This window comes from Sphingomonas psychrolutea (genome assembly GCF_014636175.1).
GTDB classification, from domain to species: domain Bacteria; phylum Pseudomonadota; class Alphaproteobacteria; order Sphingomonadales; family Sphingomonadaceae; genus Sphingomonas; species Sphingomonas psychrolutea.
In genome coordinates this window covers 1-54599 of record NZ_BMDW01000021.1, presented here as the reverse complement: position 1 = coordinate 54599, position 54599 = coordinate 1, and the positions used below count along the sequence as shown (strand labels likewise).

General features: G+C 65.4%; 60 protein-coding genes, 1 tRNA gene and 1 pseudogene (1 of these 62 running past the window's edge). 18 read left to right on the top strand and 44 right to left on the bottom strand.

All coding sequences use genetic code 11. The annotated features are described in order from the left end of the window. Both IEV62_RS14850 and IEV62_RS14845 read left to right on the top strand, forming a co-directional pair. Positions 1 to 1611 carry the 3' portion of a DUF885 domain-containing protein gene (locus IEV62_RS14850; RefSeq protein ID WP_188448855.1) on the top strand. Its footprint begins 126 nt before the window's first position, so 1611 of the gene's 1737 nt are visible here — the last part of the coding sequence; its start codon lies beyond the left edge, outside the window; its stop codon occupies positions 1609 to 1611. Beyond that, positions 1611 to 2207, top strand: a complete 597-nt coding sequence (locus IEV62_RS14845; RefSeq protein ID WP_188448853.1) for a cytochrome P460 family protein — start codon at positions 1611 to 1613, stop codon at positions 2205 to 2207. Before IEV62_RS14850 ends, IEV62_RS14845 begins: the two co-directional genes overlap by 1 nt. On the opposite strand, the gene IEV62_RS14840 is transcribed toward IEV62_RS14845, so the two are convergent. The 5 genes from IEV62_RS14840 to IEV62_RS14820 all read right to left on the bottom strand — a co-directional run bounded on the left by IEV62_RS14840 (position 2204) and on the right by IEV62_RS14820 (position 7440). Continuing rightward, positions 2204 to 3616 (bottom strand): MFS transporter, encoded by a 1413-nt coding sequence (locus IEV62_RS14840; RefSeq protein WP_229733213.1) that lies wholly within the window; start codon positions 3614 to 3616, stop codon positions 2204 to 2206. The genes IEV62_RS14845 and IEV62_RS14840 overlap by 4 nt on opposite strands. 121 nt (positions 3617 to 3737) lie before the next feature. Next, complete coding sequence (locus IEV62_RS14835; protein ID WP_188448849.1) at positions 3738 to 4229, bottom strand: pyridoxamine 5'-phosphate oxidase family protein; 492 nt, start codon at positions 4227 to 4229, stop codon at positions 3738 to 3740. 61 nt (positions 4230 to 4290) lie between these two features. Continuing rightward, positions 4291 to 4707, bottom strand: a complete 417-nt coding sequence (locus tag IEV62_RS14830) for a cupin domain-containing protein (protein WP_188448847.1) — start codon at positions 4705 to 4707, stop codon at positions 4291 to 4293. Between the two features lies 1 nt (position 4708). Then, the gene (locus tag IEV62_RS14825) at positions 4709 to 6988 is read right to left on the bottom strand and encodes a TonB-dependent receptor (RefSeq protein ID WP_188448845.1); all 2280 of its coding nucleotides are present in this window, start codon (positions 6986 to 6988) and stop codon (positions 4709 to 4711) included. Positions 6989 to 7023: 35 nt separating this feature from the next. Next, positions 7024 to 7440, bottom strand: coding sequence for a hypothetical protein (locus IEV62_RS14820; protein ID WP_188448844.1), 417 nt, complete (start codon positions 7438 to 7440; stop codon positions 7024 to 7026). A 112-nt stretch (positions 7441 to 7552) separates the two neighbouring features. On the opposite strand from IEV62_RS14820, the gene IEV62_RS14815 reads away from it, so the two are divergent. Then, positions 7553 to 7876 carry a hypothetical protein gene (locus IEV62_RS14815; RefSeq protein WP_188448842.1) on the top strand — a complete coding sequence of 108 codons (324 nt, stop codon included), beginning with the start codon at positions 7553 to 7555 and terminating at the stop codon, positions 7874 to 7876. On the opposite strand, the gene IEV62_RS14810 is transcribed toward IEV62_RS14815, so the two are convergent. The 5 genes from IEV62_RS14810 to IEV62_RS14790 form a co-directional block, all read right to left on the bottom strand. After that, positions 7873 to 8832 (bottom strand): phosphatase PAP2 family protein, encoded by a 960-nt coding sequence (locus IEV62_RS14810; protein ID WP_229733210.1) that lies wholly within the window; start codon positions 8830 to 8832, stop codon positions 7873 to 7875. The two genes, IEV62_RS14815 and IEV62_RS14810, sit on opposite strands and share 4 nt — an antisense overlap. A gap of 156 nt (positions 8833 to 8988) precedes the next feature. Continuing rightward, entirely contained in the window at positions 8989 to 9249 is a 261-nt protein-coding gene (locus IEV62_RS14805) for a hypothetical protein (RefSeq protein ID WP_188448838.1), read from the bottom strand. A 108-nt stretch (positions 9250 to 9357) separates the two neighbouring features. After that, on the bottom strand, positions 9358 to 9708 hold the full coding sequence (locus IEV62_RS14800; protein ID WP_188448900.1) for a DUF3147 family protein: 351 nt from the start codon (positions 9706 to 9708) through the stop codon (positions 9358 to 9360). A gap of 129 nt (positions 9709 to 9837) precedes the next feature. Further along, positions 9838 to 10326, bottom strand: coding sequence for a hypothetical protein (locus IEV62_RS14795; RefSeq protein WP_188448836.1), 489 nt, complete (start codon positions 10324 to 10326; stop codon positions 9838 to 9840). A gap of 117 nt (positions 10327 to 10443) precedes the next feature. Continuing rightward, entirely contained in the window at positions 10444 to 10686 is a 243-nt protein-coding gene (locus IEV62_RS14790) for a type II toxin-antitoxin system Phd/YefM family antitoxin (RefSeq protein WP_188448834.1), read from the bottom strand. A 94-nt stretch (positions 10687 to 10780) separates the two neighbouring features. On the opposite strand from IEV62_RS14790, the gene IEV62_RS14785 reads away from it, so the two are divergent. Further along, complete coding sequence (locus IEV62_RS14785; RefSeq protein WP_188448832.1) at positions 10781 to 11038, top strand: hypothetical protein; 258 nt, start codon at positions 10781 to 10783, stop codon at positions 11036 to 11038. A gap of 111 nt (positions 11039 to 11149) precedes the next feature. Here IEV62_RS14785 and IEV62_RS14780 read toward each other — a convergent pair whose 3' ends face one another. Further along, positions 11150 to 11350, bottom strand: coding sequence for a hypothetical protein (locus tag IEV62_RS14780; RefSeq protein WP_188448830.1), 201 nt, complete (start codon positions 11348 to 11350; stop codon positions 11150 to 11152). Here IEV62_RS14780 and IEV62_RS14775 point away from each other — a divergent pair. Beyond that, entirely contained in the window at positions 11349 to 11939 is a 591-nt protein-coding gene (locus IEV62_RS14775) for a hypothetical protein (RefSeq protein ID WP_188448828.1), read from the top strand. The two genes, IEV62_RS14780 and IEV62_RS14775, sit on opposite strands and share 2 nt — an antisense overlap. 20 nt (positions 11940 to 11959) lie before the next feature. Here the strand turns inward: IEV62_RS14775 and IEV62_RS14770 are convergent, their stop codons facing one another. From IEV62_RS14770 to IEV62_RS14745, 6 genes are all read right to left on the bottom strand, one after another. Then, positions 11960 to 12178 carry a DUF2283 domain-containing protein gene (locus IEV62_RS14770; protein ID WP_188448898.1) on the bottom strand — a complete coding sequence of 73 codons (219 nt, stop codon included), beginning with the start codon at positions 12176 to 12178 and terminating at the stop codon, positions 11960 to 11962. Between the two features lie 248 nt (positions 12179 to 12426). Then, complete coding sequence (locus IEV62_RS14765) at positions 12427 to 12819, bottom strand: type II toxin-antitoxin system VapC family toxin (RefSeq protein WP_188448826.1); 393 nt, start codon at positions 12817 to 12819, stop codon at positions 12427 to 12429. Further along, positions 12816 to 13076 carry a type II toxin-antitoxin system Phd/YefM family antitoxin gene (locus IEV62_RS14760; RefSeq protein ID WP_188448824.1) on the bottom strand — a complete coding sequence of 87 codons (261 nt, stop codon included), beginning with the start codon at positions 13074 to 13076 and terminating at the stop codon, positions 12816 to 12818. The genes IEV62_RS14765 and IEV62_RS14760 overlap by 4 nt, the downstream gene beginning before the upstream one ends. Positions 13077 to 13221: 145 nt before the next feature. Next, positions 13222 to 15543, bottom strand: a complete 2322-nt coding sequence (locus tag IEV62_RS14755; protein WP_188448822.1) for an ATP-dependent helicase — start codon at positions 15541 to 15543, stop codon at positions 13222 to 13224. Positions 15544 to 15592: 49 nt separating this feature from the next. Continuing rightward, positions 15593 to 16042, bottom strand: a complete 450-nt coding sequence (locus IEV62_RS14750; protein WP_188448820.1) for a hypothetical protein — start codon at positions 16040 to 16042, stop codon at positions 15593 to 15595. Between the two features lies 1 nt (position 16043). Beyond that, positions 16044 to 16319, bottom strand: coding sequence for a hypothetical protein (locus IEV62_RS14745; protein ID WP_188448818.1), 276 nt, complete (start codon positions 16317 to 16319; stop codon positions 16044 to 16046). Between the two features lie 208 nt (positions 16320 to 16527). Here IEV62_RS14745 and IEV62_RS14740 point away from each other — a divergent pair, with 208 nt between their 5' ends. Both IEV62_RS14740 and IEV62_RS14735 read left to right on the top strand, forming a co-directional pair. Continuing rightward, a complete protein-coding gene (locus tag IEV62_RS14740; protein ID WP_188448816.1) occupies positions 16528 to 18030 on the top strand; it encodes an amidohydrolase family protein in 1503 nt (500 codons plus the stop codon). Positions 18031 to 18109: 79 nt separating this feature from the next. Then, positions 18110 to 19261, top strand: coding sequence for an aspartyl protease family protein (locus tag IEV62_RS14735; protein ID WP_188448814.1), 1152 nt, complete (start codon positions 18110 to 18112; stop codon positions 19259 to 19261). On the opposite strand, the gene IEV62_RS14730 is transcribed toward IEV62_RS14735, so the two are convergent. Beyond that, positions 19252 to 20427: a glycosyltransferase gene (locus tag IEV62_RS14730; RefSeq protein ID WP_229733207.1), complete on the bottom strand. Its 1176-nt coding sequence runs from the start codon at positions 20425 to 20427 to the stop codon at positions 19252 to 19254. The genes IEV62_RS14735 and IEV62_RS14730 overlap by 10 nt on opposite strands. Before the next feature lie 249 nt (positions 20428 to 20676). Here IEV62_RS14730 and IEV62_RS14725 point away from each other — a divergent pair, with 249 nt between their 5' ends. Beyond that, on the top strand, positions 20677 to 22335 hold the full coding sequence (locus tag IEV62_RS14725; RefSeq protein WP_188448810.1) for an inorganic phosphate transporter: 1659 nt from the start codon (positions 20677 to 20679) through the stop codon (positions 22333 to 22335). A gap of 40 nt (positions 22336 to 22375) precedes the next feature. Here IEV62_RS14725 and rsmD read toward each other — a convergent pair whose 3' ends face one another. Together rsmD and IEV62_RS14715 are read right to left on the bottom strand one after the other, a co-directional pair. Further along, positions 22376 to 22924: a 16S rRNA (guanine(966)-N(2))-methyltransferase RsmD gene (gene rsmD, locus IEV62_RS14720; RefSeq protein ID WP_188448808.1), complete on the bottom strand. Its 549-nt coding sequence runs from the start codon at positions 22922 to 22924 to the stop codon at positions 22376 to 22378. Positions 22925 to 23060: 136 nt separating this feature from the next. After that, entirely contained in the window at positions 23061 to 24335 is a 1275-nt protein-coding gene (locus IEV62_RS14715) for a pseudouridine synthase (RefSeq protein ID WP_188448806.1), read from the bottom strand. A 146-nt stretch (positions 24336 to 24481) separates the two neighbouring features. Here IEV62_RS14715 and IEV62_RS14710 point away from each other — a divergent pair, with 146 nt between their 5' ends. After that, entirely contained in the window at positions 24482 to 24913 is a 432-nt protein-coding gene (locus IEV62_RS14710; RefSeq protein ID WP_188448804.1) for a response regulator, read from the top strand. A 113-nt stretch (positions 24914 to 25026) separates the two neighbouring features. Here the strand turns inward: IEV62_RS14710 and IEV62_RS14705 are convergent, their stop codons facing one another. After that, on the bottom strand, positions 25027 to 26166 hold the full coding sequence (locus IEV62_RS14705; RefSeq protein WP_188448802.1) for an aromatic ring-hydroxylating oxygenase subunit alpha: 1140 nt from the start codon (positions 26164 to 26166) through the stop codon (positions 25027 to 25029). Positions 26167 to 26230: 64 nt separating this feature from the next. On the opposite strand from IEV62_RS14705, the gene IEV62_RS14700 reads away from it, so the two are divergent. Further along, complete coding sequence (locus IEV62_RS14700) at positions 26231 to 27565, top strand: AmpG family muropeptide MFS transporter (RefSeq protein WP_188448800.1); 1335 nt, start codon at positions 26231 to 26233, stop codon at positions 27563 to 27565. Positions 27566 to 27584: 19 nt separating this feature from the next. Here the strand turns inward: IEV62_RS14700 and IEV62_RS14695 are convergent, their stop codons facing one another. From IEV62_RS14695 to IEV62_RS14590, 22 genes are all read right to left on the bottom strand, one after another. Then, positions 27585 to 28052, bottom strand: coding sequence for a DUF6628 family protein (locus tag IEV62_RS14695; protein WP_188448798.1), 468 nt, complete (start codon positions 28050 to 28052; stop codon positions 27585 to 27587). 68 nt (positions 28053 to 28120) lie between these two features. Then, positions 28121 to 29455, bottom strand: a complete 1335-nt coding sequence (locus tag IEV62_RS14690; protein WP_188448796.1) for a bifunctional folylpolyglutamate synthase/dihydrofolate synthase — start codon at positions 29453 to 29455, stop codon at positions 28121 to 28123. A 139-nt stretch (positions 29456 to 29594) separates the two neighbouring features. After that, complete coding sequence (gene accD, locus IEV62_RS14685; protein WP_188448794.1) at positions 29595 to 30455, bottom strand: acetyl-CoA carboxylase, carboxyltransferase subunit beta; 861 nt, start codon at positions 30453 to 30455, stop codon at positions 29595 to 29597. Further along, positions 30452 to 31243, bottom strand: a complete 792-nt coding sequence (trpA, locus tag IEV62_RS14680; RefSeq protein WP_188448792.1) for a tryptophan synthase subunit alpha — start codon at positions 31241 to 31243, stop codon at positions 30452 to 30454. The genes accD and trpA overlap by 4 nt, the downstream gene beginning before the upstream one ends. Positions 31244 to 31433: 190 nt before the next feature. After that, on the bottom strand, positions 31434 to 32663 hold the full coding sequence (gene trpB, locus IEV62_RS14675; RefSeq protein ID WP_188448791.1) for a tryptophan synthase subunit beta: 1230 nt from the start codon (positions 32661 to 32663) through the stop codon (positions 31434 to 31436). 170 nt (positions 32664 to 32833) lie between these two features. After that, the gene (locus IEV62_RS14670) at positions 32834 to 33472 is read right to left on the bottom strand and encodes a phosphoribosylanthranilate isomerase (protein ID WP_188448789.1); all 639 of its coding nucleotides are present in this window, start codon (positions 33470 to 33472) and stop codon (positions 32834 to 32836) included. Between the two features lie 164 nt (positions 33473 to 33636). Beyond that, positions 33637 to 34323 (bottom strand): orotidine-5'-phosphate decarboxylase, encoded by a 687-nt coding sequence (gene pyrF / locus IEV62_RS14665; RefSeq protein WP_188448787.1) that lies wholly within the window; start codon positions 34321 to 34323, stop codon positions 33637 to 33639. Beyond that, positions 34320 to 34661 carry a hypothetical protein gene (locus tag IEV62_RS14660; RefSeq protein ID WP_188448785.1) on the bottom strand — a complete coding sequence of 114 codons (342 nt, stop codon included), beginning with the start codon at positions 34659 to 34661 and terminating at the stop codon, positions 34320 to 34322. The genes pyrF and IEV62_RS14660 overlap by 4 nt, the downstream gene beginning before the upstream one ends. Before the next feature lie 75 nt (positions 34662 to 34736). Continuing rightward, positions 34737 to 37028: a patatin-like protein gene (locus IEV62_RS14655; RefSeq protein WP_229733205.1), complete on the bottom strand. Its 2292-nt coding sequence runs from the start codon at positions 37026 to 37028 to the stop codon at positions 34737 to 34739. Between the two features lie 10 nt (positions 37029 to 37038). Further along, positions 37039 to 37731: an endonuclease/exonuclease/phosphatase family protein gene (locus tag IEV62_RS14650; protein ID WP_229733204.1), complete on the bottom strand. Its 693-nt coding sequence runs from the start codon at positions 37729 to 37731 to the stop codon at positions 37039 to 37041. Positions 37732 to 37750: 19 nt separating this feature from the next. Next, positions 37751 to 38026: a PqqD family protein gene (locus IEV62_RS14645; RefSeq protein WP_188448781.1), complete on the bottom strand. Its 276-nt coding sequence runs from the start codon at positions 38024 to 38026 to the stop codon at positions 37751 to 37753. Positions 38027 to 38062: 36 nt separating this feature from the next. After that, complete coding sequence (locus tag IEV62_RS14640; protein WP_188448779.1) at positions 38063 to 39955, bottom strand: asparagine synthetase B family protein; 1893 nt, start codon at positions 39953 to 39955, stop codon at positions 38063 to 38065. Next, positions 39952 to 40218, bottom strand: a complete 267-nt coding sequence (locus tag IEV62_RS14635) for a PqqD family protein (protein WP_188448777.1) — start codon at positions 40216 to 40218, stop codon at positions 39952 to 39954. Before IEV62_RS14635 ends, IEV62_RS14640 begins: the two co-directional genes overlap by 4 nt. Continuing rightward, on the bottom strand, positions 40215 to 41114 hold the full coding sequence (locus IEV62_RS14630; protein WP_188448775.1) for a Stf0 family sulfotransferase: 900 nt from the start codon (positions 41112 to 41114) through the stop codon (positions 40215 to 40217). Before IEV62_RS14630 ends, IEV62_RS14635 begins: the two co-directional genes overlap by 4 nt. After that, positions 41105 to 42013, bottom strand: coding sequence for a hypothetical protein (locus IEV62_RS14625; RefSeq protein WP_188448773.1), 909 nt, complete (start codon positions 42011 to 42013; stop codon positions 41105 to 41107). The genes IEV62_RS14630 and IEV62_RS14625 overlap by 10 nt, the downstream gene beginning before the upstream one ends. A gap of 184 nt (positions 42014 to 42197) precedes the next feature. Beyond that, positions 42198 to 42353, bottom strand: a complete 156-nt coding sequence (locus tag IEV62_RS14620) for a hypothetical protein (protein WP_188448771.1) — start codon at positions 42351 to 42353, stop codon at positions 42198 to 42200. Positions 42354 to 42443: 90 nt separating this feature from the next. Then, positions 42444 to 42935, bottom strand: coding sequence for a lasso peptide biosynthesis B2 protein (locus tag IEV62_RS14615; RefSeq protein ID WP_188448769.1), 492 nt, complete (start codon positions 42933 to 42935; stop codon positions 42444 to 42446). After that, positions 42932 to 44164, bottom strand: coding sequence for a nucleotidyltransferase domain-containing protein (locus IEV62_RS14610; protein ID WP_188448767.1), 1233 nt, complete (start codon positions 44162 to 44164; stop codon positions 42932 to 42934). Before IEV62_RS14610 ends, IEV62_RS14615 begins: the two co-directional genes overlap by 4 nt. Before the next feature lie 59 nt (positions 44165 to 44223). After that, positions 44224 to 44299 (bottom strand) — tRNA-Thr (locus IEV62_RS14605). A gap of 18 nt (positions 44300 to 44317) precedes the next feature. Next, positions 44318 to 45178 carry a hypothetical protein gene (locus IEV62_RS14600; protein ID WP_188448894.1) on the bottom strand — a complete coding sequence of 287 codons (861 nt, stop codon included), beginning with the start codon at positions 45176 to 45178 and terminating at the stop codon, positions 44318 to 44320. An 8-nt stretch (positions 45179 to 45186) separates the two neighbouring features. After that, positions 45187 to 45531: an MmcQ/YjbR family DNA-binding protein gene (locus IEV62_RS14595; RefSeq protein WP_188448765.1), complete on the bottom strand. Its 345-nt coding sequence runs from the start codon at positions 45529 to 45531 to the stop codon at positions 45187 to 45189. Beyond that, on the bottom strand, positions 45528 to 46838 hold the full coding sequence (locus tag IEV62_RS14590) for a replication-associated recombination protein A (protein WP_188448763.1): 1311 nt from the start codon (positions 46836 to 46838) through the stop codon (positions 45528 to 45530). Before IEV62_RS14590 ends, IEV62_RS14595 begins: the two co-directional genes overlap by 4 nt. 248 nt (positions 46839 to 47086) lie before the next feature. Here IEV62_RS14590 and IEV62_RS14585 point away from each other — a divergent pair, with 248 nt between their 5' ends. Continuing rightward, on the top strand, positions 47087 to 47701 hold the full coding sequence (locus IEV62_RS14585; protein WP_373868598.1) for a PadR family transcriptional regulator: 615 nt from the start codon (positions 47087 to 47089) through the stop codon (positions 47699 to 47701). Positions 47702 to 47725: 24 nt separating this feature from the next. Here IEV62_RS14585 and IEV62_RS14580 read toward each other — a convergent pair whose 3' ends face one another. Beyond that, positions 47726 to 48883 (bottom strand): glycosyltransferase family 4 protein, encoded by a 1158-nt coding sequence (locus IEV62_RS14580; RefSeq protein WP_188448761.1) that lies wholly within the window; start codon positions 48881 to 48883, stop codon positions 47726 to 47728. 173 nt (positions 48884 to 49056) lie between these two features. Between IEV62_RS14580 and IEV62_RS18265 the strand changes: the two are divergent. The 7 genes and pseudogenes from IEV62_RS18265 to IEV62_RS14550 all read left to right on the top strand — a co-directional run. After that, positions 49057 to 49236 (top strand): annotated as a pseudogene (locus tag IEV62_RS18265) (DUF559 domain-containing protein); the annotation flags it as partial. A gap of 40 nt (positions 49237 to 49276) precedes the next feature. Next, a complete protein-coding gene (locus IEV62_RS18260; protein WP_229733202.1) occupies positions 49277 to 49459 on the top strand; it encodes a DUF559 domain-containing protein in 183 nt (60 codons plus the stop codon). Between the two features lie 18 nt (positions 49460 to 49477). Then, on the top strand, positions 49478 to 50848 hold the full coding sequence (radA, locus tag IEV62_RS14570) for a DNA repair protein RadA (RefSeq protein ID WP_188448759.1): 1371 nt from the start codon (positions 49478 to 49480) through the stop codon (positions 50846 to 50848). A gap of 370 nt (positions 50849 to 51218) precedes the next feature. Then, positions 51219 to 51797: a CvpA family protein gene (locus tag IEV62_RS14565; RefSeq protein WP_188448757.1), complete on the top strand. Its 579-nt coding sequence runs from the start codon at positions 51219 to 51221 to the stop codon at positions 51795 to 51797. A gap of 141 nt (positions 51798 to 51938) precedes the next feature. After that, positions 51939 to 52373 carry an iron-sulfur cluster assembly scaffold protein gene (locus IEV62_RS14560; protein ID WP_188448755.1) on the top strand — a complete coding sequence of 145 codons (435 nt, stop codon included), beginning with the start codon at positions 51939 to 51941 and terminating at the stop codon, positions 52371 to 52373. Continuing rightward, positions 52370 to 54145 (top strand): cation:proton antiporter domain-containing protein, encoded by a 1776-nt coding sequence (locus IEV62_RS14555; protein ID WP_188448753.1) that lies wholly within the window; start codon positions 52370 to 52372, stop codon positions 54143 to 54145. Before IEV62_RS14560 ends, IEV62_RS14555 begins: the two co-directional genes overlap by 4 nt. Next, a complete protein-coding gene (locus IEV62_RS14550) occupies positions 54142 to 54474 on the top strand; it encodes a DUF423 domain-containing protein (RefSeq protein ID WP_188448751.1) in 333 nt (110 codons plus the stop codon). The genes IEV62_RS14555 and IEV62_RS14550 overlap by 4 nt, the downstream gene beginning before the upstream one ends. Positions 54475 to 54599 lie beyond the last annotated feature (125 nt).

The following is a 54599-nucleotide window of genomic DNA, read 5'->3' as shown; positions in this document are numbered from 1 at the left end:
CGCGACACTTTCATCGAGGATTGGTTTAAGGTTTCGCCGGCCGATGCGGTGTATCAGGGTCGGCACGATTTCGACGGCGGGCTGGGTGACTGGACGCCGGGCGGGCTGAAGCGGCAAGGTGCCTTCCTGCGTGAGGCGATTGACAAGGCTAAGGCATTCGATGCGACCAAGCTGAGCAAGGACGAAGCGTTCGAGCGTGATTATCTGGTGACGGTCGCGTCGGGCAAATTGTTCTGGCTCGAGGATGCCGATTTTCCGCACAAGAACCCGGCCTGGTATGTGAATGCGGGCCTCGACCCTAATGTCTATATCGCGCGCAACTATGCCGATACGCCGACGCGGATGCGCGCGATCGTGACCTTCATGCGCAAAATTCCCGCTGCCGCCGCGCAGATCAAGGCGAACCTCAAGACGCCGATGCCGCTCAGCTACATCAATTACGGCGTCGCGGCGTTCAACGGTTTTGGCGATTATTATACGGGGGACGCGAAAAAGGCGTTTGCCGCGGTGAAGAGCCCGGCCTTGCAGGAGGAGTTCGACAAGGCCGCGATTGTCGCGTCGCAGGCAATGCACGATCTGGCGGCGCATCTGGAGAAGCAGCGCCCGAATGCCACGCAGGACTTCGCGCTGGGGGCCGAACGCTTTTCGCGCATGATCAAGCAGACCGAGGGGGTCGATGTGCCGCTCGCCACGCTGAAGGCGGCGGGGGAGGCCGATCTGCTGCGCAATCAAAAGGCGCTGGCCGAGGCGTGCAGGCAGTTCGCGCCGGGCGCGACGATCCCGGCGTGCATGGCCAAGATGAACGCCAACAAGCCCGTGAACAACGATCCGGTCGCCGAGGCGCGCAAGCAAATCCCCGAACTGCGCGCCTTCGTGCTCGCCAACGACGTCGTGACGATCCCCGATCAGGAGCAAGCTTTGGTCGAGGAAAGCCCGCCCTATAACCGGCAGAACAGCGCGTATATCGATCCGCCCGGGCCGTTCGAGAAGGGCATCCCGTCGGTCTATTACATCTCCCCGCCGGACCCGTCGTGGAGCAAGGCCGAGCAGGAGGGCTTCATCCCCGGCAAGATGGATTTGCTGTTTACCTCGGTCCACGAAGTGATGCCGGGGCATTTCCTGCAATTCCGCCACGCCAACGCCTCGCCCTCGATCTTCGGGCGGTTGTTTGTGGGTTATGCCTTTGCGGAAGGGTGGGCGCATTATGCCGAGGAAATGATGTGGGAGGCGGGGCTGCATAAGGGCGATGCCGAGACGCATGTCGGGCAGCTGTCGAACGCGTTGCTGCGTAATTGCCGCTATCTGTCCGCCATCGGGCTGCACAGCGGCACGATGACGCAGGAGCAGTCGCGGAAAATGTTCGTCGAGCAATGCTATCAGGACGAGGGCAATGCGAAGCAGCAATCGGCGCGCGGGACGTATGATCCGGCCTATCTGAACTATACCATGGGCAAGTTGATGATCCGCAAGCTGCGCGAGGATTGGACCGCGACGCATGGCGGGCGGGCGTCGTGGAAGGCGTTCCACGACGAATTCCTGCGTTACGGCGGACCGCCAATCCCGCTGGTGCGCAAGGCGATGTTGGGCGGGGACGGGAAGGCGGTGTTCTGATGCGCGGTTTGGGGGGAGCAGCGTTGATCACTGCAGTGCTGGTGTTCGCAGCGGCAAGCTCTGCCGCCCCGGTCGAGCGCGTTGCGGCGCAGTTCGATGCGAAGGGCAATCTCGTCTTTCCGGCGGACTATCGGCACTGGACGTATCTGAGCTCGGGCCTCGGCATGAGCTACAATGCGGTTGCCAATGCGAAAGCGAACCCATCATTCGATAGCGTCTTCGTCGATCCCGCGTCCGAGCTTGCGTTCCGTAACACCGGACATTGGCCCGAAGGCACGGTGATGGTGCTTGAAATACGCGGATCGAACAGCAAAGGATCGATCAATCTGCACGGATCGTATCAGGCGGGCGCGCCGCTGGCGCTGGAAATCCATGTCCGTGATTCGCAGCGCTTCAAGGACGGCTGGGGCTTTTTCGCTGTCGATGCGAAACAGGCGACGTCGCTGATCCCGTATGGCGCGACGTGTTATAGCTGCCACCAGCAACACGCGGCGGTCGACACGACGTTCGTGCAATTCTACCCGACGCTGCTGCCGATCGCGACCGCCAAAGGCACGCTGAGCGCGGCGTACAGCGCGGAAGCGGCCAAGCGTTAACGCGACTGTTTGAGCGTCGCCACCGACTCTGCGACTTCGTCGGATGGTGGCATGCGGATCGACGGGCGGAGACGGGCGAGGCTGCACAGCCCGGCGACCAGCGCAAGGCTCGCTGCCACCAGCGGCGGAGTCGCGCCGTTGCCGATGCCGAAGGCCAGCAGCGCCGCCACCAGCGTCGCGCCGGTAGTCTGTCCGAGCAGCCGCGTCGTCGAGACCAGCCCGCCCGCTGCCGCGGCGCGTTCGCGCGGCGCGCTGCCGATGATGAGGCGCGCATTGGGCGGCAGGAAGGTCCCGAACCCGCCACCGCACAGCGCCATTCGCCAGATCACGTCGAAATGCGTTGGATGCGGCGGCAAATAGGCGATCAGCACCAAAGCCACGATCGAGATCGCCATGCCGACCCCGCCCAGCACCCCCGCCGGAATCTTGTTCGAGAGCCAGCCCGACAGCGGCGCAACGACGATGTTGGTCAGCGGCCACGGTGCCATCAGCAGCCCCATCTCGACCGGCGAGAAGCCGAACTCGCTTTGCAGCCGAAACGGCATCGAGATGATCAGCGTCATCGACGCGATGAACGCGGTATAGGCCCCGATCACCGACAGCCGCAGCACAGGCTGCGCCAGCAAGTCGATCGGCAGGATCGGATCGCGCTCGCGCCGTTGGCGCCGGACGAAATAGACGCCGAGCAACGCCCCGCTGAGCACGATCGCGACCGAGACGACCGGACTGTCGCCATGCACGCCGCTTTCCAGCCCGCCGATGACGAGGCCGAACATCCCCGCACACATCACCGCGCCGATCACGTCGAACGGCGTATCGCGCGGCGGGGTATCGGGCAGCGCGCGACCGAGGATGAGCGAGCCGATCGCGAACGGCACGGCGCTGGCGAACACCCACGGCCACGGCGCAATGCCGAGGATCAAACCACCAAGCGTCGGGGCAAGCGCGGCCCCCGCCGAGACGATCGCGGAATTGATGCCGAGGCCGCTGCCGAGCTGCTTTGTCGGATAGGTCGCGCGGATCAGCGCTGAGGACACGCTTAGCGCCGCCGCCGCGCCGATCGCCTGCGCGCCGCGTACGATCAGCAGAAAGGGCAGGCTCTTGGCGAAGAAACACAGTAACGTCGCGACCGCGAACAGCAATTGACCCCATTGGTAGAGGCGTTTGAGCCCGACGCGTTCCCCCAGCCCGGCGAAGGGGAGCAGCAACATCACGAGCATCAGCTGATAGACGGTCACGACCGAGACGACCGACGACCGATCGATATGCAGTTCGCGCGCGATTGTCGGGAGCGCGATGTTGGCGACGCCGCCGTCGATGATGATGAGCGCGGTGCCGAGGCACAACGCGCCGATCGCGGCATAGCGGCGGGGGAGGGGCAGGCCGTCGGCGGGATCGGAGGTGGTCACGCGCTGCCTTTGCCTACCGGAGCCGACATTGTCATCCCCACAAAGCAGCAGGCCCATTTCCCACGGCAGGAGCTGGGTCCCCGCTTTCGCGGGGATGACAAGAGGGTGGTCGCGAGTGGCGTTACGCCAGCGAAACCTCGGCGACCTTATCCTTATAGTCTTGTTTCGGATCGATCCCGAGCATGACCTTCACGCCGGCGAGCAGGCTCGAGGCATCGACCCAGATCTGCGCACGCTCGGCATCGAGGCGGAGCAATTGCAGCTTGGGATCGTCCTTGCCGCCTTCATACCAGGCCGCGACATAGCTGTTCCACAGCCGGTCGATCACCGCACGATCATTATCGGCGCTGAGCGTGCCGTGGATGGTCGCGAATACGTCATTGCCCTTGGATGCGAAGGTCGCGACCGCGCGGCTGCCCGGTGTCAGTTCCGACACGAGTTCGGTTTCGGTCGAGGTGAAGAAATAGATCGGCCCGCGATCCGCATCACCGTCGAGCTGCGCGGTCATCGGGCGCGTGTGGCCTTCATCGACCCCGGCCAGACCAAGCATCACGGTCATATCCGAGCGCAGGGCCTTCCAGAATTTATGTTCGATTTCAGCTTGATTGGACATCGTCGCTCTCCTTCCCTGCCCGAACGGGCAAAGCGGCGCACGGTTCCGTCAGGCAGCTTTGTCAGGCGGGCGACCACCCCGGCGGCGCGAGTTCGAAACCGCCGAAATCGAAGGCCGGGGTCACGACGCAACTGACCAGCGCCCAACCGAGGCGCGCCTCGGCCGATTGCCACGCGCCGGGCGGGACGAGCGCCTGCGGGGTTTCGCCGCTTAGCAGATGCTGCTCCTGGCCGATCCGCACGGTGAGCGGCGACCCGGCGTGCCACAGCCATAGTTCGGTGGCATCGACGCGGTGCCAGTGCGAGCGCTTCCCGTCCTCGAGCAAGAACAGGATCGCCGTCGCCAGCCCGCGCGGCTCCTTTGTGTCGGGCTTGCCCCCGCTGGCAGGATCGGGCGCAGGCTGGCGCATCGTCTCGCGGTACCAGCCGCCCTCTGGGTGGGGCGACAGGTTGAGCGAGGCGATCAGCGGGTAGGGCATATCACAACCTGTACGTCAGCTCCGCGCTCATCGTGCGCTGCGGAAAGGGGTGGAAAAGGAAATATTTGCGGTTGGCGACATTGTCCAGACCGACCGCCATTTGCCAATGCGGGGTCACACGAAAATTGGCGCGCAGATCGGCGACGACGTAGCTGCCAAACCCCTGATAGGTGAACGACACCGGCTCGCTATTGTCGATCGTCCCATAGCTGCGGCTGGCATAGCGCGCGGCGGCGGTCAGCGAGATCGCGTCGGTCGGGCGATAGGTTGCGACGATCGTCGCCTTGCGCAGCGGGATTTGCGGCGGGCGTTTGCCGATCGCGGTCGGCAAAGCGGCGTTCGCGACGATCCGCGGATCGACCAGGGTCAAGCTGCCCGACAGATCGAAGCGTGGCAGCAAATCGCGCTCGACCAGCGCCAGTTCGACGCCGCGGGTGCGGACACGGTCGACATTCTGCACGAAGGCGACGCTGGCCCCGCCGGGGAGCAACCCGGTCTGCGAAAGCAGCGCGTCGCTGATCACCTCGTTGAACAGCGACAGGCGGACGTAGCGGTCGCCATCGCCGTGCTGGATCGCCAGTTCCTCCGAAAGCGCGCGTTCGGGCCCGAGCGTCGGGTTGGGCGATTGCTGGTTCGCGCCGACCGTGACCGCCTGATAGAGTTCGGTGACGGTCGGGAAGCGGTACGCCTCACCGAACGATAGCGAGACTTTCCAGTCCTTTGCCGGGGTCCAGGCGAGCGCCGCCTTGGGCGAGAAGCGATTGGCGGAACGGGTCGGCTGCAGGATCGTCGGCATCGGCAGAAAGGTCGGCGAGAAATTGACGCCGTCATACGCCTTCCACCACTCATAGCGCCCGCCGAGCGTCACCGTCAGCGGCTGCGCGATCGTCCAGGCGTCCTGCGCCCACACGGCATTGGTCTGGGTCTTTCCGCTAGAGGCGAGGTTGAGCGCGCTTTGTGATCCGGCGATCCAGTCGGTGGTGGCGTAGCGGTTGCTGGCCAGCGTGTAGCGATCGCGGTGATAGCCCGCACCGATGCGATGCCCGCCACCCGCTTGCCACAGCGCCTTGGTATCGAAGGTGTACCAGCCGGTGCCATCGAGCCGGGTGATCGTCCCCGCGCCGCCGTTGGTCGCGCCGGGCAAGGCGGTGCCAGCGACGCGTTGCTCGTCGCGCGCAAAATCGTAGAGCGTGCCGATGACTTGCCAGTCGATCCGCCCGGTCGATCCGGTGGCGCTGAAGCTGTGCGACCAATGGCGCTGGTCATAGCTGTAGACGTTGTTCGAAAACGCACTCGGCGCGACGGTATAGGCATAGCCGTCAATGTTGAGCGATCCGGCATAGACCGGACCGGCGGCGTTTTGCAGGTAGCTTTCGGCGGTCGAATCGGTGCCGTTGCGGAACAGCCCGCCGACATAGGTGAGGCGGATGTCGCGGGTAACGTCGAGCGCCAGTTTAAGCTTGGCAAAATCCTGCATTTGATGTTCGAACCCGCCCGCGCCGATCACGCGGATCGCGGCCCCGGTGCGGTTGACGTCGTCATAGCCGCCGGTGCTTGGCGCACCGGTCGCGCTCGGAGTCGTCGGGCGGTTCGCGGTGACATAGGCGATCGGCTGGCTGTCGCTCGTTACGTGGCTGAAGCTCGCGAACACCGCGAGCGGCCCGACGCGGTCGCCGAGCGTCGCGCCAAAGCTCGATGCCGGGAGCGCGCGGCTGGTGCCATATTGTTTGAAGTTCTGGAGGCTGATGCCGGCGTTAACCTCGCCCTCCAGCGCCTCGGGCAAGCGTGTCGTGATGTCGACCACCGCGCCGATCGCATTGCCGGGATAGGCCGCCGAGAACGGGCCGTAGAGGATGTCGATCCGTGCCACCTCCTGCGGTGACACCAGGCCCCAGCGCGGGGAGGCGCTGGTGTTGTTGTTGCCGATCAGCGCCGACAAGAGCGCGCCATCGGCGTAAATCAGGCTGCGTGCGCTGGCACCCACGCCCGACGTGCGCGTGGCGAGCGGGGACTGCGTGTCGCCGATATGGCGTTTGCGCACGACCAGGCTCGGCAGGTATTTAAGCGTGTCCTCGATGTTGACCGCATTCACCTGTTCTTCGATCTGGCGGGCGGTGATGCTGGCCCTGGTCGAGGGGGCCTGCTCGATCGGGCCTCCCTTTTGGGCGGTGACGACGATGTCGCGCTGGTCGTCGGCTTCGGCATAAGCGGCATAGGGCGCAGCGGCGGATGCCAGCAGCGCCAGCGCGCGCACGGCGGCGCGCGAGGTCGTAATTTTCATGAAATGGGCTTTCGTCTGACGGGAAGGAAACGGCGTCAGGCGGAGGCGGGTGGTCCGGTCTTGGGCGGCGGCGGGGCGGCGAGGCCAAGACCGGGGCGGGCGAAGATGTGGAGCAGGCTCGGCGTAGCGGCGCGCGCAGGCTGGCTCGCGACAGGATAGACGTCGCGGACCAGATCGACCGCTAGGCTCGCTGCGGCGAAGGCACAGGGGTGATCGGCGGTCTTGCCGTCGTGGTCGCGTTGATCGCTGCGATGCTGCGCGGCGAGCGCGGCGGCGGCAATTGGCGTCAGCGCTTGCGCACCCATGCCCGAGCACAACACCAGCGCGCGCGATCCGTCGGCACCGGTGCCCCACATGAATCCTTGCGGCACGACCACGCGCACCGCGAGCATGCACAGCAGCAGTACGAGGATCGCGGCCCGAGCCGGAAAATAGAGGGGCAAGCGCGTCACCGCGCCCGGCTAGCGGGTCAGCGCATTGTACTCAACCTGCGATGCGTCGCGGAAACAATCGGTTTCACAGTCGTTGCTTGCTGCACCGCACCATTTTGGGTATAGCGCTACCATGAACACTGCCACTGCTCCCGCCGGCCCTGTCCCCACCGTTTTCGAGGCGATCGTCCGTAAGCGGTGCTTGCGCGCCACGTATAACCGCACCGACATTACGCTGGCACCGCACATCATCTACACCCGGCATGACGATCTGTTCGTCGATGGCGTCGTGGTGGAGCGAGATGGCAAGCCGCCGAAGGAAGTGAAACTCGGGACGTTTAAGCTGGCCGGGCTGAACGGCGTCGGGCTGACCGAGCGCAATTTCGCGGCCAACCCCTTATTCGCGGCGAACGACCCGAAATATGGCGACGCCGCGTTGATGGCGGTCGAAGTCTAAGCCAGACGCCGACGCACTGCGGCCACGGCCAGCACCGCGACGATGGCGACGGCGGCACCCGCCAGCATGTCTGCCAGATAATGTGTGCCTTCGACCGGAGTCGCCAGCAACATTGCGCTGGTGAGCGCCAGTACCGGCCAGCGTAGCCGCGCCATCGGCCAGGCCGTGGCGATATAGACGACGCCGCTCGCGGTGTGGAAACTCGGCACCGAAACCAGCCCGCGCAGCGCCCCCAGATCGACCACATAGCCGTTGCCCAGGCGCAGCATGGGGAGGAGATCGGCCTCGTACAGGGCGCTTTCGGGCACATACGGGATTGGCCCGTGCCACAGCGTGGCGAGCGGGCCGATGGCGGGCATGACCCGGAACAGCAGCAGTGTCAGCACCGCCGTGAGCCAGAACGATGCGACAAACCCGCGTGCCTCCGCGCGCCGATCCGACCAGGCACAATAGCCAAGGATCAACGCCGGGGTGATGTAGATGCTTTGATAGGCGGCGGTGCCGAGCAGTTGGAGCGAACGGTGTGCCGCGACCATCTGATACCAGGCGAGCCAGTCGAAATGCAGCGCGCCATCGACCGCCTGTAACAACGGATCGATCGCGCCACGCGTGGCGGCGGCCAGCGGATAGGTCGCGGTCGCGCCGAGCAGGGAGATGCCCATAAAGGCCCCAACCGATTCGCTGAGGTCGCGCGCGACGCGCTGCGCCGCGCTGCGCGGGCGCCGCAGCACGTAGCGCGTGACGCCGAACAGCAGCAGCACGCCGGCAAACAGCCAGGTCATCGGGTCCTGCGGATCGATCGTCATCTGCGCATCGAACAGCAATGCCGCCACGCACGCCACGCTCAGCACCAGGCCAAGCGCGATCCAGCGACCCCCGATCAGCCCGCGCTGCGCCGTGCTGCCGGGATAAAGCGGCGCTGGAATGGCGAAGAGGGAGGTCGTCGGGGTGGCCACGCGGATACGCCTGATATGCAGACGATATCGATCGCCGACGAAGAAGGTCCGGAGCAGACCGTTACCCACCATGGCGTGAAGATTTTATGACGTCTATATTACATTTTCGGATGAGGCCGGGAGCGGCGCGCTTGGCGTCGCTCCCGGCTGGCCGATTTAGCGGTAGCAGACCGTCACGCGGCGGTGATGCCGCCACTCGACGCGGCAATTGCGCCCGCGGTTGTTCCAGCCATAGTGACGCCCGCGATCCCCGCGATAATGGCGGCCATGATTGCGATCGTCGCGGCGGTCGTCGCGACGATCGTAGCGCGGGCCATGGCCGCGGTCGCCGCGATAGTCCTGCGCCGAAGCCGCGGTGGCGGTTACGCCCAGACCGGCAACCATAAGCCCGGCGGCGATGAGATGGGTGAACTTCATGTCTGCATCCTTCCGGCCCGGTGATCGGGCTTAAGGATGGAATACGCCTCTGATTACCGATGGTTGCTGAATGCGATCGTAGGCTCCGGTACAGGTTAGATCCATTGATCAGAGCGCGATGCCGAAGCGCGGCGCGAGCGCGACCATGCCCGCATAGAGGCCGATCGTCAGCGCGCAGCCCAGGGCGAGTGACGGCCAGAAGCCGAGACCTGCGCGCAGCAAGGCCGGGATCACCAGGAACATCGGCAGCGAGGGCAGCACGTACCAGAAGGTCGCCTGGACATGCGCCGCCATGTTCGCGGGGTCGGGCTTGTCGTTCCACAGCCACAGCATGCCGAGCACCGACACCAACGGCAGCGACGCGACCAGCGCGCCGAACCCGGGATAGCGCTTCGCCAGCGTCGAGGCGGCGGCGATGAGGAGGCCGGAGATCAGGGCTTTGAGCGCGAGGTAGAGCATCGAGGGCATATGCGACGGCGTGGCGGGGGATGCCAGCACGATCGCAAAGGTAATGAAGGTGCGCCCCTGTCGATCCTTCCGCGCGATGAAGCGTTTGTTTCGGGTGACGAGTCGTGGTGCGCGGGCGGATCATTTGGGCTTCCCCGGCTTGGGCGTTTCGCGCGTTCGCTCCGGGGGCGGCGCCGGCCGGGCGATGGGCGGCATGACGCGAAGCGCGGCGAGCAACACGCGGTTGTCATAGACGCGGCGCGTACCGACCTGCCGTCCGCGATACAGGATCGGCACGAGCACGCCGTCGAACCCCTGCGCCATCGCCGCGTCGAACGCGCGGCTGCGGCCTTCTTCGAGCGCCCGCGCCCACGCCGCAGCGAAGCTCTCCGCGCCGGGCCGCTTACGCAACAGCTGGGCGGATTTCGCGGACATGCCCACCGCGCGGGCGGCGGCGGCGACCACGCCGGTTCGCGCGAGGTGATCGAGAAAGCCGTGCTGCCGCGCCACTGTCCAGCCATCGTGCCGCGCGGTGCGGGTGGGGACGGGGGTGAAGACGAAGCCGGGCGCTGGCTCGGATTGGGGTGTGGGCGGAGATTGGGCGGCGGAGGGGCGGGGCTTGGCGCGCATCGACGAGTCTATGCGCCGGGGAGGGGGGTGTAGGACAGCGGATTTTGTGGGGGGCTGGGGGTGCCAGGCGGGATGCCGAGGATTGGTGCGGCGGCAATATGGGGTCGAGCGCCGGGATCAATAGCGGTGGGTGTCGCGCATCTGGCGGATGAGGTGGCCAGCGGAAACGGTCTGTATTGTCATGTCGGCGGTCAGCGCGTCGGGCGCTGCGACATCGACGGGCTGTTTGGGACGGTCGACGGGTCTAATGACCACCACTACCTTGCCACGCCGCGTGATCTCGACGCTCTCGCCGGCTTCGACGTGGCGGATAATCGCACATAAATGCGTCCTGGCTTCGGAGATGCTGATGCGGTCCATCGCGGTTCCCGATTTAGCTTAATGACTATATCTGAATTATGGGCGGCCGGCAAAGGTTGCTGACAGTTTGGCGGGGTTTCGCTATAACAAAACGTTGGCGATCAAGCTTCATTCCAGTTTCGCGGTCCACCCCGGCGCGTGGTTGCGCGCCGAGATCGTCACGCCGCGCGGCCTGTCGGTAACCGACGCGGCGGCGAAGCTGCACGTCACGCAGCGGGAGGAGGGCGATTTGCTTGGCGGGCGTCCGGAGCTGGACGCTCATACAAAGTTTTGTCGAGTATCGCGGGGGAGTCTTGCATCTGCATATTGTATCCTCATCTTGGTCGGAATCGACCGCGAGGCAGGTGAATAGTGGCGACGAATACCTGTGAAGGAACACGCAAAGGCGCGGTCAAAGGGCGGGTTCAGGCATTGAACCCGGTCACGAAGCGGTATGTCAAAATAGATACCAGCAGCGGACGCATTATCGAACATAAAAAAACTGCGGGTCCATATAAGGGAATAAGAGAAGCCAAATCGCCAACGAGCAAAAAGTAAACTCGTTGCCGCTTATTTTTTCACCACTTTCCGAAGAAACGATCGACCTACCGGCACTTCGGTTAATGCCCAGACGCGCATTTGTAATGCGCCAGATCGGAGCGCCTCCGGCGATCGATGGCGTCATGGCAGCATCCGTCGTAGCGAGTTGCGGACTACGAGGCTGGCAGACCGTTGATGCTACGGGATCAACGGGAGCCAAAGACTATCTGGAGCGCATAATCGGTCTGATCCGCGGGACCGCTTTTACGATCGCAATATTCTCGCACGAGACACGCCCGAGCGCCCTTGCCAACATCGCGCTTGAACTCGGCTTTGCCGCAATGTTTGGAAAGCCTCTCATGATCGTAAAATCCAAGGAGGCCGTCGCACCCTCGGATCTGAAGCGCACAGATTGGATCGAATTCAGTGAGGGCGAGGAGGGAGGATTCGAGGATCAGATCCGTGCGGCGTTGGACCAATTGGGGAATATAGCGGACTATCAGGGGCTGCTGCTCGATATGTCGCTGGAAGCGCCGGAAATGGATTGCGCGGTAGCACTTGAGCGGGCCATCAAAGCGTTTCTTCTTTCCGGTGAAGCGCGGCTGCTCGATAAGGCAGAACAGATAAGAAACCGCCTTCAGCCGCTTCAAAATCAGCCACAGGTCGATGATTTGAAGCGGCTGCATCGAGAAACCTCGACGTTTATTCGTCAGGGCCGCCAGACCCTCGTGTAAGTTAACGTACTTCAGTGGCGCTAAGCCGCCTTCAAATCCCGCAACGGCAGCGCGGTCGTCTCCAGCGTCGCGAGATCAAGCTTGGCCGAAGCATGATCGATGTCGATCCCCACGATATTCCCCGTCGCATCCAGATCAATGTTGACGCCGTCCGCGACTTCGCGCGTTTCCACGCCGTCGGCGGCATTCAGTTCGATATAGATGCTGTCGGTCTCGGCGTAATAATAATGCAGCTTCATCACTGGGCCTCGCGATAGGTGCGGTCGACGAAGGCGTTGTGGACGGTTTCGCCGTCTTCGAGCGTCACAGCGCGAAGGATATAGGATTTGTCCGACTCCGGCAAATCGATCCGCCGCCACCAGCGGATACGGCCGTCGGGCTGCGTTTCGCGGGCGAGCGAGTCGGCGAGCGTCGCCGCGATCCAGTCGCGTTGCAGGTAGGGCGCTTGCGCAGCACCTGCTCCTCGAAATAGCGCGTGGTCTTCGCCTCACCCCGCCAGCGCCGAAACCACATCCGTCTGCGCGAAATCGTTGCCGACGAACAGCAGCGGGCAGGCATGTTCCATCGCCAGCGCGTAGGCGAAGGAGTCGCCCAGATTGAGACGGGCGGGGTGGAAGTTCTTGCCCCAGCGGCGATAGGCATCGGCGGCGGCGCGGGCGCGAGGTTCGGTAAGGGGGATGATGGTTGGTTGTAGCGCGGCGATGAAGGCTTGCATTTCGTCGTACAGGTTTTTGCCTGCCGCCACGATCAGCGTTTCGGTCAGCGAAGCGGACGACATGATCAACTCCGTCCCTGCGGCCCGGAGAGCTTGGTCGCAGCGTTCGGCCATCGGCTCGTCGAGGATCACCGCGAACAAGGCCGAGCCGTCGAGTGCGATCATGCGGGCCAGCCGTTCTCGTCGTAAAGGAAATCGGCGATGGTGGCGGCGGTGACGCCTTCCATTCCGGGCTTTCCTTTGGCGATTCCCCGGAACTTATCGAGCGCTTGGCGTCGCTGTTCGCGCAGGTCGGTCGCCACGACCGGCACGAGGCGGACGGTGGGCGCGCCGCGGCGGGTTAGGGTGATCTCTTCGCCGGCTTCGGCGCGGCGGACGAGGTCGGTGAGATGGGCTTTTGCGTCGGATACGGAGATGTGCATCGGGCGGGTCCTCTTGGACCAAGTATATAGTCCATTTTGGTGTGGGCAGCAATGTTGCGGGCGTGGTCGCTCCGCACCACAGCATTGTATTTGCTGAACGGCCCCACCCCAACCCCTCCCCTTAAGGGGAGGGGCTTAAGCGGGCTCACCCCACCGTCACGAAGCTATCCATCACGCGTTTCCGTCCGGCGGTCTCGAAATCGATCTCGAGCTTGTTGCCCTCGATCTCGGCGATCGCGCCGTAGCCGAATTTCTGGTGGAAGACGCGCATCCCCACCGACACATCCGCGCGGCCGGCGTTGCCGATGCTGACGGCGGGGGCGCTGGATTCGCGGACGCGGGATGGTTCGCGGGTGAAGGTGCGGCTCGCATAACTGCCGCCCGGTTTCGCCACGTCGCCCCCCGCCGCGCGTTGCCAGCCGGGGCCGCGCCCGGTGCCGCGCGCGACATCGGCAAAGGGGTCGGCGCGTTCGGACCAATTGGCGCGCCACAGGCTTTCGCCGCCCGCCATGCTCGATTCGGATTCGATATGTTCCAGTGGCAGTTCGTCGACGAAGCGGCTCGGGATGCTGCTGGTCCACTGGCCATAAATGCGGCGGTTGGCGGCGTGGAGGATGATCGCGCGGCGCCGCGCGCGGGTGATCGCGACATAGGCCAGGCGGCGTTCTTCCTCGAGGCTGTTGGTGCCGCCTTCGTCGAGCGCGCGTTGTGAGGGGAACAGGCCTTCCTCCCATCCGACGAGGAAGACGGTGTCGTACTCTAGGCCCTTGGCGGCGTGGATCGTCATGATCGTGACCTTGGGTTCCTCGACGGCGGCTTCATTGTCCATCACGAGGCTGACATGTTCGAGGAACGCGCCGAGGCTGTCATATTCCTCCATCGCGCGGACGAGTTCGGTGAGGTTTTCGAGGCGGCCCGAGGCCTCGACCGATTTCTCGGCCTGGAGCACGGACGTGTAGCCGCTTTCGTCGAGGATGATGCGCGCTAGGTCGCCGTGCGGGATCTCGGTCACTTGCGCGCGCCACCGCGCCATGTCGATGACGAGGTTGCCGAGCGACTTGCGCGCCGCACCGGTCAGTTCGTCGGTGTCGAGGATGCGCGCGGCGGCGGTGACGAGGGGTATGCCTTGCGCGCGGGCGAGCTGGTGGACGCGCGCGACCGCCTTGTCGCCGAGGCCGCGCTTCGGGACGTTGACGATGCGGTCGAAGGCGAGGTCGTCGGCGGGCTGGGCGACGACACGGAGATAGGCGAGCGCATCGCGGATTTCGGCGCGTTCGTAGAAGCGGAAGCCGCCGACGATGCGGTAGTTGATCCCGGTGGCGATGAAGCGGTCCTCGAACTCGCGCGTCTGGTGCTGCGCGCGGACCAGGATGGCGATGTCGTCGAGGCTCTTGCCAGCGCGTTGTGCTGTGTCGATTTCCTCGCCGACGCGGCGCGCTTCCTCGGGGCCGTCCCATACGCCGAGCACTTTGACCTTCTCGCCCGCGTCGAGCTCGGTCCAGAGCTGCTTGCCGAGGCGGCCGGAGTTGTTGGCGATAACTCCGCTCGCGGCGGCGAGGATGTGCGGGGTGCTGCGGTAATTCTGTTCGAGCCGAATGATCTTGGCGCCGGGGAAATCCTTTTCGAATTTCAGGATATTCTCGACTTGCGCGCCGCGCCATGAATAGATCGACTGGTCGTCATCGCCGACGCAAGCGATGTTCTTGCGCTCTTGCGCGAGGAGGCGGAGCCAGAGGTACTGGACGCTGTTAGTGTCCTGATATTCGTCGACCATGATGTATTTGAATTTGCGCTGATAGTCGGCGAGCACGTCGCGGTCGCGCTGCAGGATGACGAGCATGTGCAGCAGCAGGTCGCCGAAATCACAGGCGTTGAGCGCGATCAGGCGGGCCTGATAGGCGGCGTAGAGTTCCTGACCGCGGCCGTTGGCGTAGAGCTCGGATTCGCCCGCATCGATTTGCGCTGGGGTGAGGCCCTTGTTCTTCCAACCGTCGATCAGCCCGGCGAGCGAGCGCGCGGGCCAGCGTTTTTCGTCGAGATCGGCGGCCTGGATGAGCTGTTTCAGCAGGCGCAACTGGTCGTCGGTATCGAGGATCGTGAAATTGCTTTGCAGGCCGACCAACTCGGCGTGGCGGCGCAGCATCTTCGCGCCGATCGCGTGGAAGGTGCCGAGCCACGGCATCCCCTCGACGACATCGCCGACCAGCCGCCCGACGCGGTGCCGCATCTCGCGCGCGGCCTTGTTGGTAAAGGTGACCGACAGGATTTCGCTCGGCCAGGCTTTCCGCGTGTTGAGCAAGTGCGCGAGGCGCGCGGTGAGCGCAGCGGTCTTGCCGGTGCCGGCGCCCGCAAGAACCAGCACGGGGCCCTCGGTGGTGAGTACGGCTTCACGCTGCGGGGCGTTGAGGCCGCGCAGATAGGGGGGATCGTCGGGGGACGCCGGACTCTGGGGGGCGGGGAGACTCATCGGTGAACAGGTAGGGAACGTGAGCCAAAGGGACAAGCATTCCTTGCGGTCAGGCCTGGTCGTTCGGCTTGGTCGTCCGGCCGAGCAGATAGCCGGCAATCGTCCCGAGCAGGCCAAGCGGCGCGGCAATTTGCTGATCGCTATAGCCCGCCACGACGAGGAACACCGCCATCGTGATCACCATGATGGTGCCGTATAGCCGCAGTGCTTCCTCCAGCGTCGATTGCTGCTTCTTGGCCGTAAAGGTCGCGATCGCGATGACGGCTGCGCCGAAGAGGAGGACCGAGGCGCTCATTGTCATGGCGCTGTGCGTTGTCCACCAACCGCTGGGCGTACTTTGTTGCGCGGCGTGGCTGATTGCGGCGGCCTTTACCTCGACATCCGAGACCGATTTCTTGAGGGCGGCAAGCTGCGCGTCATCCTCGGTCAGCTCAACTGCAGCAGCATCAGGGGCGGTCTGGCTGTTTGCCAGGAGCGTATTCGTTGAATTTTCGGCCATTTCAATGCCCCTGAAGATGGCGAATGCGGGCTTCGAGCGCCTTGATATACGTCCTTTGCTTGGTCACCAGCGTTTCAAGCACGCCAACGCGGGCCGCCGCCGCAGGATCGCAATCGCTTGTGGCTTCGTCACCCGCCTGCATCGCCGCGACTTCGGCCGGAGCCGAATCCACCGGGGGCGGTGGTGGTGGCGGTGCAGGGGCGGTTTGACATTGGCCGATCCCGACCAGCGGGCCTGTCGAAAACAAGAGCGTGGCGATGATGAAACGCCGAACCATAGAGTCTTCTCCCCAAAAGACGGTTGGCTAGAATCGAAATCTGTCACAGGATCATATGAGGACGGTGGCGAAAGTAAACCTAGGTCAGTGCCAAGCTCTGCCGGATTGGACTCAATTCCGGTCGGAATGGGCGTTTTGCACGATGCGTATTGTTTGCGTTATGATTTCTGCCGGTGGGTGACTTGGGGAGATGGCGATGTTGCGTACGATGAGATCGACGATTGCTGCGGCGCTCTTTGTCGCGGTGACCCCGAGTTTCGTCGGTCCCGCTTTCGCCAAGGTCGACATGGCCGCGCGGATCCTGCCGCCGCCTGCTGCGCCGGGGAAAGCGGTCACGCCGTTCGTCGCGGTTCCGGCGGGCAAGATCGCGCTTACGCATGTCCGCGTGATCGACGGGACGGGCACGGCGGCGCAAGCTGACCAAACGGTGCTGATCGACGGCGCCAAGATCATCGCGGTGCAGGCGAGCGGCGATCCGGTGCCGGCGGGGTATCGCGCGATCGATCTGACGGGGCGCAGCGTGCTGCCCGGCATCGTCGGGATGCATGACCACCAATATTATATCGCGCGCCCCAATTTGCAGCCCGATGGCCGCGGCGATGATCCGGTGATGGTGCCGCAAATGACGTTTTCCTCGCCCCGCCTGTATCTGGCGATGGGCGTGACGACGCTGCGGACGGCGGGGAGCGTGGAGCCCTATACCGATCTCAACATGAAGCGCTCGATCGACGCGGGCACGTTGCCGGGGCCGCATATGGATGTGACGGGGCCGTATCTGGAAGGTGCGGGCAGCCCGTTCATCCAGATGCACCAACTGGCCGACGCGGCGGATGCCGCGCGCACGGTCGAGTTCTGGGCCGACCAGGGCGTGACGTCGTTCAAGGCGTATATGAACATCACACGCGCCGAACTGAAGGCGGCGGTGGAGGCGGCGCATGCGCGCGGGATCAAGGTGACGGGGCATTTATGTTCGGTGACCTATCCCGAGGCGATCGCGGTGGGGATTGACGATCTGGAGCATGGCTTTTGGGTCAACACGCAGCTCGACCCGGGCAAGACGCCGGATGTCTGTTCGGCCGATCGCGGGGACGCCACGCTGGCGGCGATGACGCCCGACAGTGCGGCGGCGAAGGCGCTGATCGCGTCGCTCGTTGCGCATAAGGTGGCGATCACTTCGACGCTGCCGGTGTTCGAGACCGCATCGCCCAAGTATCGCACGCTGCCCGCGCGGCAGCTCGATTTGCTGAGCGTCGAGGCGCGGACCGACTATCTCTACAATCGCAATCGCTCGCTGCAATATCCGCCCCAGCTCAAGGCCGAACTGGCAACGGCCTGGACCAATGCGCTGGCGCTCGAGCGCGCCTTCGTCGCGGCGGGTGGGTTGCTGATCGCGGGGCCGGACCCGACCGGCGCGGGCAATGTGCTGCCGGGCTTTGGCGACAGTCATGAGATCGAATTGCTGGTCGAGGCGGGCTTTGCGCCGGTCGAGGCGATCAAGATCGCGACGCTGAACGGCGCGACCTATCTCGGGCTGGCGGCACAGATCGGATCGATTGCGCCGGGCAAGAATGCCGATCTGTTGATCGTGCGCGGCGATCCGTCGGTGAAGATCGGCGACATCGCCAATGTCGAAACCGTGTTCAAGGACGGGGTCGGCTATGATTCGGCCAAGCTGCTCGGGTCGGTACGCGGGCGTTACGGGGCTTATTGATCGCGCCGCGAACCAACCTTGTTTTCGTGCGTTTAGCGGTCCGCCGCGAAGCGGCGACGGCGTTGAATGGAGGCTTTCGATGATCGGCAGACGTGAAGTGATGGCGGCGATTGCGGGTGGCGTGGCGTTACCCGGTGTGGCGATTGGTGCCGAACCGCGCGTCTTTACGGCGGAGATCGCGGTCGAGAACAATCGCGTGCTGATCGCGGTGCGGCTGAAGGGGCGGGGCCCGTACCGCTTCATGATTGATACGGGATCGTATTTAAGCCTGATCCGCCCCGATTTGGCGAAGACGCTGAACCTGCGCACCCAAGCGATCGAGCGGTCGCGCGGGATCGGCGGGACCGACGCTTACAACCTGTTCCTGGCCGATGACGTGCTGATCGGCGAGCGAGTCCACCAGCCGCAAGTGGTCTTCTCCGATGCCTTTAAGTTCGGATACGGTGCCGACATTTACGGCGCGTTGGCCGCGGGCATGTTGACAGCGATGGATAGCGAGCTTGATTTCGACGCCAGCGCGTTGCGCTTCTACCCCGACGGGCGCGGCGAACGGCCGGGCTATGTCGCGATCGAGTCGGAGATTCCACGGCTCGACAGCCCCGCGCAAGGGTCGCGCCGGATCAGCGCGACGGTGCTGATCGACGGTCGGCCGATTCGCTGCGTGCTCGACACCGGGGCGCCGTACGCGTTGATGCTCAATCAGACCGTCGGGCGACGGCTCGGCCTGTGGAACGACACCAGGCCGTTTGCGCCATTGCGCCCGAACGGGATCGGCGGGACCGCGCCGATCGCGCGCATCGTGCGCGCAGGATCGATCGAAATGGGCGGCGCAAAGGATGAGCGGCCGCTTGTGACGGTGCTGGGCAGCGATGTCGCAGCCGAGTTCGACGGGATTGTGGGCCTGTCGTTTATCCGGCGCTTCAACCTGTCGGTCGATACGCGCGCGCGGAAGTTGTGGGTCAAGCCGAGCGCGCAGACCCCGCCGGTTCAGCGCTACGGCCTGTCCGGGCTGTGGATCGACAAGGACGGCGATCGCATCACGGTCAAGGCGGTCGGCAGCGGCAGCCCCGCGGCGTTGGCCGGGGTTACGGTTGGCGACACGATCGTCGGAATGTCGTGGGAGGGCGCGCTTGCGGCGATCAACGGGCCGGCGGGTAAGGCGGTGACGCTCGGGCTCGAACGGCGCGGCGCGCGACGCACGGTCCCCTTCACGCTCGCCGCCTATCTCTGAGCGGCGCGCGTTTTAGCCAGCATCGCAAGCAACGCGACGTATTTCCCGGTCGCGTGTTCGATCGTGAAGCGCTGAGCGGCGGCGCGGCGCGCTTGCATGGTCGCTTCGAGTTCGGCCGTGGCGATGGTCGCCATGGCCGCGGCTAGCGCCGCTACGTTGCCAACGGGGATGAGCGTGCCGAGGGTGCCGTGGCCAAGCAGATCGGCCATGCTGACGCAGCAATCGGTCGCGATGATCGGCAGCCCAGCGGCGAGCGCTTCGATCACGACGGCGGGTACGCCCTCGAAATCGGACGACAAGACGAACGCGTCGGCTGCGCCGAGCCAGATGTCGAGCGGGTCGGTATGACCAGGCAGCGCGACCTGGTCGGCGATGCCGAGCCGCGCGGCTTGCGCTTCGAGTGCGGCGCGTTCGGGGCCTTCGCCGAGGATGCGCAAGCGATCATCGGGTTGTGCGATCCGCGCGAAGGCATCGAGCAGCAGTGCGAAATTCTTTTGCGGGGCGAGGCGGCCGATCGCGAGATAGTGGCGGCCGGGGCGGGTGCGCAGCGCGCCGTCGCGTACCCGTGCTAGTCGGGCGATATCGGCGTCGGACAGTGCGGGGTCCTCGATGATGCTGATCCGATCCTGCGCGACACCGATCAAATGTGCGATCTCACCGCGCATCGCCGGGGCCATGCCGACGAAATGATCGATATAGCGCCCCTGGATCCGCAGCCAGCGTCGGTAAAAAACCCGCACCAGCCATGGCATGTCGGGGCGAAGCAAATCGTTGCTGATCTTGGCAAGGATCGGTGGGCAGGTGCGACCGAGCAGAAGCCGCAACGCCACCGCCGGTGCGGTATAGGTATTGCCGGCGCAGAATAGCACGTCGACGCGATCGGCCGCGATAATCGCGGGGACACCGCGCAGCAACGCGACGAAGCGCGCAAGCGTGCCGCTGCGCGGTTCGGCTGCGATCTGGGTGACGGCGGTGAGCGGCATGGGCGCGGCGATGCGCGCGTCGGCGAGAACGATTCGCGAGTCGACCCCGCGCGCGGCCCAGGCGGCGTGCAGCCGCGCGGCAATCCGTTCGACCCCGCCGGGCGCAAAGCTGTAGAGAAAGGTCAGGACGCGCAAGGGAGGTGGATCATTCTGACAATCGGGGTTGATGCGCGAACGGGCCACGCGGGTCTTGATCGCGACCATGCCTTAGGCCGAGATGCTTTCAACGGGAATCCCCCTCTTCGGTCGTTTTGCGCGAAGTTGAGAAATCCGTGCTGTGCCTATGCCTACTTCTCGACTTCGCGCGAAACGAACCGAGACGAAGCTGCGGTTGCGAGACCTTCGCTGACCAGCTAACGACGGCGGCGGGGGGCAGAACGATCTGCTTCAGTCATTAAATTGTAACAACAACGAGGCATGCGCGTTTCAGCCATGGCAACGACATTTTCTGCGCTCCCGGAACCGGTCGAGCGCCCGTCTGGCGGGCCACGGCTCGACCATCGGATTCACCCGGCGAGCCGCTGGATCTTCCTCGCCATTCTGGTCGCTGGCGTAAGCTACGCCGGATACAGCATTTTCGTGGATACCGCGGAAGTGGGTGAGGGGCTCGCACTCGGCACCTTCGCGTTTCTCGGACTGGCGCTGCTGATCGCGTTGGGGTTCGAATTCGTCAACGGTTTCCACGACACCGCCAATGCGGTGGCGACGGTGATCTACACCAATTCCATGTCGGCCCCGCTTGCGGTGGTCTGGTCGGGCTTTTTCAATTTCCTGGGCGTGATGCTGTCGAGTGGGGCGGTCGCTTATTCGATCATCACGCTGCTGCCGGTCGATTTGATCCTGCATGTCGGCAGCAATGCCGGGTTCGCGATGATCTTCGCGTTGCTGCTCGCGGCGGTGATCTGGAACCTCGGCACGTGGTTCGTCGGACTCCCCAATTCATCGAGCCATGCGCTGATCGGGTCGATCCTCGGCGTCGGCTTTGCCAATCAATTGCTGTCGGCGGGGACTGGCGGGACGTCGGGCGTCGATTGGAGCCAGGCGACCAAGATCCTGACCGGTTTGTGGATGGCACCGCTGATCGGCTTCGCCGCATCGTTCTTGCTGTTGCGGTTGATGAAGGTCCTGCTGCGCAACCCCAAGCTGTACAGCGCGCCCGATGCCGATGCGCCGCCGCCGACCGGCATCCGCGCGCTGCTGATTTTCACCTGCACTGCCGTCAGCTTCGCGCATGGCGGCAATGACGGGCAGAAGGGTATGGGGTTGATCATGCTGATCCTGATCGGCTGCGCGCCGACCGCCTATGCGCTCAACCGCACGATGCCCGAAAGCGCGACTCCGGCGTTCGTGTCGAGCGTTACCGCAGCGGCCGGCGCCTTTGCGGCCCACGCCGCGCCCGCGGTCACTCCGGTCGACCTCGCCGGGTCGCGGGCGGTGCTGACGCGGGCATTACAGACGCGGCACGCCGACACGCCGGAAGTTTATGGTGCCGCCGACGCTTTGTCGCGTGACGTGGCGCAGCGGATTGGCGGCTATGGCTCGCTCGACAAGGTGCCGGCGGCGGCGACGCCCAATTTGCGCAACGACATGTATCTGCTGCTCGACAGCGCGCGGCTGGCGACCAAGGACAAGGACAAGGCGGCCGCGACCTTCAGCCCGAGCGAACTCGCGTCGATCAAGGCGTATCAGACCAACCTCGAACAGGGCACGCGCTACATTCCGATCTGGGTGAAGATCACCGTCGCGCTGGCGCTCGGGCTGGGCACGATGGTCGGGTGGCGGCGAATCGTCGTCACGGTCGGCGAGAAGATCGGCAAGACGCACATGACGTACGGCATGGGGGCGTCGGCCGAGCTGGTGGCGGCGGCGACGATCCTCGGGGCGGAATTCGGCGGCCTGCCGGTATCGACCACGCACATCCTGTCGTCGGGCGTGGCGGGTGCCTCGGTCGCGAGCGGGGCGGGGCTGCAGCCGCGCACGATCGGATCGATGGCGCTGGCGTGGGTGCTGACGCTGCCCGCCGCGATGGCGCTGGCGGGCGGGTTGTACTGGTTGTTCCTGACGGCGTCGGGGAGCGTGGGGGCGATTTAGCGGTATCTCCCCTCCCTTTCAGGGAGGGGAGTCAATTGCCTCACCCCCGCCGCAGCAACGTGATCCGCGCCTTGCCGTGGACTCGGCTCACGTCCTCGACGAAGCCCGCCACCTCGACCAGTTCGGGCTTGGTGGTTTCGATACTGACCCATGTCGCATCGCCGACCCAGCCGAGCCGGGCGAGCTTGTCGAGCGCGACCGCACCCGCGCCGCTGGCATAAGGCGGGTCCATCACGATCAGATCGAGCGGGTGCGTGGCATGGCCGAGCGCGAGCACGCTTTGCGCGCGCACGTCCGCGCCGATTTCCCGCGCACCGCCGAATTTGGTGATGTTGGTGCGCAGCGCATCGAGCGCTGGCTTGTCCTGTTCGACGAAAATGCACGATTTCGCGCCGCGCGACAGCGCCTCAAGCCCGAGTGCGCCCGATCCGGCGAACAGGTCAGCGACGGCGAGGTCCTCGAAACTGCCGATGCGGCTGGCGAGCATCGAGAACAACGCCTCGCGCACGCGGTCCGCAGTCGGGCGAGTCGCGTCGCCTTTGGGTGCGACCAGCGGGCGGCCGCGCCATTTTCCGGCGATGATACGCATTAGTAGCCCGTCCCCGGCGTAGGCCGGTGTCCAGTCGCGAAGGTCGATGATGTTGGGCGAACCGCCTGATGTTCAAAGCGCTCGCAACTGGGCCCCGGCCTCCGCCGGGGAAGGACGCTTGCGGAAACGTGCGCCTTCACTTCCGAGTCCGGCTTTTGTGAATCTTGACGGTGCGCGGTTTGGACGGGGCGGCGCGCGCTTTGCCGGCAGTGCGGGGCGTGGATTTGGCGGGCGCGCGCTCGGGCTTTTCAGGCCGCACAGTCCGCTCGGGCCGGTCGGGCTTGGCGCGGACGTTGCGGCCGAGTTCGGGGTTGAACACCTTGGGACGCTGGCCCGGCGCGATCGCGCGCGGCGCGACCGGCGCGGTGCCGGCCTTGGGTGGGGCGTCGTAGAAGCGCTTCACCTTGGTTGCCTTGGTCAGCACGACCGGATCGCGACCCGGCTGCGGCACGCGCTTGGCGGGCTCGGCAAAGGCGGCCTTGTCGGTGCGGTTGGCCGATGCCTTGGTGATGCGCCGGGCAGGCGCGGGCTTGGGTGTCGGGGCTTTTGGTGCCGAGGGGATTTCGCGTAGGCCGCGTGGTGCCGGCTTCGTTTTCTCGACGAGCTTGGGGGCTTCGCCACCGCCCTTGCGGGTGGGATCCTTGCGGAACGCGACGACGTCATGCTGCTTGATCTCGCCGATTTCGCCAACCGGCAAATCGCCGAGCACGAACGGGCCGTAGCGCGTGCGAATCAGGCGTGAGACTTTGAGCCCGAGATATTCGAGCACGCGGCGGACTTCGCGATTCTTGCCTTCAGTCAGGATCATCTCGATCCAGACGTTGGCGCCGGTGCGGCGTTCGAGATTGGCGTCGATCGAGCCGTAGCGGATGCCTTCGATCTCGACGCCGTGGATGAGGTCCTCGAGCTGCTCTTGCGTGATCGGCCCGTAAGCGCGCGCGCGGTAGGCGCGTTCGACGCCGGTGGCGGGGAGTTCGAGCTGGCGCTTCAATTCGCCATCGGTGGTGAGCAGCAACAGCCCCTCGGTATTGAGATCGAGCCGCCCGACCGGCACCAGCCGCGGCAAATCCTGCGGCAGCCGATCGTAGATCGTCGTGCGCCCGGCGGGGTCGCGCTCGGTAACGAGCAAGCCGGGGGGCTTGTGATAGAGGAACAGCCGCGCCGCCTCGGGTGCGGCGACCGGAACGCCATCGACGGTGATACCGTTCAATGACTTCAGGATCGTCGCCGGCGTATCGAGCACGACACCGTCGAGCGCAATCCGCCCCTCGGCAATCATGCGTTCGATCTCGCGGCGCGACGCGACTCCGGCGCGGGCGAGCAATTTGGCGATGCGCTGCTCGTCCTTGGGACGAACGGGAGCCTTGGGGGCGGCATTCGGTGCGGGTTTTGGGGTAAAAGCTTTGGACACTTGCACCTGATAGCGAATTTGTTTGCATTCGTGCGCACAAAATAATTTGTGCCCGATCTCGTAGCCGAGCGTTAAGGCACGGGTGCGTAACGAGGGCGAGACGCACTGCCATTTCGGCGGGAACTAACAGGCGGGGTTCCGGACCAATGTTGTTCGGTAAAAAGAAGCGACGAATCGTACGATTGTTGTTGGTCGAGGACGAGCCGTTGGTGGCGTTCGACACCGAACATTTTCTCGGCGAAGCAGGTTATGTGGTTGTTGCTACGGTCGACCGCGTCGCTGATGCCATTGGCGTGATCGATCGCGGTGAGGAGATCGACCTGGTGCTGGTCGACATCAGCCTGGCCGATGGCAATGGGATCGACGTCGCGCGCGCGGCGCACGCGGCGGGCGTGCCGGTGCTGTTCGTGACGGGCGAATGCCCCGAGGGCGGGCGCGCGGTGGCGGCGGGGTGTCTCGCGAAGCCCTATGCGCAACGCGACTTGCTGGCGGCGATCGCGGCGATCGAGGCGGTGCTCGACGGGAAGCAGCCCAAGCGCTTGCCGGGTGGGTTCAATCTGTTTGTGGATGTGGGGTGATCGGCAAACCCCTCCCCTTCAGGGGAGGGGTTGGGGTGGGGCGTCTCCGCGAATCCAAAGTCGTGTTCGAGGCACGGCCCCACCCCCAGCCCCTCCCCTGAAGGGGGGGGCAGCTAGAGCATCGCCTCCACCGCATCGTGGAAATGCCGAATCCCGGTTTCGAGCGTCCCCAACGTAACCTGCTCGATCGCGCCCGACGCCAGTCCTTCCTGCCCCAACGCCGCTGCGCGGAAATCCTCGCCTGCAAACACCCCACCGTCGAGCAGATTCCAGCTCTTTTCCCAATGTGCCAGCGCCTTTTCGGATCCCGGTGCCGCGGGGATCAGCATGAAATCCTCGACCAGCACGCGACCCTCGGACTGCGGCATCATGACCATCAAATTCATGTAATCGGGACTGACGATCAGCACGGTGCCGGGGAACAGCTGATAGGTATAGGTGATCGCCGAGCGCAGCGTCGGCCAGTCATCCGCCGCGCAGGCCGCCAGCGCCGCTTCGCGCCCCACCGCCGAGCGTTGATGCGGGCCGATCCGGTCGGCGACCGAAATGCCGTCCTTGAAGAACGGGCCGATCGTCGCGCTGTGCAGCCGCTGGACGTGATAGCTTTCGAGGAAGGCGTCCATGATCAGCTTCCAATTCGCCGCGACAGCGTGCGTGCGGCGGCGGAAGAGATATTGGCCGGCCATGTCGAACGCGGCGAAATCTGCGCCGAGCGCCTCCGCTGTGGTGAAATCGGCATCCGCGTCGAAGGCGAACCAGATCAATCCGCCAAGCTCGCGCGTCGGCAGTTTCTTCAGGCCGAGGGTCGCCTTGTCGAGTCCGGGGAACGCATCGGGCCGAGGCAGACCCGCGAGCTTGCCGTCGAGCGTGTAGCTCCACGCATGATAGGGGCAGACGAGCCGCGCGGCGCAGACCGGATCGCTCCCCTCGACCAGCCGCGTGCCGCGATGTTGGCAGACGTTGAGGAAGACTTGCGCATGCCCGTCTTTGTCGCGCGCGATCAGCAGCGGCTTGCCGAAGCCGTCATGCGGCACCGCCATATTGTTCTGCGGCAGCAAAGCGGAGGGCGCGATGACGAGCGGAACGCGCGTGAAGATCTTGGCTTGCTCGGCGGCGTGGCGGGCGGGATCGGTATAGGTGGCGGCGTCGACATGGGTGATGTCGCCCGTCGGGGCGGTCGCGCCCTCCGCCAGACGCGCGGCCAGTGCGAGTTGCCCGGTGGTGGGCAGGCTAATCTTGGTCGGCGCGTTCATGGCGCTTCCTCTCCTGATTTTAGCCGTTAGTCTCGGCGCGAACGGTGCAAGGGGCAAGCGACGAATGGACGGCGTGATCGGGCGTAAGAGTTTCGGGGCGACGATGGCACCCTATATCCGGCCGCGCCCGCTGGCGGCGTTATTGCTCGGCATATCGAGCGGGTTTCCGCTCGCGCTGCTGCTCGGAACGATGGGATTCTGGCTGGCCAAGGTCGGCATCGATAAGAAGACGATCGGTTTCGCGATCGGGCTGACCACGCCCTATGCGTTAAAGTTCCTGTGGGCACCGCTGATCGACCGTTTGAAGCTGCCGATCCTGACCAAAGTGTTCGGGCAACGCCGCTCCTGGCTGTTCCTGATTCAGGCGCTGCTGTTCGTGTCGGTGTGGATGCTGGGGGCGAGCCAGCCGCAACTGCATCTTGGCGTTTTTGCCTTCTGGGCGATCGTCACCGCCTTTCTCGGCGCGACGCAGGACATCGTGATCGACGCCTATCGCATCGAGATTTTGCCCGAAGACGAATTGCCGCACGGTACCGCCAACAACCAGTTCGGTTACCGTCTCGGCGCGTTCATCGCCGGGGTCGGCACGATCGCAATGGCCTCTTCAGAAGGCTTTAATCTCGGCTGGGCCACGGCCTATGGATTGACGGGATTGTGCGTCGTGCCGGGGATCATCGCCGCGTTATGGGCTGGACCGGGGCTGCATGATCGCGTCGTGGCGACGGGCAGTCAGTCGATCGCGGCATGGCTGCAGGAAACGGTGGTGGGTCCGTTCGTCGAGTTCCTCCGACGCCGGGGAGCGTTGCTGATCCTGCTGTTTGTGCTCGTCTACAAGGTCGGCGACGCGATGGGGCAGGCGATGCTCAACCCAATGATCGTCGAGCTCGGCTTTTCCGACACGGAATTCATCGCGATCAACAAGCTGGTCGGGTTTTGGGGGCTGGTCGTGGGCATCGCGCTCGCCGCGCCGTTCATGGCGTGGCTGGGCATGGGGCGTGCGCTGTTCGTTTCGGGTCTGCTGATGATGTTCAGCAATCTGACGTTCGTCATTCTTGCGCTGCACGGCCATTCCAACCTGTGGCTCACCATTGCGGTGGCGACCGAGCAGGTAACGAGTGGGATCGGCCTTACTGTTTTCGTCACCTATCTGTCGGGCCTGTCGAACCTTGCCTACACAGCCACGCAGTTCGCATTGCTGTCATCGTTGGCGTCGGTTGGGCGGACATGGATGGCGGTGCCAGCAGGTTATGCCGCTGAGCAACTCGGTTGGCCGGGGTTTTGGATCATGACGATGGTCGCGGCAATCCCAGGCATGGTGCTGTTGTGGCTGCTGTGGAAGCGGGGCTTTGTTGTCGAAAGCGTCCGCACGGCCCGCAAGGGTGCAGAGGCATCGGCCTGACCGCGCGGCTGGCGGTGCGCTAAAAGCTGATCGGGCGGCCCGCATCGGCAAAGGCTTGCGCGAGCAGCGTGATGCTGGCGAGGACGCCGTCGGGGCGGCGTACGCCGATCAGATCGCCGAGCAACAACCGCGCGCTGTCGGGTGCGGTTTCGGCGCGGGCGAGGATCGTCAGGACGGTCGTTTCCGACCCCGTTAGCCGCAGGCAGCAGCACGGCGCGATCGTGATCGGACAATTTGCGGCGTGCGCCAGATCGGCCATCATCGTGCGCATCAGCACCAACGGACGGCGGAAGCCTGCGCCGAACGCCTGCAGCAGCGTGGCTGAGGCCGCTGCGTCATTGATACCGTGCGCGCCCATGCGGCGGAACGCGAACAACGCAAGCCGGGCGTTGGGGTCCGACGGCAGCGGCCCCTTCAGGCTGGCCGCGAGGTCACTGGGATGCTGAGCGGGGGAGGGGGCGGGTGAGGGGGCAGGCGTGGTCGTCATGAGAGGGTGCTCCGTTGCTGCGGTGCATCCTCCCGTATTCGCTATTGCAAGTCAATCGCAATAAGAGGTCAGTTCGGCGCTTCGCCGTTCTCGGCCAATACGCCGCCAGCCAAATAGAGTGAGCCGAGAATCAGCACGATCGGCGGTTCGGCCTGGTCGGCGATTTCAGTAATGTCGGCGAGCGCGCTCGCCACGTCGGGCGCGGTGTGGGCGGCAATGCCGAGGTCGTGCGCGATCTGCGCGAGCGCGGCGGGCGTGTGGTGGTCGTGGCCCGGCGTCGGCACGGCGTGGAGCGTCGTCGCCAAGGTCGCAAACGGCGCGAGCAGTCCTGCGGGGTCCTTGTTCGCCAACATGCCGAGGATGAGATGCACCTCGCTGCGCCCCAACGCGGGATGCGCAATCGCCTCGAGCGTCGCGGCGATTGCGGCGGCGGCGGCGGGGTTGTGGCCGCCGTCGAGCCAGAGCTGGCTGCCAGGCGGAAGCAGCGCGGTGAGCGGGCCGGGGTGGAGCCGCTGCATCCGCGCGGGCCAGCGCGTCGTGGTGGCGGCGGTGCGATAGGCTTCGGGCGGGATGTTCAGCCCGCTTTGATGCCGCAGCATCGCGATCGCGAGGCCAAGATTCTCTGGCTGGTGCGGGCCGGCCATCGTCGGGAGCGGGGTTTCGACCGTGCCGTTCTCGTCGGTGTAGACCAGCGTTGCGCCGACGCTGAGGTGCCAGCCGCTATCGAGTGCGCTGACCGACGCCTCGGCACGCGCCGCGACTGCGGCGACGCGCGCGGTGACGCGCGGGGGATAGTGCATCGTCACCAGCGGCACGCCCGGCTTGGCGATCCCGGCCTTTTCGCCGGCAATTTCCTCGATCGTGTCACCGAGGAAGCTTTGATGATCGATGCCCAATTGCGCGATGCCGGTGACGAGCGGGTGCGCGATAACGTTGGTCGCATCCAGCCTGCCGCCGAGACCGACCTCGATGATGCAGGCGTCTGCCGATGTGCGGCTGAAGGCGAGGAAAGCGGCGGCGGTGGTGACTTCGAAGAAGCTGGCGGTGAGATCGGTAGCGTGGTCGAGCACCTCGGCGAGCAACGCGGCGAGCGCGTCGTCTTCGATCAGACGCCCCGCGATCCGGATGCGCTCGTTGAAGCGGACGAGGTGCGGGCTGGTATAGACATGGCATGTCAGCCCCGCCGCCTCCAGCGTGGCGCGCAGGAACGCGCAGGTCGAGCCTTTGCCGTTGGTGCCCGCGACGTGGAGTACGGGCGGGAGGTGGTGGTGCGGGTTGCCAAGCCGATCGAGCAAAACGGTGATGCGGTCGAGCCCGAGAATGTCGGCGCCGGGGGAGAGCGACCAGAGCCGGTCAAGCTGGGCCTGAACGGCGGGGTGGCTAGAGGTGGCGTGGTCGGGCATCAGTTCTTCTCCCTCTCCCCGCTTGCGGGGAGAGGGTCGGGGAGAGGGGCTGTCCTGGGAGCCCCCGTCCGCGTTACTTCCCCTCTCCCGCGCTTCGGCTACGCCTCGCTTGCCCTCTCCCCTGAAGGGGAGAGGGAGATTATGCCGCCGCCTTCGCGCTGCACAGATAGTCGATCAGGCTCGCCAGCGTGGCGCGCATATCTTTGCGGTGCTTGACCATGTCGATCATGCCATGTTCGAGCAGATATTCGGCGCGCTGGAACCCCTCGGGGAGTTTTTCGCGGATCGTCTGTTCGATCACGCGTTGCCCGGCAAACCCGATCAGCGCGCCGGGCTCGGCAATCTGCACGTCGCCGAGCATCGCATAGCTTGCGGTCACGCCGCCGGTGGTCGGATCGGTCAGCACGACGATATAGGGGAGGCCCGCATCGTGGAGCATCGCGATCGCCACGGTCGCGCGCGGCATTTGCATCAGGCTGAGGATGCCCTCCTGCATCCGCGCGCCGCCGGCGGCGGTGAAGATGATGTAGGGGCAGTGCGCGCCGATCGCGGTTTCGACGCCGCGCACGAAGGCTTCGCCCACCGCCAGCCCCATCGATCCGCCCATGAAGGCGAAGTCCTGCACGCCGATCACGGCTTTCCGCCCGTCGATCTTGCCAATCGCTGTGATCAGCGCGTCGCCCTCGGAGGTCGCGAGCCGCGCGGCCTTGATGCGATCGGCATAGCGTTTGGTATCGCGAAATTTGAGCGGGTCATCGGGCACTTTGGGGAGCGGCACGATCGTGTAGGACCCGGCGTCGAACACATAGTCGAAGCGCAGCAACGGCCCGATCCGCTCGTGATGCTCGCAATGCGGGCAGACGTGGAGATTGTCCGCCAGTTCTTTGACGAACACCATTTGCCCGCAGCCCTTGCACTTGTGCCAAAGGTTGTCGGGCGTGTCCTTCTTGACGGGGACGACATACGCGAGCGCGTTGCGGACGCTGGTGAGCCAGGTCATGCGACTTCCTTGGTTGCGGCGTGGATCGCCGTCGCGAGGGACTCGATATAGGCGCGGACATAGGCCGGTGCGTCAACACCGTGCGTTGCGACCAACTCGACGATCGCCGAGCCGACCACGACGCCATCGGCGACGCGCGCGATGGCGGCGGCCTGTTCGGGGGTGCGCACGCCGAAACCGACCGCGACGGGGAGGTTGGTGTGGGCCTTGAGGCGCGCAACCGCTTCGTCGATCGAGGTCTGCTGCGCCTGTTGCAGGCCGGTGATGCCCGCGACGGAGACGTAATAGAGGAACCCGCTTGCGCCATCGAGCACGGTCGGCAGGCGCGCGGCATCGGTGGTCGGGGTGGCGAGGCGGATTGGGTCGATCCCGACCGCGCGGAGTGCCGGGCCGAGTTCGGGGTCCTCCTCGGGCGGGATGTCGACGCAGATGACGCCGTCGACGCCCGCTTCCTTGGCGGCGGCGGCGAACCATTCGGGGCCGCGGATCGTCATCGGATTGGCATAGCCCATCAGCACCAGCGGCACCTCGGGGTGGCGGAAACGGAACGCCTTCGCGATGGCGAGGATGTCGGCGGTCTTGGTGCCCGCGAGGAGACTGCGGATGTTCGCGGCCTGGATCGCGGGGCCGTCGGCCATCGGATCGGTGAAGGGCATTCCAAGCTCGATCACGTCCGCGCCGCCTTCGACCAGCGCGTCGAGGATGTCGGCGGTCGGGCCGTCGCCGGCGGTGACGAAGGTGACGAGCGCGCGGTGGGGTTTCGCGAAGGCGGTGGCTAGGCGGGTCATTTGCTGGTCTTGAATATGCGAGCGATACCGAACGAGACAGCTGCCGAAGCAACAACCATCGAAAGCAAACTTATTGGCGAAAAGGCCGTTTCGAGCGGTCGGTCGAGCAAAGCCGCTATGACCACCCGCAACAGCATTGCGGTCAAACATAGGAGCGCGAACGACGTGAAAATTTGCCGCACGTTGGAATTCATATCTTCACCCCCAGCGCTTCCGCGACGGTGAAGATATCCTTGTCTCCGCGCCCGCACAGATTGGCGAGGATGATCTGGTCGCGGTCCATCTCGCGCGCGCGCGTTGCTACCGCGGCGATGGCGTGGGCCGGTTCGAGCGCGGGGATGATGCCTTCGGTCCGGCAGAGCAATTGGAAGGCGTCCAGCGCTTCGGTGTCGGTGACGCTGGTATATTCGACGCGGCCGATCGAGTGCAGCCAGCTATGTTCGGGGCCGATGCCGGGATAATCGAGCCCGGCGGAGATCGAATGCGCCTCGGTGATCTGGCCGTCCTCGTCCTGCAGCAGGTACGTCTTGTTGCCGTGGAGGATGCCGGGGGAGCCGCCCGCGAGGCTGGCGGCGTGTTCCTTGTCGAGCCCGCGTCCGGCCGCTTCGACGCCGAGCATCATCACGTCGCCATCGTCGAGGAAGGGGTGGAACAGCCCGATTGCGTTCGACCCGCCACCGATCGCGGCGACGAGCAGATCGGGCAAGCGGTTGATGCGGCTGAGCATTTGTGCGCGCGCCTCGGTGCCGATCACACTTTGGAAATCGCGGACCATTTCGGGGTAGGGGTGCGGGCCAGCCGCGGTGCCGATGATGTAGAAGGTGTCATGAACGTTCGCGACCCAGTCGCGCATGCCCTCGTTCATCGCATCCTTGAGCGAGTGTGATCCGCTGGTGACGGGGCGGACTTCGGCGCCGAGCAGCTTCATGCGAAACACGTTGGGCGCCTGCCGCTCGATGTCCTTGGCGCCCATATAGATGATGCACGGCAGCCCGAAGCGCGCGCAAACGGTCGCGGTGGCGACGCCGTGCTGGCCTGCGCCGGTTTCGGCGATGATCCGCGTCTTGCCCATCCGCATCGCGAGCAGGATCTGGCCGATGCAATTGTTGATCTTGTGCGCGCCGGTATGGTTCAGCTCGTCGCGCTTGAACCAGATTTGCGCGCCTTTTCCGTCCGGCGCGCCTTCGCGCAAAGCCTCGGTCAGGCGCTCGGCGTAGTACAGCGGGCTGGGGCGGCCGACATAATGTTCGAGCAGATCGTCGAACTGGAGCCTGAACGCCGGATCGGCCTTGGCGGCGCGATACGCGGTGTCGAGTTCGAGCACGAGCGGCATTAGCGTCTCGGCGACATAGCGACCGCCAAAAGCGCCGAAATGGCCACGATCGTCAGGTTGCGTGCGGAAGGAGTTGGGGGCGTTCATGGGAGTGCGTTTAGCATCTGGCGCGGGCGTGTCGAGCGGTGGCCGCAAGCAAAGCCCCCTCCCATCTTCATGGGAGGGGGTTGGGGGAGGGTCTTCTTCTTTCGGGGGCAAAAGAAGAAGACCCTCCCTCGCCCCACCCGCGAAGGCGGGAGGGGGGAAGAAGAGCGCGATCAGAGGTCGTTCACCGCCCGCAAAAACGCGCCGATCTTCCCCAAATCCTTGATTCCGGGCGCGCTTTCCACGCCCGATGACACATCGACCAGCGTCGCCCCCGTCGCCGCCACCGCTTCCGCGACATTGAACGGATCGAGCCCGCCCGACAGCGCCCAGGGCAGCGGATGGCGGAAGCCGTCGAGCAAGCGCCAGTCGAAGCGCACGCCCATCCCGCCGGGCAAAGCGGCTCCGGGCGGGGTCTTGGCGTCGTAAAGGACTTTGTCGGCGACCCCGGTATAGGTCAGCGCCGCGTCGAGATCGCCGCGCGTCCGCACCGCGACCGCGATCCACACCGCAAGCCCGGTGCGCGCCTTGATCGCCGCAGCCCGCTCGGGCGTGGTGTCGTGCAGCTGCAGGATATCGAGATGCCCGGCGGCAACCGCCTGCTCGATCAGCGCATCATCGGGGTTCACGAAGACGCCGACGCGCTGCACATGGGCCGGCACGCGCGCGGCCAGCTGCGCGGCACGGGTCCAGGAGAGATTGCGCGGGGAGGGGGCGAAGAACACCAACCCGACATGGCTCGCCCCGCCGGCGATGGCGGCGTCGAGCGTTTCGGGGGTGGAGAGACCACAGATTTTGGCGGTTGCGGGCATGCTGCTTCCTTGCGCTTTGGCTGCACGAACGCAAGGTGTGTAGCGCTTACAGCTCCACCCCGGTGGAAGCCGGGGCCCAGTTGCGGGACGAGAAATTGAGAGCGAGGCGCTCGGTTACCTGAGCCATCGCGACTGGGCCCCGGCCTTCGCCGGGGTGGAGCCGGTCAGAGCGTCGCTTCGATCTCGCGCGCGGCCACATCCGGATCGGCCGCTTGCGTGATCGGGCGGCCGATCACCAGGATCGACGCACCCGCGTCGAGGGCGGCGCGCGGGGTGACGACGCGCTTTTGGTCCCCGCCAAAAGCGCCCGGCACGCCGCCCGCTGGGCGGACGCCGGGGACAACGAAAAAGCCCTTGGGCCAAAGCTTATGTGCGGCGGCGACTTCCTCGCCCGAGCAAACGACGCCGTCGACGCCGGCGTCCTTGGCCAATTGCGTCAGGCGGAGCACCTGTTCGTGCGGGTCGCCGGAGCAACCGATCGACGCCAGGTCGCTGCCGTCGAGGCTGGTCAGCGTCGTCACCGCGATCACCTTGGTGCCGAGCGGGGCGGCGGCCTTGGCATCTTCAAGCATCGCGCGGCCCCCGGCGGCGTGGACGGTGAGGATCGCCGGATCGAGCCCGCGCAGCGCCATGATCGCCTTGGCGACGGTGTTGGGGATGTCGTGGAGTTTCAGATCGAGGAAGATCGGCAAGCCGAGTTCGGCCATGTCGCGCACGCCGCTGCGGCCATTGGCCATGAAGAATTCGAGGCCAAGTTTGATCCCGCCGACATGATGGCGGACCTTGGTCGCCAGCGCGCGCGCCTTTGCGAGATCGGGCGTGTCGAGCGCGACGAACAGGCGATTGCTCATGCCGCATCTGCCGGCGGTGCGGGGATGACGGCCGGATCAGGGGACAGCGCGGGCGCGCTCTGTAGCGACGGTGCCGGCGGCGCAAGGGCGTTGCGCAGGTCGCTGAGCGTCCGTTCCGCCGTTGCCAGCCGGTTGCGCAACCGCCAACGCAGCGTCGAATGCCATGCCAGCGTCGGGACGAGCCCGGCGAGGAAGGTCAGCAGCAGCAGCAGCGGCAAGTTGATCAACGCCTCCATCCCGCCCCACAGATGGATCGTCACGCTGGTCCAATTCCCCAGCGTAAAGATCGCCGCGATGAAGGCGAGCAGGCACCAGAACAGGATTTTGAGAAATTGCATGACGCGAGGTTAGTGCGATCGCGTTACGATTGCCAGTGTGCGCTTCTTAAGCCCCTCCCCTTCAGGGGAGGGGAGTTAGCCGATCTCCCGCTGCAACGTCTCAAACAGGCCCGGAATCATCGTCAGCTTCGGCGCTTCCTCCTCCAAAATCGCGCGGAATGCCGCGCGTTTAATTTCGGCGGTGCGGCCGGGTTTCAGTCGCATCGTCGGGTCGAGCGCGGAGAGCACGATGTCGACCATCCGTTCGGCCCCGTGGAGGCGACCCCACAGATAATCATTCTCGCGATACGCGCGGCTGAAGAACGCGCCGAAGCTGTTGAACTGAATGCCCTTCAGCGTCGCTGCCGCGCCGCCGCTGCGGATGCTGATGGCATCGTCGGGGGCGATGCGATCGACCTTGATTGCATCGAATTCGTCGAGGCCGTCGCCTTGCAACAGCGGCAAGGTGGCGACGTCGAAATACGGAAAGCCGAGATAGCTCAGCAGGACTGGCCGCTTTACGTCCCGTGTCAGGCCGGAAAAGGCGATGGCGAGCCGTCCCTCGGTGCGCTGATCGAGCGCCTTCAGGTCCATCGCCGTGCCGAGTTTGTCGAGCAGCGACCCGGCATCGCCGCGCAGCTGCCGGACATCCTTGCGCAAATGCGTATAGCGGTCGGTGCGCTTGCATTCGAGATAGTCGGCCAGGCTCGCATAGATTGCGTCGCGGATCGGGGCGAGTTCGGCTTCGGGCTGATCGCCCTCCAGATCGGTGATGCGCCGCGCGAGCAAGCGCAGGCGACGCAAGCGGAAGCCGAGATCGAAGGTCCGCAGGAACGCGATCGTCGTGGCGCTCGTCCCGCCGGAAAAGCTTGGTGTCATGTCGTCGAACCCGCACGCGGTCACGGCGGCGGCGATGTGCGCGCGAATCCCGCGCCAGCGCTGCGGCCCCGGCTCGCCGCCGGCATGATGCAGCAGATCGGTAATCGTCTCGACCACGCCGGTGATCTTCAAATGGCCATAAGCGGCATAGCCATAGCCCGCACTTTTCGCCGCTGCCGCCTGCGCGCGTTGCCGCCACGCGGTCAGCCGTGCTTGCGTCGGCGAATCGAGGAACAGCGTATAGCCGAACAGCGCCTCGACTTGCTTTTCGACCTCGGGGCGGATGCCGGCAATGATCGCCCGCATCCGCTCGATCTGGCGCGAGCGTTCGGCGATCTCTTCCAGATTGTCGCGAATCGGTTGCTGGCGGGGGAGTTCGGAAATCGCGCCGATGATCGTCTGAAAGAAGCCGGGGGGCTTGGCGTCGGGTGTGCCGAAGTGGATCGCGCCGCCGGGGTGCGGATCGATATAGACGAAGCGCCGGTCGACCTGGCGGCGCGCGGGGCGTTCGCGCAGCGCCTCGATCGCCGGTCGGAAGGGTGCATTGTTGAGCACCGAGCCATCGATCAGGACGGCGCTCTCGGCGGCGTTCGCGGCGAACTGGCGCGGCAGGATGCGTTTGAGGAACGCCGCGCGCTCCGTCCAGGGTTCCTTGCGCGTCGCGAGCACGCGATCGAGCTCGCCGACCATGAAGGGCGGGAAAGCGCCGGGGAAGCTCGACGTCGCGCGCGCGGCAAAGGCGAGTTCGGCGGGGTGGGCGAGGCTTTCACCGGTCAGCCCGTGATCGCTGAACGGCACCACCACGCGGTGTTCGATCTCGACCACTTCGGGCGGCGAATTGAGCGTCAGCCGTTCGGGATGCCCGCGAAAATCGGTGACGGTGACGAACAGATCGAGCGGCTGGCCGTCGGGCAGCAGCCGCGGTTCGCGCGGGGCGGCGGCCATCGCGTCGAGCGCGTCGAGGATCTTGCCCGTGAAAAGCTCGCCCCCGAACGGCGGCTCGAACCAGCGCGAGCGGATGAAATGCGACAGCTTGGCGCGGACTTCCTCACGCGCGCCGGGCTCGACCGTCGCATCGATCGTGTCGCGCCGCGCCGCCATCCACGCGAGCGGGAGCGCCCAGACCTTGGAAAAACGATGGCTCGGCGCTTGTTTGGGGTCGATCAGCGCTTCGATATCCGCCGAATCGAGCCACAGATCGGTCAGCGGTTCGAGGCTTTGTCCGGTGCTGATCGCTTGCGCGAGGAAGACGCCGTTGATGCCACCGGCGCTTGCGCCCGCGATAATATCGACGAGGACGCGCAGTTTGAGGCCGGTTTCGGCTTCGATTTCCTGGAACAGCGCGCGGTACACGCCCTGACTGCCGCCCGCTGGAGTGGTCCCGGCGTGAAACGCCCGGCTGGCGCGGGCGAGCCGCCAGATTTCCTTGGTAATGCCGTGCATATAAACGGCCAAGCTTATCCCGCCATAGCAGACGAGTGCCAGCCGGAGTTCCTTCTCGCGCGTCACGAGCGTTGCATCATAGCGGCTCCAGCACCGCCCAGATCGGCAAATGATCCGACGCGCGCCGTGCGGCAGGGCTGGCATGGACGCCGCAGTCGAGCACGCGAAAGCCGCGCGTGAAAATGCGGTCGAGCCGTCCGATCGGCCGTCGTGCGTGGAAGCTTGGTCCGGTCGGCACGTTTTCAAAGTCGCGCCCGAAATCGCGCAAGCAGCCGGCGCCGCGCGTCCATTCGTTGAGATCGCCCATCAACACGGTCGGCAAAGTGGGAGCGCACGAATCGACATGCGCCAGGATCGCACGGGCTTGCCGCCGCCGCCATAGCCCCGACAGATCGAGGTGCATGCCCACTACCCGGATCGGTGCCGAATGCACCGCGAGATCGGCGCGGATCGCGCCGCGCGGCTCAAGCGCGGGCAAATGCAGTGCCGCGCTGGCGCCGACCGCGCTCCCTTTGCGGGCCAGCAAGGCATTGCCGTGCCATCCCATCGTGCCGCTATCGTGCGCGATCGGCACGGCTTGCCACGGCGAATGGTCGTCGAGCATGTGGTGCGGAATCACCCGGGTCTTCGCGCCGAAGCGCAGATCGGCCTCCTGCAGCGCGATCACGTCGCCCTCGATTTCCTGCAGCACGTCGAGAATGCGGCGCGGATCGCGGCGGCGATCAAGCCCGATGCCCTTGTGCATATTGTAGCTGACGACCTTGATCACCGGGCGGAGCCTCGGGTCATCACGCCGCTTCGACCAGCCCGCGTTGCTGTAGCGAATCGATCAGATGGAGCACGTCGGCGCGGCACTGCTCGGCCGTGACGTCGAAGCGCGCGACGAGCTGCGTGACAAGCGCCGCCGGGGTTTGCGGCGTTTCCACCAAATCCCAGATGCGCGCGGCCGAGGCGTTGAGCTGATAGAAGGTGCCGGTCACGCTATTGAGCACGACGCTTTCCCCTTCGACATCGGCGGTGATGAGGTCGGGCGTGCGTTGGATGATGCTATGGTCGTCGATCATGATGGCCATCCGTAAAAAAGAGGGGTCAGTCGGCATCTATAGCCCGACGGCGTTTTCAAGCCAGATGTCCAGCGCCGCCGTGCTCCACAACGCACCAAATTCAATCCGGGGGACCGGAAAATGCGCGCCATCGTCGCGCCACGCCAGATAGGCATTCCAGATGCGCTGCAGCGCCGCGCCATCGACCCAGCCGAGTTTTACGGGCCATTGCGCCGCGATTTCGCGCTGGGCGTAGAACCGCTCCAACCCATCGACGACAAGCGTGTTGAAGATCGCCTTGGACTGCCGCGTCCGCACCTTTTCCACCAGCGTGCCGCGCATCGCTTCGCGGAACAGGTGCCGCCGCGCGCCGTTTCTAAACAGCACCTCGCCCGACGCGCCGAGGATGAAGCGCAGCAGCCGCTGATCGTATAACGGGTGGCGATATTCCACCCCGTAAGCGTTGGGCAGCGCCTGGAGCGGACCGGTCGCAATCTCCCGCGATTCCAGATCGATGACGGCGTAGCGGTTCTGCGCAGCGATGCCGGGCAGTGTCGCGGCGGGCCGACTGGCGGCAATCCGCGCGCGTAATCCGGTCGCTTCGATCCAAGCGGGGGACAGATGATCGGGAAGCGCTGTGCCTGCCCACGACTGCCGCAGCGCCGCACGCCGATAGAGGGTGGTGCTGACCAGCGGACCAAACCCTTCGCTGACAAAAGCGCGCACCTTGCCGGGTAGCGTCGCGCCCGGCATCGCCAGCGCCTGGCGCGCGACCAGATCGATCCGGCCGCGGCGGATTTCGTCGGGCCAATGCGCATGGTTGCCGTTGAGCAATTCGTCGCCGCCTTCACCCGACAGCAAAACGCGCTCGCCATGCCGTTCGAGGTTACGGAAATTGCCCTCCAGCGTGTCGAGCGTGTTGGGCCGCAGCGGCATTTGCAACGTGTTCGCCGACCAGGCGCGCGCGGCGTCGGGGTCGAAGATGCTGCCTTGCACGACGCGGGCGGTGATGCCGAGATGCGCCTCGACCGCGCCGCTCCATTCCGATTCGTCGACTGGTGAACCGGGATAGCGCGCGGTGATCGCGGCGACGTGCCGGTCGATCTTGCCGGCGCGGTGAAGTTCGGTCGCGCGCGACAGGATCGAGGAGGAATCGAGCCCGCCCGACAATTGCGCCACCACGCCGGTGTTGCTGCGCGTGCAGGCGATGATCGCTTGGTCGAGCAGTTCGTTGAACCGCTCGATATGCGCGCCCTCGGACAGGCGCGACAGGTCCTCCGGTGGGGCATCGTCCCAATGCCATTGGCGCAGCGCGCCGTCCTGATAGGCGAGTGCGCTGCCTTGCGGCAGCGTGTTCAGAGCGCGCCAGAACGTCTCACCACGGGTGACGACGCGGCGCGCAAGATATTCGGCGATGAGCGGTTCGTTCACGCCGCGATCGAGCGACAGCCCGACGATCAGCGCTTTCGGCTCGCTGGCAAAGGCGAAACCATCGGCCGACAGATGGTAGAAAAACGGTCGCCGCCCGACCGGCGCGCGGGCGCAGAACAGGCGGCGCTGATCGGGTTGCCAGATCGCGAAGGCATAGTCCCCGGCAAGGTGGCGCATGAAGCCGTCGCCGATCCGCTCGAACAGAGCGAGCGCGATCTCCTCATCGGGCCGCTGGCGCAGGGCCGCGCCGTCCCGACCGAGCATCGCAATCAATTCCTCGCGATTGTCGAGGCGTCCGTCGAACGCGATCACATTGCCAGACGCTGCGGGGCTTGGTTGCCGCTCGCCCAGCGCCTCGGGCGTGGTCGCATGGCGAAAGCGGATCAGTCCGGCCGATCCGCCGGCCCAATGAGCTACGCCGTCATCGGCGCGGATCGCGGATGCAGTCGAAACCTGTTCGAGCAGCGCGGGCGACACGTCGCGCCCGTCGCCGTAAACGACCCCGGCGATCCCGCTCATGCAGTTCCGGTGACCAGCAGCCCCCGGGTGATGGCATCGGTGAGGAAAGCCGTGACGTCCGGCGCGATAGCGTGGTCGGGCACGTCGTACCGTTCCGCGAGGGTCCGGACGATCGTGTCCGCATCGCCTCCGCGGGCAACTTCGCGCCAGATTGCCGCGGCACTGCCGTTCAAGGCGCTGTAGGTTTGGTCACGCGCGTCGAATAAAGCGAGTTCGCCGGGAACGTCCTGCCACACGATATGCTCAGGAATCAGGTACGTCATGTGGCATTCCCCGATGCAGCGAGCCGCGCTTGCGCCTCGCGCAGATAGCGTAGCGCATAATCTTCCGATCGGCGATCCGATTGACGCTGCATCCGCGGCGTGACGGGCGTCGCGTCGCTACCGAGCGCGCGCAGCACGCGCGTTGCCGTTCCCATATAATCGCGCGTCAATTCCTCATAGGTCAGCGCGATCGGCGTGACGCCAATCGCCGCGAAAAGATTTGTCCAATGCGCATGCGCCTGATCCGATGCCGCAACGCGTTTGGCGATCCGGTCGAAATCGTAAACCGGTTCGGATCGGGGGCGATGTTCCCCAACGCCGGGAATGGAACGCCACAGCCCGGTTTCTTCAGCCACAATGCCCGACACCGCGCGGCGAACCCGATCGAGCCGTCGCAGATGAATATACGTGGCCCCCTCCAGCAGATCGCCCACCGCGGCGGCGATGGCGCGATAAAGATCGGGTGCCGGGCCGAGCACGGCGGGGGGCGCGGCGGTGATCTGCGCATGCAGGGCGGCGTCGCGTTCGGCGAGCAGGCCCATCAAGTCGGTCCAGAAGATTTTCGCAGAAAAGGTGCCGCTGGGCGCGGTCCGGTGGCGATGGGCCGCGCGCAGGAAAGCCTCGGCTTCGTTCGTCCCCCACCGCTTGATGAAATCGGGGTAAAACCCGCCATGAAAATATTCGAGCGGGCAGCCCAGATTCCCGGCGAAATACAACACCTCGCCCAACAGCGTGCTGCCCGAGCGCTGCTCCGAACAGAGCAGGATCGTGCGGGTTGGGCGACCATGCCATTCGGGATAATCATGCTCGGCCAGCGAAAGGTCGTACCGCTTGCGCTTCTCGAGGGGGGGAAGCGGGGTGGGCTCAAGCGGGGCAGGGTCGGTGGTCAAGCGCATCGAAGTACCTGTTCGGTCAGGAGATCGGCTATGGCGGGAAACACATCGTACCTCGGAGGATAAGACAGACGCAACATCGGTAGCCCCGCGGCAATTCGGCTGAGGCGGGCGATGGCCTGTTGGTGTTGTTCCGCGTCCGCAGGGTTGAACAAATTGAGCTGACGGATTGCGCGGATAAAAGCGTTGGCGCGGATCATCGGCGCAAGCCTCGGCGCGTGGCATTCGGGATCCTGCGCCAGAAACACGAACGCTCGCAAAGGGACGGGAGCAGTAACCAGCGGCGCGTCCGGCTCGAACCGGAACTTGCCGTCATATCCGGGCATTGCGGTACAGCGGGCAGGGTCGAGTGCGAGGCCCGTAACCGACGGTTGCCACAAACACACACCGCGTGCAGACGGCGCGAGGTGCGGCGGGGATCCCTCCCAGATGGTCGACAAATCGTCGCTGAAAAGATCCCATCCCGGCATCGCCGCTAAGGCGGCGGTGGTGGTAGATTTTCCGGCACCGGACGCGCCGAGCAGGAGGATTCCACGGCCCTGCGTGGCGATGGCCGCTGCATGGATCGTCATCGCGCCGCGCGCGACCATCAGGCGCGGCAGGATGCGTCGCACGAGTACGTCGATGCAGGCGGCGCTGGGCGGGGTGCGCTCGCTATACACCCGAAGCGTGCGGTAAGCGGGATCAATGCGAAACGCGCCGTCAAGGCGCGAGGTGATCATCCAATCGTCATCGATTGTTCCCAGCCGCGCACCATACCGTCCCGGCCATGCGAATACGATGTGATCCGAGTCAGGTTGAGGACCCGGTTCCTGACGGATGGTAAGCAAATCGCCGAGGGTTGGGAGCGGGAGAGCACTGGCGCGCAGATCGGAGATTGCGACCTCCGACTCGATCTCCATGCCGGCGAATCGATAAGCAAAAGACAAAAATACGTCCCCACTGCGCAGCCGTGCGACGCGATCGCCCTAGCGAGGACGTCGGCCGAACACACAAAATCGGCCTGCCGGGTTCGGCAGGCCGATTTTAAAATGTGTCAGATGATAAACCCGGCGGCCGTGCGCAGGCGCGGCGGCGTTACGGCCATTAGCTCAAATTGGCCTTACCGCTATCCAGGGCAGTACCGCCCAGATTGGCCTGTGCTTCAACAGCAGCGGCAAACGCGGTGATCTCCGGCTTAACCCACGAATCCTTGGCGGAGACGGTGGACACACCCTGAGCGGCTTGGTCGTTGACAGTCATGATGGTACTCCCTGGGTCGTCTCGAAAACGTTTGATTTCTATATTGGCACTCGCCTTCAATTACAATGCCGCAGTTGCGAAAAGGTTGCGTCAGGCGATGCACGCGATTTCGGTGAATTCGCTGCCCACGGGATAACCGGTGACCTCAATCTCGCCGGCGTTCAGCCACGCATGCGCCTCTAGCGAGAGCGCGGCGCCCGGCGCGGTGCCGAAATGCATGATGCTGAAAATGCCGCGCTTTCGAAGCATTCGATGCGCCGCCATCGCTTGCGGCAAGCACACCGCCTTGAACGGAACGGTGCGCGCGGCAACCGTCACGGCCCAGCCGATTTTGCGAGCTATCTCCATATCTTGTTCGGTGGGTGGGGCGTGGCTCGCTTTGGCGTTGGCCTGTTGCGGTGCCATAAAGCCGCCCAACCGGCGCGCAATCCGCGGAAACGGTATGGTGCGAATCGCAATCCGCGCCGCGGCCAGTCCGACGGCCGCTTCAGCCAGCAAGGCGTGATCCTGTATCCCGACCTGCCCGAGCCGCCGGGCGCGGTGGCGCAGCCGCCGCCAGGCCGTGCGTAACCGCTGCTTCACTGCGTTTTGCCCGCGATAGTGACGGATTTGTCACTGCCCACGATGTGACGCCCGAGCCGCGCGATTCGGCTGATCAGCCACGCCGGGACGCGCACCAGCGGATAGAACGGGTAGAGCGCTGGTGGGAGTTTGCTGCCATACATTTCGCTTTGCATATACAGCACTGAGCGCAGGATCTGCCATTGGTAGCGCACGCCCCGCCCGAGCAGCGGTTGCATCGCCAACGACAACATTCGACCATAACCCCAGCCGTCAATCTCGGTCGCGCCATCGCGCACCGCCATCAATTGATACGCGCCCGCAACCAGCATCCGCACCCGCCGCGATCGTCCGATCGTTTCGGCAAGCGTGATCGGCAGCGGCAATGCGAACAAGTCGTGCATCATCAGCATCGCCTGTTCAGACGCGACCCCGGCCCCCAGCGACACCGCGCGATCATGCCACATCGAAAGCGCAAGCGGACCGGCGGAGGCGACCAACGCGTTGAGATCGGCCAGCGATTTCATGCGCGACCAGCCATCGTTCGCACCGTGCAGGACGAGATAGCTGTACAGATCGGCGGGCGCGAAGGTCGGGGCGCTCAACGCTGTGCCAAGCATGACGGTTTGCGTCGGCGAACGTGCGGTGAGCGTCGGCAGCAGCCGGGCATTGGTAAACAGTCGCCAGTGCAGTTCGATTTGCAAATGGGGCGCGCCGCGCATCATGCCAACATCCTTGCCATAGCGGGGCAGGACGGCGCGCTGTGCCGCGTTCAAGCCGTGAGCGGGTTGCGTGATGCGGTAGGTCTCGGCCTCGAGCAGCGCCAGTACCGGCGCGACATGCTCCGGCAGGATCAGCAAGTCGATATCCTTGCTGTGCTTGAACCCGACCGAGCCATAAGCGAGCGCGCCAAGCACGACCCCCTTCACCGCCAGCACCGGATAGCCGGCGGCAGCAATCAGTCCGGTGAGGCGCGCGGTATCGGCTGCGGCAATCAGATTATTATGGACGACGCGCCTTGCCTGCCGCGCGAGCGGGGTCGCGATCGCCTCCGGCGCTGCGATCCCGGCAGCTTTCAATCCTGCCTCGACAAGCCCCCAAACGCGCTGCCGCACGACGACGCGCGCGAAGCGTTCCCAGTCGATTCCGGCCGCCACCGCGGTTTGCACCGCCGCGTCGCGCGCAGGGGAGGGCGGCCAACGGCAGCAGGCGGCGGCAAGCCGCAATTCGGGATCGGCGGGTGCGGTCACGGCCCCCCGGTTAGGGATTTCGACGGTGCATGGGAAGACCTTGCCGAGCGCGGGAAGGGTGGTGCCGGTTGCAGGAATCGAACCCGCGACATCCAGTTTACAAAACTGGCGCTCTACCAACTGAGCTAAACCGGCCCGGTCGCGCTCAATGCGTCAGGATATGCCGAAGGTCCAGCCCTCAGTACGCGCAATGTGCGGGGTTAGCGCTGGCGGGTGCCATAATTCGGCGCGGACGGCGTTGGCGCGGAGCCAGGCGGCGGTCAGAATCGCATCGGTTGCGTGGTCGGTATAGCGCGCAAGCGGGGCGTGGGGCTGGCTGCCGAGTTCGGTGAGCGCTGCATCGAGCGTGTCCGCATCGCGCAGTTTGCTCAGGCCCTTGCGCAGACCGGCAGCGCGCGCGGCGATCGTGGTGTAGATCTCGACGACGCACGCCCCTGATTTTGGTGCGGCATCGAACGGCCAGACCGGGACATCATGGCCGAGATGGTGGAGCAGGCGCATCCCGGCAAAGCTCGCTTTGGCGACCTGCGCCGCGCCGATCGCGTCATAGACGGTCGAGGGTTTGCCGAAACCGGCGGCGTTGGCGTGCGCTTCGCACCGTCGGAAATGCAGGAAATCGGCTTTGGTCCCGTCGACCGCGCCGAGATAGAAATGCGTGCCACGCCGCGCCTCCAGAAACGACGCCGCGCCGAGATCGGCATCGGGGGTGCGGGCGTCGAGATAGGCCCAGAAGGCGCGCGCCGTGTCGGGCGTCGCCTCGCCCGGAAGATAGCTCCCGCGCAACACGTGCGGCGGGGCGAAGCTGAAATCGAACCCGACCAGCAGCGGTTCGTTGGCGCGCGCGCGTAGCCAGCGCAGGATTTCGCCGCGCGACCAGATCTTGTGGGGCGGCTCGATGAGTGTAGGCGCGTGGTCTCCCGCCTCGCATACCGCCAGCGCAATCCCCGGATGCCGCGCGCCCTTCGCGCCGGACCAGTCGATCGCGGCGAAGCGGGTGAAATGGGCCGGTGGCAAGGGTCTCGTCACGCCTTTTTGCGCGATTTGGAGGGTTTGCGCGCCGCCGCCTGATCGCGTGCGCGTTCGATCATCGCGTGAACGCGGTCGGGGTCGGTGCTGGCATAGCGCACGAGCAGGCCCGGCCAGCCTTCATAATGCGAGGTTTGCCAGAAGGTGTCGGGGTCGGATTCCAGCAGCATCTCTTTTGTGTCGAAATCGATCGACAGGACGAACGACCCCGGCTCGCGCGACATTGACAGGAAGGCGCGCCCGTTCGACGCGACCTTGATCGCCGGGCCACCATAATGCGTCGCGACGACGGTGTCGGGCAGGGTCAGCGCGAACGCGACGACGTCGTCCCAGTCTTTCATGCGCCGCCCTTCAAGCTCGCCCACCACGCCATGCGCTCGGCGATGCGCTTCTCCATTCCGCGCTCGGTTGGGGCGTAGAAGGTCTGCGGCTCCATTTCGGCGGGCCAATAGTTCGCGCCGGAAAAGCCGTGTTCGGTGTCGGGGTCATAGGCGTACCCCTTGCCGTAACCGATGTCCTTCATCAGCTTGGTCGGCGCGTTGAGGATGTTTTCGGGCGGCATCAGCGATCCCGTTTCTCGCGCCGATTTCCAGGCGGCCTTCTGCGCCTTGTAGGCAGCGTTCGATTTGGGCGCGGTGGCGAGATAGAGGCATGCTTGCGCGAGCGCGAGTTCGCCCTCGGGGCTGCCGAGGAAATCATAGGCGTCCTTGGCGGCGAGGCATTGGACGAGGGCGTTGGGATCGGCGAGGCCGATATCCTCGCTCGCCATGCGCACCATCCGGCGCAGCAAGAAAAGCGGTTCCTCGCCCGCAGTGAGCATCCGCGCGAGATAATAGAGGGCGGCTTGCGGGTCCGATCCGCGCACCGCTTTATGCAGCGCGCTGATGAGGTTGTAATGCCCCTCGCGGTCCTTGTCATACACCGCGACGCGACGTTGCAGGAAAGCGGAGAGGCCGGCCGGGTCGAGCGGCTCGGGTAGGTTCACCGCGAACAACGTTTCGGCCTGGTTGAGCAGGAAGCGGCCGTCGCCATCGGCGCTGGCGATGATCGCGTCGCGCGCCGCCGGTGTGAGGGGGAGGGGGCGTCCCTCGGTCGCCTCGGCGCGGTCGAGCAACTGGCCCAAAGCGGCGTGGTCAAGCCGGTGCAGGATCAGCACTTGCGCGCGGCTGAGCACGGCGGCGTTGAGTTCGAAGCTCGGGTTCTCGGTCGTCGCGCCGACGAGCGTCACGGTGCCATCCTCGACATAGGGCAGAAAACCGTCCTGCTGCGCGCGGTTGAAGCGGTGAATCTCGTCTACGAACAGCAAGGTGCGCTTGCCGATTTTGGCGAAATCGCGCGCCTCGGCGAAGGCTTTTTTGAGGTCAGCGACGCCCGAGAACACCGCCGAGATCGCCATGAAGCGTAAGCCCACCGCATCGGCGAGCAAACGCGCGATCGTCGTCTTGCCCGTGCCCGGCGGGCCCCACAAAATCATCGACGACAGCCTTCCTGCCGCGACCATCCGCCCGATCGCGCCTTCGGGGCCGGTGATGTGATCCTGCCCGACGACCTCCGCCAGCGTGCGGGGGCGCAGTCGATCGGCGAGCGGCGCGGTCTCGCTCGGCTGGTCGGGAGCTGGGGGATCGAAGGTGGCGAAGAGATCGGGCATTCGAATGAGATAGGAGGTGCGGTGCCGTGGGGCCAGTCCATAGCCCGTGGCCACCACCCCGGCGAACGCCGGGGCCCAGTAGCGCGACTTCGGATTGGAAGGGCTGCGCTGGATTATCTCGGCCGTCTCAACTGGGCCCCGGCCTTCGCCGGGGTGGACGCACGCTCTTAAAATAGTCAAAAGATATATCTTGAATGGCTCCACGAAAGATATATCTTAGCGCCATCGTGTTATAAGAAAGGAACGATATGTTTGTATTTGTAGAACGTGGGCGTGGTGGCTGCCATCCGGGCCGGTTGGGCATGATGCGCGGCGGTTTCCGCTCGCACGGCTTTGGTCGCGGGCGTGACGGAGAAGGCCGTGATGGCGGGGGCCGGGGCGACGGCCGGGGCGGCCCGCGCGGGCGGCGGATGTTCGACAGCGGCGAGCTTCGGCTCGTGCTGCTCAAGCTGATCGCCGACGAACCGCGCCACGGCTATGACCTCATCCGTCAAGTCGAGGAGCTGACCGGCGGTGCGTACGCGCCGAGCCCGGGCGTCGTTTATCCGACGCTCACGCTGCTCGACGATATGGGGCTGATCGAGGCGCGTCAGGCCGAAGGTGCGAAGAAGCTGTTCGCGGTGACCGACGCAGGCACGGCGCATCTCTCCGAACAGGCCGAACTCGTCGCAGCGTTGATGGCACGGCTCTCCGATGTCGGGGCCGAACGCGCCCGCACCGACAGCGCGTCGGTCCGCCGCGCGATGGGCAATTTGCGCGAAGTGCTGATCCACCGGCTGCGGCAGGATGAGGTGGCGAAGGACACGCTGCACGCGATCGTCGCGCTGATCGACGAAGCGGCGCAGAAGATCGAGCGGCTGTAACGCTGATGGGTAATCGGGCGGCGCTTATTCCGCCGTGTCGGCGCGCCGCTCGATCACCCGCAGATACGTATCGAGCACCACCTGGTTGATCCGGTCCCACTGATACGTCGCGGCTTCGGCATGGCCTGCTGCGCCTGCCGCAATGCGAAACGCATCGTCCTCGCAAAAGCGTTGCAGTGCGTCGGCATAGCCCGAAATATCGGTTGGCGGGACGATCAATCCGGTCACCCCGTCGTCGATCAGTCCGACCGCACCGCTCGCGCGCGCCGCGACGACGGGGACGCCCGCCGCCATCGCCTCGAGCGTGACGTTGCCGAAGGTTTCGGTCAGGCTCGGGTTGAAGAACACGTCCATCGAGGCGACCGCGCGGCCGAGATCATCGCCGGTCAGGAACCCCGCGAAGACCGCATCGGGCACTTGCTGAGCGAACCAGTCCTTGGCCGGGCCTTCGCCGACGACGAAGGTGCGATGCTTCACCCCGCGCGCGTCGAGCGCGCGGATCGCCTGCGCGAACACGTCGAGGCCCTTCTCCTTGACCAATCGCCCAAGGAATCCGACCAGAATTTCGTCATCGCCGATCCCGAGGCTGCGCCGCCACGCCAGGTCGCGTCGTCCGGGGTTGAAACGCGCATGGTTCACCCCGCGTGACCAGCGCGTGACCGGCGTCGGCACGCCCCAGTCCCGCAAAATCTCGCCCATCATCTGGCTGGGGGCGAGCACTTCGTCGACCCGGCTGTAAAAACGCTTCTGAATGCCGATCAGCAGCGGGACCAGGAAATTCAGGCCGTAATACTGCATATAGGTCTCGAACCGCGTATGGTACGAGGCGACACTGGCGATACCGTGCGCCTCGGCATAGTTGAGCGCCTTGTGGCCGAGCCGGTCGGGGGCCGAGACATGGATCATGTTGGGCGCGAACGCATCGAGATCGCGGCGCACACGGTGCCCCATGCCGCGCGTCAGCTTATATTCGCCGCGCAGCGGGATCTTGAGCGATGGTGCGCTGACCAGGTCGCCGGTCGGCGGGAAAGCGGGCGTGCGGCTGGTCGGCGCATAGATCCGCACCTTCACGCCGCGGCTGAGCAAATGCCCGACGAGGAGGTTGAGGGTCTGGTTCGCGCCGTCACGCGTGTAATTATAGTTACCGCTGAAAAGTGCCACGCGGAGGTCAGAAGCTTGCATCGGGGGCGACATAGCGAAGCGGAAGGGCTGTGACCATCTCCCGCAACTTTTGTCTTGCCGGCACTCGCCGGGGTCGAGGTTTTCGTCTGCCCCTCCCGCCTTCGCGGGAGGGGCAGGGGAGGGTCTTCTTTTTTTCGATTGTTCTCCCTTCGTTCTCGCTTTACGATCTTCGCATGTACCCCGTCCGCCGCCAGATCAGCCCCCACGCCGCGCGCCTCCGCTGCGAGCGGACCGATGTTGAGAATTCTGTTTGGCAAGCGCTCAGGAACCGCCAATGCGCTGGGTTCAAGTTCCGGTTTCAAGCGACGATCGGTCGGTTCGTGGTCGATTTTTGCTGTGTCGAAGCGCGGTTGATCGTCGAACTCGACGGAGGCCAGCATAGCGCGGCGACGGATGCGGTGCGGACGCGATTTTCCGGAGGCGCTTGGATATCGCGTGCTTCGGTTCTGGAATACAGACGTCGTCGAGAATCAGGACGGCGTGTTGGAGGCAATTCGCCTCGCGCTTGCGGCTCGTGTCGCAGAAAAGAAGAAGCCCCTCACCCAACCCTCTCCCGCGAATGCGGGAGAGGGCTAAGAAACTAGGCCGCCGCACATGGCAAAACCCCAAAAACGTTACGTCTGCCAATCCTGCGGATCGGTGTCGCACCGGTGGGCGGGGCAGTGTGCTGACTGTTCGGAATGGAACACGCTGGTCGAGGAGGCCGGCGCGACCGTCACGCCGTTTCAGGCCAAGCATAACCTTCAGTCCGGCGGGCGGACGATGCAATTGGTCGGGCTCGACGCCGAGATCAGTCTGCCCGAGCGGATGCCGTCGGGCATCGCCGAGTTCGATCGCGCCTTGGGCGGCGGGTTCGTCGAAGGCTCGGCGACGCTGATCGGTGGCGATCCGGGGATCGGCAAGTCGACCTTGCTGTTGCAGGCTGCCGCCAAGATGGCGCTCGCCGGGCTACCGGTCGCCTATGTCTCGGGCGAGGAAGCGGCCGATCAGGTGCGGCTGCGCGCGCGGCGGCTCGGGCTGGGGCATGCGCCGGTGATGCTCGCGGCGGCGACGTCGACGCGCGATATTCTGACGACGCTGGGCAAGGGGACGCCGCCTGCCTTGCTCGTGATCGATTCGATCCAGACGATGCACAGCGATCTGATCGAGGGCGCCCCCGGCACCGTCAGCCAGGTCCGCGCATCGGCGCAGGAACTGATCCGCTTCGCCAAAGAACGCGGCACGGCGGTGGTGCTGGTCGGGCACGTCACCAAGGATGGCAGCATCGCGGGGCCGCGCGTGCTCGAACATATGGTCGATACGGTGCTGAGCTTCGAGGGCGAGCGCAGCCACCAATATCGCATCCTGCGCGCGATCAAGAATCGCTTCGGTGGCACCGACGAGATCGGCGTGTTCGCGATGGTGACGGAAGGTTTGGCCGAAGTTTCAAACCCTTCCGCGCTGTTCCTGACGCAGCGTGAGGAAGGTGTGACGGGAACGACGGTGTTCCCCGCGCTGGAGGGGACGCGGCCGGTGCTGGTCGAAATTCAGGCGCTGGTGGTGCGGCTGGCGAGTGGCGCGACTCCCCGGCGCGCGGTCGTTGGCTGGGACAGCGGGCGGCTCGCGATGGTGCTGGCGGTGCTCGAGGCGCGCTGCGGCCTCAGCTTCTCGTCGAGCGAAGTCTATCTCAATATCGCGGGCGGATACCGCGTGCAGGACCCCGCCGCCGATCTTGCCGTGGCGGCGGCGCTGGTGTCGGCGCTGTCGGAGCGACCGGTCGCAGCCGACGCGGTGGTATTCGGCGAACTTGCGCTTTCCGGGGAAATTCGCCCGGTTGCGCATGGCGCGTTGCGGCTGAAGGAAGCGGGCAAATTGGGGTTCGAGCGCGCACTGGTCCCGGCGGCCGTCGCCGACGACAAAAGCGGGCTGACGCTGACCGGGTTCAAAACGCTCGGCGGCTTCGTCGAACATATGTTGGGGCGGTGACGATGCGCACGCGGCTGAGCGTGTGCCGCCGCAAGCGGGTGTTTGCGAGTGAGGAGGAGGCGCGGGGGGCGGTCTTCGGGGAGGCGGTGTTGCTGCCGTATCGCTGTGATCGGTGCGGGCACGTCCATTTGACCAGCCGCACGAAGGGGAAGCGCGTGTAGTTGCGCCACCCCGGCGAAAGCCGGGGCCCAGTTGCGTAGGTTTATTGAGTGAGGGCTGCGTTCCCCCACTAGCCGCTCTCAACTGGGCCCCGGCCTCCGCCGGGGTGGAAAGGGGGTGAAAGGAAACGGGGGTGCGACGTTAGCGCGTGGCAACCCCGGCGAAAACCCGTACTCGACCTCGCCGTCCCACTCGCATAAGACGCGCGCCCATGAACCTTACCGCGCTCGACATCCTCGTTCTGCTTGCCGTCGGTGGCGCGGCGACGCTTGGCATCATGCGGGGCTTCGTGACCGAAGTGCTGTCGCTGTTCGCGTGGGTTGGGATCGTGTTCGCGCTGAAGCTGTTCCACGTGCCGCTGACGCACGCGCTGACCGGCGTCGTCGGCACGACCACCGGTGCTGCGGTGCTCGCCTTCGCGATCCTGTCAGGGGGCACCTATTTCGGCGGACGGATGGTCGCCAATGCGATTGGGTCGCGCACGCGCGATTCGGTCCTCGGCCCGGTCGATCGGGCGCTCGGCTTCGGGTTCGGGGCGCTGAAAGGGCTGATCCTCGTAAGCCTCGCTTTCCTGCTCGTCGTGCTGATGACCGATACGGTGCGCGGTGGCCCGACGCACCGGCCCGAATGGCTGACCGCGGCGCGGGTCTATCCGCTGCTCAACGAAACCAGCGCCGCGATCGCCGATTTCGTTGACCGCCGCCGCAAGGGCGAGCCGGTGTTCGGGAAAGCAGACACTGCGCGTGATTTGGGGAATATGAGCGAGGCGTCTTCTTCCTCCCGTCCCTGAAAGGCAGGGGCTGGGGGTGGGTCGGCCCGATATCAAGCGCTGTGGTTGCCCCATACCCACCCACCCCCGACCCCTCCCTTGCAGGGAGGGGAGATCAAGCATGGGGTGACGAACCGCCGTCAGGCCCCTACATCGGCCCCTATGAACGCGCCGCTCTACAACACCGAGATTCTCCGCCTCGCCGCGACGATCCCGCATCATGCGCGGTTGCCCGATGCGATGGGCACCGCCGATAAGCGCTCGCCGATTTGCGGCAGCCGGGTGACGGTGGACGTCAACACCGATGCGGCGGGCCACGTGACCGACTTCGGGCTGATGGTCCGGGCGTGCGCGCTCGGACAAGCATCATCGTCGCTCTTGGGCGCGGCGGTCATCGGCAAAACCCCCGTCGAGATCGCGGACGCGCGCGATCAGCTTACGGCGTGGCTGGCCGGCACCGGGCCATTGCCCGATTGGCCCGGTTTCGTGCTGTTCACCCCCGCTTTGCCGCACAGCGCGCGGCATGCCTCGATTCGGCTCGCGTTCGAGGCGGCCGCCGAAGCGGCTGCGCTGGCCGCTGCAAAGCTTCCGGCATGAGCGAATCGTTGCTGCGCGACGGCGTCGTCCTGGGGGGCTTCGCGCTCGTCTTCGTGCTGATCTTCCGGCGGTTCGGTCTGGGGGCGACGCTCGGTTATCTCGTCGCGGGCGCGGTGGTCGGGCCGCACGTGCTGCGGCTGGTCGGCGATGCCGAATCGATGATCGGCGTGGCCGAACTCGGCATTACCCTGCTGCTGTTCATCGTCGGGCTTGAGCTCAACCCGACGCGGCTGTGGGCGCTGAAGAAAGAAATCTTCGGGCTCGGCCTGCTTCAGGTGATCGCTTGCGGCATTGCCGTGACGGGACTTGTCTACCTCGCGACGCGGTCGACTCCCGCGGCGGCGCTGGTGCTGGGGTTGCCGCTTGCGCTGTCCTCGACCGCGCAGGTGCTGCCGATGCTGCAATCGGCCGGGCGGCTGCGGACGCCGTTTGGCGAGCGCGCTTTCTCGATCCTGTTGTTCCAGGATCTGTCGATCGTGCCGCTGATCACGCTGGTCGCGGTGCTGTCGCGCAATCCCGCCGATGCGGGTGGTCCGCCGGGCTGGCTGTTGTTCCTCTATACGGTCGGCGCGATTGGCGGGCTGGTGCTGGCGGGGCGCTTCCTGCTGCGCCCGTTGTTCCGCATCATCGGCAATCTCGGCGAGCGCGAGATGTTCGTGTTTGCCGCGCTCTTCACCGTCATCGCGGCGGCGGCGGTGATGGAGGCGCTCGGCCTCTCGACCGCGCTCGGCGCGTTCGTCGCGGGGGTGATGCTCGCCGACAGCCCGTACCGGCATGAGCTCGAGGCCGATGTCGAGCCGTTCCGCTCGATCCTGCTCGGCCTGTTTTTTGTCGCGGTCGGGATGATGCTCGATCTGGGCGCGATCGCCGAACGGCCGTTGTTCGTGATCGGCATGGCGCTCGCGCTGATCGCGACCAAGGCGGTGATCATTTTCGGCATCGGCATGGCGTTCAAGATGACGTGGCGCAGCGCGCTCGCGCTCGGACTGTTGCTGAGCCAGGGCGGCGAGTTCGGCTTCGTATTGTTCGCGCAAGCACAGCGCGCGATGTTGATCGAGCCAGAAGCCGCCAGCCTGTTCGGCGCGATCGTGACGTTGTCGATGGTGACGACGCCGTTCCTGATGATGATCACACAGCGCATCCGCGAGGAGCCGATCAAGCAGGGTGACCGCGAGGGGCCGAAGGCCGATGGATCGAATGCGCTGATCGTCGGCTATGGCCGCTTTGGCCAAACCGTCGCGCAAATGCTGATCGCGCAGGGCGTGCCGGTGACGCTGATCGATACCGATATCGAGATGATCGACGTGGCGAGCGAGTTCGGTGCGAAAGTCTATTATGGCGACGGCACGCGGATGGATTTGCTGCGGCAGGCGGGTGCTGGCGAGGCGGAATTGATTATGTTCTGCATGGACGGCGATCAGCTCTCGCCCGAGCTGATCGAGGGCGTGCATGAGGCGTTCCCGCAGGCCTCGATCTTCGTGCGCGCTTATGATCGGCGCGCGGTGATCAAGCTGAAGGGCGCACCGCTCGACGGGGTGGTGCGCGAAGTGCTCGAATCGGCGGTGAAAATGGCGCGGATGGCACTCAAGAGCCTTGGCGTCGAGGACATGGAAATCGATCGCACCGAAGACTTGTACCGCGGCCGCGACAAGGAACGGCTGCGCGCGCAAGTCGAGGCGGGCGACATTCGCGCGGCGCGCAATGTGATGATTACGCAAGCCGAGCGCGAGGGTTCGTTGAACGATCGCCCGGCGGAGGAGCAGGCGGGATGAACTGGATCGCGATCCTGGCGGCGCTGTCGGGCGCGGTGGCGGTGGGTGCCGGCGCGTTCGGGGCGCACGGCGCGCCGAGCAAGGAAGCGGCGGAATGGCTGCGGACCGGCGCGCAATACCAGCTGATCCACGCGGTCGCGGCACTGGTGGCGCTGCGGATGGAGGCGCGCGGGGCGGGCTGGCTGTTCGTCGTCGGCGGCGCGATTTTCGCGGTCACGCTCTACCTGATGGCGCTCGGCGCACCGCGCTGGTTCGGGGCGATCACGCCGATCGGTGGGGCGATGCTGATTGCGGGGTGGCTTTGGCTGGCGTGGACGGCGCGGGGGTAGGAGGGGGTTTGCTGACGGCTGCTTTCGCCCAGAGCACGAAGCCGCTGCGCGGCAGTGGAGTTTGCGGTGAGGTAGCGCGCGTGCGCTGAGGTTTGGTCCCGCGGAGGCGGTGGCGGACGATGGAG

Coding starts and splice junctions, on each gene's coding strand:
- IEV62_RS14580 (WP_188448761.1), bottom strand. CDS start 48,883: ATGCAAGCTTCTGACCTCCGCGTGGCACTTTTCAGCGGTAACTATAAT.
- IEV62_RS14780 (WP_188448830.1), bottom strand. CDS start 11,350: ATGACGCCATCGATCGCCGGAGGCGCTCCGATCTGGCGCATTACAAAT.
- IEV62_RS14585 (WP_373868598.1), top strand. CDS start 47,087: ATGTTTGTATTTGTAGAACGTGGGCGTGGTGGCTGCCATCCGGGCCGG.
- IEV62_RS14805 (WP_188448838.1), bottom strand. CDS start 9,249: ATGAAGTTCACCCATCTCATCGCCGCCGGGCTTATGGTTGCCGGTCTG.
- radA (WP_188448759.1), top strand. CDS start 49,478: ATGGCAAAACCCCAAAAACGTTACGTCTGCCAATCCTGCGGATCGGTG.
- IEV62_RS14795 (WP_188448836.1), bottom strand. CDS start 10,326: ATGCGCGCCAAGCCCCGCCCCTCCGCCGCCCAATCTCCGCCCACACCC.
- IEV62_RS14845 (WP_188448853.1), top strand. CDS start 1,611: ATGCGCGGTTTGGGGGGAGCAGCGTTGATCACTGCAGTGCTGGTGTTC.
- IEV62_RS14640 (WP_188448779.1), bottom strand. CDS start 39,955: ATGAGCGGGATCGCCGGGGTCGTTTACGGCGACGGGCGCGACGTGTCG.
- IEV62_RS14620 (WP_188448771.1), bottom strand. CDS start 42,353: ATGACTGTCAACGACCAAGCCGCTCAGGGTGTGTCCACCGTCTCCGCC.
- rsmD (WP_188448808.1), bottom strand. CDS start 22,924: ATGCGTATCATCGCCGGAAAATGGCGCGGCCGCCCGCTGGTCGCACCC.
- IEV62_RS14695 (WP_188448798.1), bottom strand. CDS start 28,052: ATGACGACCACGCCTGCCCCCTCACCCGCCCCCTCCCCCGCTCAGCAT.
- IEV62_RS14560 (WP_188448755.1), top strand. CDS start 51,939: ATGAACGCGCCGCTCTACAACACCGAGATTCTCCGCCTCGCCGCGACG.
- IEV62_RS14595 (WP_188448765.1), bottom strand. CDS start 45,531: ATGAAAGACTGGGACGACGTCGTCGCGTTCGCGCTGACCCTGCCCGAC.
- IEV62_RS14590 (WP_188448763.1), bottom strand. CDS start 46,838: ATGCCCGATCTCTTCGCCACCTTCGATCCCCCAGCTCCCGACCAGCCG.
- IEV62_RS14765 (WP_188448826.1), bottom strand. CDS start 12,819: ATGATCGCACTCGACGGCTCGGCCTTGTTCGCGGTGATCCTCGACGAG.
- IEV62_RS14790 (WP_188448834.1), bottom strand. CDS start 10,686: ATGGACCGCATCAGCATCTCCGAAGCCAGGACGCATTTATGTGCGATT.
- IEV62_RS14825 (WP_188448845.1), bottom strand. CDS start 6,988: ATGAAAATTACGACCTCGCGCGCCGCCGTGCGCGCGCTGGCGCTGCTG.
- IEV62_RS14760 (WP_188448824.1), bottom strand. CDS start 13,076: ATGCACATCTCCGTATCCGACGCAAAAGCCCATCTCACCGACCTCGTC.
- IEV62_RS14635 (WP_188448777.1), bottom strand. CDS start 40,218: ATGACGTACCTGATTCCTGAGCATATCGTGTGGCAGGACGTTCCCGGC.
- IEV62_RS14555 (WP_188448753.1), top strand. CDS start 52,370: ATGAGCGAATCGTTGCTGCGCGACGGCGTCGTCCTGGGGGGCTTCGCG.
- IEV62_RS14745 (WP_188448818.1), bottom strand. CDS start 16,319: ATGGTTCGGCGTTTCATCATCGCCACGCTCTTGTTTTCGACAGGCCCG.
- trpB (WP_188448791.1), bottom strand. CDS start 32,663: ATGAACGCCCCCAACTCCTTCCGCACGCAACCTGACGATCGTGGCCAT.
- IEV62_RS14625 (WP_188448773.1), bottom strand. CDS start 42,013: ATGGAGATCGAGTCGGAGGTCGCAATCTCCGATCTGCGCGCCAGTGCT.
- IEV62_RS14725 (WP_188448810.1), top strand. CDS start 20,677: ATGGCAACGACATTTTCTGCGCTCCCGGAACCGGTCGAGCGCCCGTCT.
- IEV62_RS14700 (WP_188448800.1), top strand. CDS start 26,231: ATGGACGGCGTGATCGGGCGTAAGAGTTTCGGGGCGACGATGGCACCC.
- IEV62_RS14710 (WP_188448804.1), top strand. CDS start 24,482: ATGTTGTTCGGTAAAAAGAAGCGACGAATCGTACGATTGTTGTTGGTC.
- IEV62_RS14755 (WP_188448822.1), bottom strand. CDS start 15,543: ATGAGTCTCCCCGCCCCCCAGAGTCCGGCGTCCCCCGACGATCCCCCC.
- IEV62_RS14770 (WP_188448898.1), bottom strand. CDS start 12,178: ATGAAGCTGCATTATTATTACGCCGAGACCGACAGCATCTATATCGAA.
- IEV62_RS14670 (WP_188448789.1), bottom strand. CDS start 33,472: ATGCCCGCAACCGCCAAAATCTGTGGTCTCTCCACCCCCGAAACGCTC.
- IEV62_RS14740 (WP_188448816.1), top strand. CDS start 16,528: ATGAGATCGACGATTGCTGCGGCGCTCTTTGTCGCGGTGACCCCGAGT.
- IEV62_RS14690 (WP_188448796.1), bottom strand. CDS start 29,455: ATGCCCGACCACGCCACCTCTAGCCACCCCGCCGTTCAGGCCCAGCTT.
- IEV62_RS14835 (WP_188448849.1), bottom strand. CDS start 4,229: ATGTCCAATCAAGCTGAAATCGAACATAAATTCTGGAAGGCCCTGCGC.
- IEV62_RS14565 (WP_188448757.1), top strand. CDS start 51,219: ATGAACCTTACCGCGCTCGACATCCTCGTTCTGCTTGCCGTCGGTGGC.
- IEV62_RS14550 (WP_188448751.1), top strand. CDS start 54,142: ATGAACTGGATCGCGATCCTGGCGGCGCTGTCGGGCGCGGTGGCGGTG.
- IEV62_RS14645 (WP_188448781.1), bottom strand. CDS start 38,026: ATGATCGACGACCATAGCATCATCCAACGCACGCCCGACCTCATCACC.
- IEV62_RS18260 (WP_229733202.1), top strand. CDS start 49,277: ATGCGGTGCGGACGCGATTTTCCGGAGGCGCTTGGATATCGCGTGCTT.
- IEV62_RS14775 (WP_188448828.1), top strand. CDS start 11,349: ATGGCAGCATCCGTCGTAGCGAGTTGCGGACTACGAGGCTGGCAGACC.
- IEV62_RS14630 (WP_188448775.1), bottom strand. CDS start 41,114: ATGCGCTTGACCACCGACCCTGCCCCGCTTGAGCCCACCCCGCTTCCC.
- IEV62_RS14800 (WP_188448900.1), bottom strand. CDS start 9,708: ATGCTCTACCTCGCGCTCAAAGCCCTGATCTCCGGCCTCCTCATCGCC.
- IEV62_RS14660 (WP_188448785.1), bottom strand. CDS start 34,661: ATGCAATTTCTCAAAATCCTGTTCTGGTGCCTGCTCGCCTTCATCGCG.
- IEV62_RS14750 (WP_188448820.1), bottom strand. CDS start 16,042: ATGGCCGAAAATTCAACGAATACGCTCCTGGCAAACAGCCAGACCGCC.
- IEV62_RS14735 (WP_188448814.1), top strand. CDS start 18,110: ATGATCGGCAGACGTGAAGTGATGGCGGCGATTGCGGGTGGCGTGGCG.
- IEV62_RS14705 (WP_188448802.1), bottom strand. CDS start 26,166: ATGAACGCGCCGACCAAGATTAGCCTGCCCACCACCGGGCAACTCGCA.
- accD (WP_188448794.1), bottom strand. CDS start 30,455: ATGACCTGGCTCACCAGCGTCCGCAACGCGCTCGCGTATGTCGTCCCC.
- IEV62_RS14830 (WP_188448847.1), bottom strand. CDS start 4,707: ATGCCCTACCCGCTGATCGCCTCGCTCAACCTGTCGCCCCACCCAGAG.
- pyrF (WP_188448787.1), bottom strand. CDS start 34,323: ATGAGCAATCGCCTGTTCGTCGCGCTCGACACGCCCGATCTCGCAAAG.
- trpA (WP_188448792.1), bottom strand. CDS start 31,243: ATGACCCGCCTAGCCACCGCCTTCGCGAAACCCCACCGCGCGCTCGTC.
- IEV62_RS14815 (WP_188448842.1), top strand. CDS start 7,553: ATGAACACTGCCACTGCTCCCGCCGGCCCTGTCCCCACCGTTTTCGAG.